Origin of the sequence: Paracoccus sp. FO-3 (genome assembly GCF_006386455.1) — a bacterium.
In the GTDB taxonomy this organism is placed as follows: domain Bacteria; phylum Pseudomonadota; class Alphaproteobacteria; order Rhodobacterales; family Rhodobacteraceae; genus Paracoccus; species Paracoccus versutus.
In genome coordinates, this window is sequence record NZ_VCBQ01000008.1 from 1 (window position 1) to 55,539 (window position 55,539).

A 55,539-nucleotide genomic window follows, 5' to 3' on the forward strand; every position below is an offset into this window, starting at 1 on the left:
CGGGATCGGCGGCGGCGGCGGTCTCGGAAACGGTGGCCGAACCGCCGATCCCCGCCGCGTCGAAGCTCGCCGTGCGGATGGTGAAGACCTTCCTGGCGTCCTTCGAGCGCACCACCTGGATGGCGTTGCCGGCATAGATCGGCCGCTCGAACGTGTCCGCGTCGATCACCGCCGAGACGTCCGACAGCACCATCACGTCCAGAAGCGCCGCGACGCGCGGCATCACGTTCTTGGCATCCGTCGTCGCAGGCGCGGCGATGTGGTCGTAATCGCCGGCAAGGCCCACGATCAGCGCCGCCGTCGGCTCGGCCAGGCGGTGGCCGTAGAGCGCGTCTTCCGCCACCAGAACCTTGGCGACGCCGGCGATCTTCGCCGCCTCCTCGCCCGCAGNCTCGCCAAGCGCCTTGACCGCCTGCACCGCCTTCGCCGTCGCGTCGCGGTTCAGCACCCCGTTCGTCACTTCCCCAAGCAGCAGAACAGCCATCAGATCACCCCCGCTTCTTTCAGCTTGCCGACCAGCTCATCGACCGAGCCCACCTTGATGCCGGCCTTGCGGCCCTCGGGCTCGCGCACCGAGACCACCTCCAGCCGCGGCGCGACCTCGACGCCGTAGTCGGCGGCGGTCTTTTCCTCCAAGGGCTTCTTCTTCGCCTTCATGATGTTCGGCAGGCTCGCATAGCGCGGCTCGTTCAGGCGCAGGTCGGCGGTGACCACCGCCGGCAGGCTGACCGCGATGGTCTGGAGGCCGCCATCGACCTCGCGGGTGACCTTGGCCTTGCCGTCCTCGATCTCGACTTTCGAGGCGAAGGTCGCCTGCGCCCAGCCCAAGAGCGCCGCCAGCATCTGGCCGGTGGCGTTCATGTCGTTGTCGATGGCCTGCTTGCCGGCGATGATGAGTTCGGTGCCTTCGGCCTTGGCCACCGCGGCGAGGATCTTCGCCACCGCCAGCGGCTCGATGTCCTGCTGCACGTCGTCCGCGGCCACGACCAGGATGGCGCGGTCGGCGCCCATGGCGAGCGCGGTGCGCAGCGTCTCGGCCGCCTGCTTGACGCCGATGCTGACGGCGATCACCTCCTCGGCCTGGCCCTTCTCCTTCAGACGGATCGCCTCCTCGACCGCGATCTCGTCGAACGGGTTCATCGACATCTTCACATTCGCAAGATCAACGCCAGACCCGTCCGCCTTCACGCGGGCCTTCACGTTGTAGTCGATCACGCGCTTCACTGGCACGAGGATCTTCATGGTTGCTCCTCCTTAGTATCGCCCGGCACGGCGGGCATTGATTCCAATCGCCAGCCGACGGTGCGGCTATCTGCCGGTGAAGCCCGGCTTGCGCTTCTGCACGAAAGACTCGATCCCCTCGCGCGCGTCCGCGAAGCCGGCGACCTGCGACAGCGATTGCGCCTCCAACTCCAGTTGCTCGTCGAGGCTGCGGCCAAGCGCGCCCGAGAAGCTGCGCTTGATCATGCCATAGGCGCGCGTCGGCCCCTGGGCCAGGCGCATCGCCGTCGCCTCAGCCGCGGCGCGGACCTCGGCAAGCGGATGCAGGTGATCGACCAGCCCTGCGTCGCGGGCCTCGGTCGCGGTGATCGTTTCGTTGCACAGGATGAAGCGGCGGGCCCTGGCGATGCCCATTCGTTCCGACAGCGAGACAGTGGTGCCGCTGTCGGCGCAAAAGCCGATGGCGGGGAAGGCGGCGGTGAACTTGACCGAGTCGGCGGCGTGGATCACATCGGCGAAGGCCATCATGGAAACCGCACCGCCGGCGACCCCGCCTTCGACCGCGCAGACGACGGGAGCATCCATGCGGCGCAGCCGGATGAGTGCCGTGTGAAAGTCCGAGGTCCAGTCGAGAATCAGCCGGGGCAGTTCGTCGATGCGATCCTTGAAGCTGTTCAGATCGCCGCCGACGGAAAAGAAGCGGCCTTCGGCTGTCATCAGCACGGCGCGAACCTGCGGGGCGGTAAAGAGCATGCCCGACAGTTCGAGCAGTTCGGCGCCCAGGGTCGCGTCGATCGGATTGCCGCGTTCAGGCTGGCAAAGCGCCACCCGGGCAAGCCCGTCCTCCATGGTCATCCTGACAGATTGCCCGCGAAACTCCATGCTCTCCTCCGACGCCTGAGCTATGTTGCATGGATGACATTAGATCGGGTAAAATAAATATGCAACCATATCGTAAACTAGCAACTTAATTGACGCGGCGTCCCTTGGCCGCGAGAGAGCAGGTCGCATGACGCCGAAAACGAGTTTCGAGATCCCCGCCGCAGATCGCTGGTTCGAGCATTACTGCCCGGGCGACATCTATCGGTTCGGCCCTGTCGAGGTGAGCGAGCAGGAGATCATCGCCTTCGCGCGCCGCTACGATCCGCAGTCGTTCCACATCGACCCGCAAGCCGCCGCGGCAGGGCCGCATGGCGGCGTCATCGCCTCGGGCTGGATGACGGCCGCGTTGATGATGCGGCTGCTTGTCGACGGCTTCCTGCCGTCGCGCGCGGGACTGGCGGCGCCTGGCTGCGACGAATTGCGCTGGCTGCATCCGGTGCGGCCCGGCGACAAGCTGTGGCTGCGCGTGACCGTGCTTTCGGCCCGGATTTCGCAGTCGAAGCCGGACCGGGGAATCGTCTCGTTTCGGATGGAGGGCGAGAATCAGGACGGCACAGCCGTCTACAGCACCGTCGCAACCGGCATTTTCCTGCGGAATCCGAACCTGAGGTGACATTGCCCGCATATCTGGTGCCGAACCGGCAAAAGGGAATTGACGCATTAGGTATGCATGTGCATTATATTTATGTGAACTAAATTGGGGCCGGCATCCATATCTGCTGGGGAGGACAGGACATGACGACGCAACCGCCGGAACTCTTGGAGTTCCGCTATGAACTGATCGAGGACGGCATCGGCCACCTGATCTTCGACATGCCCGGCCGGACCATGAACGTCTTCTCGAACCGCGCCATCCACGAATCCGAGGCCGTGGCCGACTGGCTGAAGACCAGTGGGCTGAAAGGGTTGGTGGTCTCCTCGGGCAAAAGCAGCGCCTTCTGTGCCGGGGCAGATCTGGGCGAGTTGGCGCAGGCCTATGCGATGATCATTGCCGCCCCAGAAAGCGCGCGCTGGCAGATCGGCCGCGATCATTTCGCACCCATCGGCCGCTCGTTTCGCAAGCTGGAAACCGCGGGCGTGCCCGTGGCCTTCGCGATCAACGGGCTGGCGCTTGGCGGCGGCTGCGAATTCGCGCTGGCCGGGCATTACCGCGTCTTGGCCGACACGCCTTCGACCGCGCTGGGGCTGCCCGAATCGCTGGTCGGCCTGCTGCCCGGGGGCGGCGGCACGCAACGCATGCCGCGTCTTGTCGGCATTGAGGCGGCCATGCCGGTGCTGCTCGACGCGGCGCGCTTCACGCCCGCCGATGCGGTCGCCGCCGGGGTCGCGCATCGCGTGGTTCCCGCCGGGCAGGAAATCGCCGCCTGCGTGGAGTGGATCAGGAGCAATCCCCAGCCGCAGCAACCCTGGGACCGGGACGATTACGTCATTCCCTCGGCCGCCGAGGTCGGCGCCCGGCTGGCCGCGTTGCGCCACGCCCGAGAAGAGGAGACGGGGGGGCACTACCCGGCGGTCACGGCCATTCTCGATTGCGTCGAATTCGGCATGCCACTGGCGATGGATGCCGCGGTCAGCAAGGAAATCGACATCTTTGCCGATCTCATCAAGCGGCCCGAGCCGCGCGACATGATCTCGAGCCTGTTTCTGGGCAAGCAGATCTGGCAAAAGCAGCGCAAGGCGGATGCCCTACCCAAGGCCTATGACGCCATCGCTGCCGCCATCACCAGGGCCTGGGCCGATGTCGCCGCCCGTTTCGAGCGGCAGGCGGTCGAAAGCGCGGCCAGCTGGGCGCGACTGACCGCCGCGGTCCCGACGGACGGCCAGGCCCGTCCGGTTCCGGCCGAGGTGCTGGGAGAGCATCAAGGCATTGCCGCGACCGGGACCTGGATCGACGCGCCGCAAGGGCAGGACCAGATCATTGCGGGCGCATTGCTCGGCGCTGCGGTCGTGGCGGCATTGGAAAACGGCAGGGAGCTGGACGCCGACAGCCGCCGGGCGGCCGATTTCCACAGCATCAACGCGGCGAGTTTCCCGGCCTATCTGGGCGGCCCTTTTGCCCTTTACGATTCCATCGGCAGCGATGGCGTCCGACGCCTGATCGCCCTAATCGCAGACTGAAACGACAGTATCCAGCCGCTTTCTGAGACATCGCCCCGGATGGAGGGGCGATCCGCCAATCCATGGGAGGATGACACATGACCAAATTCGACCTTGATACTCATCGGCGTGCGCTACGCGAGCGGGGCCATTGGACGGACCAGCACTACGACGATTTCCTGCGTCAGGCGCTGCAGGATCACCCCGGCAAGCTGGCGGTCGTCAACGATCGCGCCTCAGGGGTCGTCAAGCTGACCTTTGCAGAGCTTGAGGATCGGGTCGCCCGCGCGGCCGGCGGGTTGCGCAAGCTGGGCGTGGGTAAGGGCGACGTGGTGGCGTTGCAGATGCCCAACTGGTGGGAATTCGTGGTGGCGGTGCTGGCGACGCAGCGGCTGGGCGCGATCAGCAACCCCTTGATGCCGATCTTCCGCGAACGCGAACTGCGCTTCATGCTGGCCTTTGCGCGCTGCAAGGTATTCATTGTGCCCGAAGGTTTCGGGTCGCTGGATCTGGTCGGCACCGCCCGCCTGCTTCGCGACGAACTGGACCATCTTGAACATGTGGTCGTGGCGAACGGCACCGGCCCCGACAGTTTCGATGCGCTGCTCGATTCGGATGAGCGGGTGGATCTGGCGCCCGCCGGCACGCCGCCGGCCACCGATCCGGGCGAGCCCTCGATGCTGATGTATACCTCCGGCACCACCGGCTCGCCCAAAGGCGTGCAGCATACTGTCAACAGCATTGTAAATGCCGGTTGCAACATGACCGAACGCGGTCATCTGACCAATGATGACGTGATTCTGGTCGGCTCTCCGGTCGGCCACATGCTGGGCACGGCTGCGGGGGTGTTCCTTGCGCTTTACAATCGCACAACGATGGTCCTGCAGGAAAGCTGGAACGGCCGCCATGCGCTGGAACTGATCGAGGAATACAAGATCACCTTCAGCGGCGGCGCCACGCCGTTCCTGGCCGATCTGGTGCGCGAGGTTCAGGCCGGCGCCCCGTATCCCGAAACCCTGCGGCTGTTCCTGTGCGCCGGCGCGCCGATTCCCCCGGTGCTGGTGCGCCAGGCCAGCGAGGTGCTGGGCACGACCGTGACCTCGGTCTGGGGGATGACCGAAACGCTCGCCTCGACCATGACGGAACCCGAGCGGGCGGGGCAGCTGTCCTCGACCTCGGACGGGCGGCCGGTGGCCGGGATGGAGGTGAAGGTCGTCGACGATTCGGGCAACGCCCTTGCCGTGGGTGAACGCGGGCGCCTGTTGGTGCGCGGCGCGCAGGTCCATATCGGCTACCTGGGCATCCCGCCCGAGGAAACCTTTGACGCCGAAGGCTGGATGGACACGGGCGACCTAGCCTATTTCCTGCCCGAGGACGATTCCAGCGATTACATCCGCATCGCCGGGCGGACCAAGGATGTCATCATCCGCGGCGGCGAGAACATCCCGGTGGTCGAGATCGAGAACCTGCTGGTCGAGCATCCTTCCATCACCACCGCCGCGCTGGTCGGCTATCCTGACGAGCGCCTGGGTGAGCGGGCCTGCGCCTTCCTGACAGCAAAGGACGGTGCCACGGTATCGCTGGACGATCTGCGTCTCTGGATGGACGAGAAGAAGGTCGCCAAGCAATACTGGCCCGAACGGGTCGAGATCATCGAAGCGATGCCCCGGACGCCCAGCGGCAAGATCCAGAAATTCCTGCTGCGCGACATGCTGAAGCCGTGATCCGTGAAGGAGCGATGGCAGGGGCCAACCGCGCCGCCCGGCCCCCATCGCCCATTCTTGTCTGGGGACGTCGTCCTGTGCGGTTTGCCGCGGATGATGCCTTGGCTGGGTCGACGAGGCGGAAGACAGTATGATCGCCTCCTTCGCACGTGGCCTCCGCAGCGACTTTTCTGCCGTTGCCGCCGCGTTGCGCGAACCTTGGTCGAACGGACAGACAGAGGGGCAGATCAATCGGCTAAAGACGCTCAAACGGCAAATGTATGGCCGTGCCAACACCGATCTGCTCAGGGCAAGGCTCGTCGCCCCTGCATGAACTCGGAATTGCACCAACTTTCAGTCAGAGCCCAAAAATAACCCCCTGCTTGGCGGAGGGGTAGCTGGCCCGATGCGGTATAGCCTCCCCACAGCGCAGCCGTATCGGGTCAGCAGGGTTTCGATTATTCCCTGGTCTTGAAGCGCCAGCTCTCGTTGCCGGTCTCGACAATGTCGCAGTGATGCTCGCTCGGAACGAAGATCAGCCGGGCGCCGTCCTCCAGCACCTCAAGCCGCTCGCGGTCATCGCGCTTCAGATGCTCGAGACCGCTTGCAGCCTTGCGACATTCCAGGATCCGCTTGACCCGACGCTTGATGCGGGCGGCGTCGTCATCGCTGAACCTGATGATACCCATCAGATCCGCGCCCGGGATCTTGCCGGGCGTGTCGATCTCGTCGGGCCGGGGCCAGAAGGTCCGGAGGAATCCTCTTGCAGCGCAGCTTGCGCAGATGTCGCATGAAGCGGATTTCTATGAAAGGGATTGGGGACATGGGGATTCCTTTTGGCAAAATGAGGCCGGCGGCCGGAAAAACCGGCTGGGCAATCCCGACAGGATGGAGGAGTACTGATGTTCGGCTCAGCGGGCGTGGGCGTGAATGCGGACAGGGCAGGGCGGTGATCGTGCCAGGGCGTCTTGCACCGGAAATCCGCTCTGCGCAGAGCCGGCATGGTCCGGGCTGGTTTCATGTTGCGACATCGCGTCGGCCTTCGAGACATGGCTCGGCCGTTCGGAAAAGCGGCGCTTTCCGGCGGAAACGTGGTGGTGAGGAAACTCTGGAGATCCGGCGGCCCGCAGGCCGTTCCATCGCTCCGGATGGGATGGTGGCGACCTTGCCGGGCCGCGGGCCGACGGGCCGGGTTCAAGGCCTGATGACGGAGCGTGGCCTCTGACGCCACCCGAAAGGATTCCATCAATGCATTGATATCAAATCATTTTGATCATGCCGGCTACGGCAATGGTCAATAATTGGTTGTAGAATGGTCAAAAAAGGGGCCCGAATGGCCATTATTTCAGTTGTTCGATAACAACAACACCCTTAAGATTGAATCATAACCGATAATCCGATTTATGTAACGTAATTGGCTTTTGTTACTATCCCTGGGGGCATCCGGCGACTCGATCTGAGTTTCACCCATGACGCTCTCCCGAGCACTCGAGGCATCAGCCTCACCCATTCAGAGGATTGATGATCTCGAGCCCGACGAAGTCTTTCTCATTGTCCGTGACGACCACACAATCGTTCGCTCCGGCAACGGCCGCGATGATCATGTCGAGCGCAGTGCGCGGCCGGCCGGCTGCCCTGCCGTCAGCCATCAGTCGCGCCCAGATCAGCCCCGCCTTGTCGTCGAACGGCAGAATGCGAACAGCGAACAGCGAACAGCTCTTGCGGCCCCTCCGGCCCCGAGAACCAGATGTCAAGCGCATCGCGCTTTTTCCCCCGCGGTTTCTCCAAGATGCCACGCCGGATCTCGGCGATGGTCAAGGCAGAGATAAACAGGTCTTCGTCGCGCTGTTGCGCCCACCAAGCCAGCAGCGCTTCGGATGGCTGCGGCTTGACGACATTGCTGATGATGTTGGTGTCGAGAAGAAAGCGCGTCACAGATCGACCCGGCGCCCTTCCTCGCGCGAGCGAGACAGATCGAGATCCGCGCCGACCAGGGGCGACCGGCGAAGCGCGGACAGGATACCATCGGATTTTGGCGGCTCATCTGCAACGAGAGCTGCCTTGACCGCAGCCCGCGCCTGCTCCGCTTTCGGCCCCTCCTCCGCCAGTTGACGGGCAAGCGACCGGATCAACTCGCGGTCGGATTCCAGCGCAAGAACCTCGAAACGCTTGAAACCGCGCTGTGTCAGCCGTACCCGGTAATTCTCGATCGCTCTCTTCTGTGCGGCATTGCTCATAGCGGGGCTCCGTTTTATATCCTGATATATAGCCGATGAAGCCCTTCCAAACAAGGGATGTCAGTGATCACCCATAGAGCCGTCGAGTCCCAAAGCAACGCTTCTCTTCGTAAACGCTCCGTCAACTCCTGGGGCTTGCAAGTGCGTCAATACGGAGTTCAGGATGCGGCTAGCCGACAGATGGCGCTGGACAGAGCCGTGCCGCCAAGCCACGACCAAAGCCGCTCTCCGCTGGACCCGTTCGCCTTTTGATGCGAGACTGCGACCCATGAAGGCACATACTGAAGCAAATCGGATCCCTCAGCTCCGCGGTGCGACACGCCCCCTCGGCGACGTTGCGCGTCGCCCCGCAATGACGGTCGCTTTGGGCCTACCGGTCGCCCGTCCGGGTCTGGCCGGAACGTTCCTTGCTGTCGCGGTGCTGTTCCTGATCGCTGGTGTTGTGGTGAACGTCGCGTTCCTGGTCGTCGGCGGTTTTGCGACCTTTGGGGCCATTCTTGCGTGCTTCCCTGAGACGGTGTCTGGTGGCGCAGAGGGAGTTGAAATGCCGCACCGAAGCGGCAGCCACCACGATGATCTAGCCCTGTTCAGCATCGACTCCTCCGAAGAGCGCTCGATGCAACCGGGGACTTCTGAGTATCATAGCCGGTGGAATAGCTAGTATTCGGCACTACCCGTCATCCTTCACCTGTCCCGTGAAGACGTGTCCGCCAATCCGCACGGGCGGCGCGTCGCGGCTGGCGCTTTCGCGGTCGAGCCAGGAGGGGATCAGGTTCTTCTGATAGCCAGCATCGACCAGCGCCCGCATGCCGGCAGGGGAATAGTAATGGGTCGCGCCCTCGGTGAAATCCGGGACCAACCCGGCGATGACCACATCGACGATATAGGCCGCGCGCTCATACTGCGCTGAGCCGGGACCGTATTTCGACACCAGGTCGTTGCCGCTACCGTCTGCGTTCCAGGCCGAGAACTGGCGCGGCTGCGTGCTGACCGCGCCCACTGTATCGGGGAAGCGGTGATCGTCGGCGCGGTTGCGCAGAACAAGGGCGACGGCGGCCATGCCAGCATTGCTCTCACCCGCCGCCTCGCCAAGGACCGTGCGCACGGCGATGTCCCGTTCCTTCAGCGAGATGGGCTTGGCCAGAAGCGGTGCGGCTTGCGCCGCGCTGGTGCGCCGATCTCCGGCCGGGGGACCATCAGGAGATGGCGAGCTACCAGACGTTCCCGATGTTGATTCCGGCGGCACCTGCGCGGCACCGCCTTCAACGAAAGGGCGGCCGGTGATCTCCTGATACTTTTCGGGATGGGCGGCATAGTAGTCGTAGGCGGCGCCGGGCGAGGTCCAGGCCTCGGGATGGGCGCGCATCAACGCCGCGCCCTCGCGCTCATCGACATCGAGCCAGCCGAAGATCCGCCCTGCCATGGCGCCGCCGATGCTGCGGTCCATATTACCGCGATGGCGTTCCTCCGCAGCCGCATTCGTCTGATTCCCCGCCTGCCAGCGTTCCTCGAAGGCGATGAAACTGTCGGTGCCTTCACCGCGAACATGTTCCCGATTGAAATCGGCTGCATCTCCTGCAGCAGAGCGCATCCCTTCCAACGAGACGGAGACCGACGCCGCGCCGTCGGCGAAGGTGGCCTCGCGCGCTGGCGGAATGCGATAGGCATCGCGATCAACGCCGAGATTCGCGCCGGCAGTGGGATCGGCAGGTAGCCCTGGCAGTATGTCGTCCACGACGCCCTCTACGACGCTGTCGACGACGGAGCGGCTGGTACCGACCTGCTCCGGCGTCTGCGGATTGAAGATGGCGCCGACATCGAGCGGAGACATGCCGCGATTCATCAGCTCCCGCCCGACCATCTGGTTGAGATTGGCGTCCATGGAGACGCCGGCGCTTTCCATGCGGGCCTCAGCCTCGGCATAGTTCTCCGCCTCGTCGAGCCGGCGGATATAGCTTTCCGCGAGGCGTTTCCCCTCGTCGAGGCTGAGGCGCTTGTCCTCGCTGGCCGAAGTCTGGGTGCCGCTGCTCTCGGTAGTGCCGAGAGAGTTGCGGGTGGTGAAGATGTGCTGGGCGTCGCGGGATAAGCCCTCGTCGTGGGCAAGCCGCACGACTTCGGCAAACTCCTCGTTGCTTTTTCCAGAAAGCCGGCTTTCTCCTGTCAGGGTAAGATTGCCGGTCACCCCCCTGTGCTTCCCACCCACCCCCAATGAGCCGGCCAGCGCCGCCTGCATGGCCAGTTCCGTCGATATTCCATGCCGGGTCGCGAAATCCTCGACCCGGTTATAGGCGTCGCGAACCTGGCGGCTGTTCTGCAGGCTGATATCGCTGGTGCCGGAACTCGAGGCCATGGTCCCTTCGCTGACGCTGCGGCCGAAGGCCGTGAGTTCGCTGGCGCTGTTCGAGATGAACTCCGAAAGCTCTGCCGCGGTACTGCTGGCGGCCGTGCGCGATTCCTCGGCCCGGCGCGAGATCTCCGCCCGCACCGCCTGGCTCGCCTGCACATTCATCGCGCCTGACGAAACCGCGGTGCCGCCGGCCCAGGAATGGCTGCCGTCGTGATTGCGAGTCAGCATGGCACCGTTGGGGGCGGCGAAGGTCTCGCGGCCGACATCGGCCACCGCGGACATGTTCATCTTGTTGGCGGCATAATTGTTCATCGACATATTGCCGAGGCCGATGGCGCCGGTGGCGGCCTCGCGCCCGGTCTCGATTGCCGCGCCCTGGCTCACGTTGAGCATCGAGGTTGCCATGCCGACCATGCGCCCGGCCCCGAACATGATCGCGGTCGCCAGGAAGGGCACGCTCATCATCAGGAAACCGGCGACGGTGCCCACATCCTGCTCGACCGCCCGGATCCCGAAATGGTTCGCCCAGGACAGGACCACGTCGCTCACCGAGCCGTCCGATGTCACGGCACCCGCCTCGCGGTAAAATCCGGTCGAGGCCTTGATGACGATGGAATGCAGGATGGCCGAAAGAGGCTCCCAGGCGGCGATCCAGACGAAGCCGCCGAGATAGCCCTTGATGACCGGCAGGGCGAGCGGCGTCATCATCATCAGGACCGCCATCGGGAAGGCGGCGTAATAGAGAGACTCGAAGACGATCTTCAGCAGCGGCACCCATTTCGCGGCATTGGCGCCGATACCGGCATAGGAGGAGCGGGTCTGGATATCGGCACGGGCGACCTGGTAGATGTCCATCGCCGCCGAATTGCCGGAAGTGGCGATGAAGCGCATCAGCCCATCGTCCATGGCGTTGACCAGCATGGCTTGGTGGACCGTATGGACCGCGGAGGCCGAGGACATGGCCATCATCGACTGGAAGGCCGCGAGCGTGCCCTGCAGGCGCGAGACATTGGCCGGCCCGGTGGCATTGGCGCCCTGGAACATGCCCGCCGCCTTCTGCTGTAGCACGGCATTGACCTCGGCCGTGACTGATGCGCGCACATCCGCCCATCCCGAGGAACAGGTGCGGGTCTCGCCCTGCACGACGTCGTAATAGGCCAGCGAGGCCGGCATATTGGCGGTGATGAAGCTTTCGAGATCGCCGGCCGTGGCCAGCAGTTCCAGATCTATATGGCCGAGATTGCTGGCGTCGATCGCGCATTGCTGCATGAAGTTCACCAGGTTCTCGTGAATCAGCGGGCTGACCGCGCGCCAGTTCGCCGCCTGCGCCATCAGGGTCGAACCGAAGAGGATGCCGTTCCTCTGATAGCTCAGATCCGTCGGCGTCGACATCAGCGTCTCCATCTGGCCGGTCAGGAAATAGCTCACCGCCGAGGTGTAATGGCCGAGCATCGCCACCGGCGTCGGGACGTTGTCGACGATGCCGTAGATGGGAATGGTTCCCGAGGTGCGGTCGATGATGACGACACTCGACTTCGGCCCGAGGGTGAAGAGCATCACCAGCACCATGGTGAGGACGTATTTCATGGCGCCGCCGAGGCTGCCGCCGAAGGCGAGTTGCAGCGTTATCCAGGCGATGCCGATCATGATCCCGATCTGCAGCAGATTGTGGAAATTGCCCGAACCGGTATAGGCCCCAAGCATGTTGAAGATGTCGTAGAGGTAATAGCCGCCACCGGTGGTATAGATCTCCCACCGCATCTCAGCCGCCCTGCCCCATCATCGAGGCGAATTTCGTGGAGGAGCCGGCGCTGAGCAGCGCCTTGTGCAGCTGCAGCTTCTCGATCGCCGCCAGCGCGTCGTTGTATTTCTCGGCGGCCTGGCGGCGCAGGGTGCCGAAACCGTTCTGGGTCTGGCGGATGGTCTCCTGGAATTCGCGGACGATGTCGCCGAAGGTGTCGATATTCGAGGCGGCCCGGCTCATCTCGGAGAGCGTCTCGTTCATGTAGAGCATGGCCAGTTCGACTGCGACGAGCTCCGACAGCAGCGCGATCTCGTCGTCGACGAACTGGTATTTATAGGCGCGCGCCGTCTTCAGCGTCTCGTAGACCGGCGCCGAGGTCAGGCCGATGATGCCGATCATCTCCTCGGTCAGCGCGGTGTCGTCGCGGATCGCGTCCGAGATGCCGCGCACCACGGTTTCGACCCGCGCGAAATACGCCTGATCGCGGGGCAGCGTGACATCCGCCCAGACCGGATTGAGGCAGCGCTCGCGTTCGTCGCATCTGAGGATCGGGACCGTGCCGCCATCGACCAGGGCGAGCAGCATTTCCGGTGTGAAGGCGCGCGGTGCGATGGTGCGGTGACGCGGCCCTTCGTTGTCGTCGGCCGCGCCGGTGGTGATGATCGTGCCGGTCATCGACATGAAGACCTCGCCGATGGCCGGATTGGAGGCGAGAAAGCCGTTCTTCCTGACCGCGCGCCAGGCATAGTTGATGTCGATCGGCACCTGGTCGGCCAGTTCGCCCTCGGCTTCGCGCAGGGTCTCGTTCTGCTGGCCGCCGGTGCCGCAGCCATGCCGGCGCGCCACGGCATCGGCGAACTTGCCGTTCATGCCGCCGACGGTCTGGCAGATATGCTGGGAGGCACCGTCCATCTTCGGCCAGAGCGAGCCCGAGAGCATCTGCCCGGCCTCGCAGGAATTGATGTTCATCGCGTTCACCTCCTGGAGCAGGTCGCGCAGCTTCGAGACCTGTTCGGCAACGGCGGGCGAGAGGCTTTCGAGGGCCAGCTCGAAAGCGAAGGAGGCGGCGTTCTGCATGATCGCCTCCATCAGGTAGATCATCTCGTCGCGGCTGATGAAGCTGAAGGAGCCCCCGAAAATGTCGATGCCGCCGCAGCCGGCGCGCACCGAGGGCAGTTGAACATGCATCATCGAGGCATTGCGCGGCCGGGTGCGGACATAGAGCGAGCCGAGGGTGACATAGCCGCCCATCTGGCCCTGATAGGCCTGCGGGCGGGTGACATTGATGCCGCCGCCGGTGCGTTCCCAGAAATCGCGCAGGTCGTCGCCAAGGCTCTGCGCCACCAGGGGCTCCGGGGCAGCGGCGAGGCCGGCGACCAGGGCAAAGGCGGCGGCGAGTTTGCGAAACATGGGGCAACTCCTAATAGCGTTCGCCGGCGGGGACTTTGGTCACGACATGGACCCGTTCGAGGATGACGTCTTCCGTCAGAAGGCCGGAGCCGATGGGCTCGACCACGCCCGTGCGCGGCTCGACCAGGGCGATGGTGGGCCTCGGGCTGTCCGCGAGACCGAAGGCGCGCAGCTGGCCGGTATCGACGGCGGCCTCGGGAAAGAGCGGATGGAAGGAGCCGTCGGCGCTGACCACGATCACCTCGATGCCGAAGCTCTCGCGCATGCGGGCGACGATCTCGAGCTGCGGCGTGCAGAGCCCGCAGCGGGCCGGATCCTCGACCACGACCATGAAGCCGAGATTGGCGGCGGCCTCGCGCAAGGAGGTCTCGCGGGCGGTGCGGATCTGGTCCTGATAGACCGCGCCGCCCATCTGGCTCATCGGAAAGCGGGTATTGATGTCGAGCGAAGGGGTGCGGAAGAGCACGCGCTGCCATTGATCGGTGAAGGCTGCGGCCATGCGGCTCATGCGCTGCTGCGCCTCCATATAATCCTGCACATGCTCAGGCGTCGGCTCGAGCACGGCGCGGTATTTCAGCTCGTCCATTTGCTTGCGGAAGGTCTCGATCTGCTCGGCATAGGTTTTCGGGGGCGATGCCGATGCTGCGGATGGCAGAGCTTCCGGCAGGGCGTCTGGCGCCGCTGCCTCCTCGGGCTCTTCCTCCGGCGCGGTCGGATCGCAGTAGAAGTTCCAGCCGGTCCGGATCGCATCGCCGCAATAGCCGAAATATGCTCCCTCCCGCGCTGCGACCGCTTGCGGCGCGAGAAGCAAGGCGATGCTCAGCAGCAGCGTGCCGAGAGGGACAGTGGCCCGACCCTCATCCATGGGCACCCTCGCGCAAGGCCAGAAGCGTGGCTCGCAGCCGGGTCAGATAGGCGCGCGGATTGCGATAACCCTCGATGCTGGCCACCACCTGCTGCGTTGCCATGTCCACGATCAGCAGGAGCGGCACCCGCCCTGCCCCATCGGCCTGCGGATGGCCCCGCGCGTCAGCGCAATCGGGAATCGGCGCGATGGGGCGCCCGTCCTGCGAGGCCACCAGAAGCGGCAGGCCCACTGGTTCCGCGGCCGCCTGCAAAACCGACGCCGCCCCCTGGCAGAAGACGCAACAGCTGACCCCGACAAGGATCAGGCCGGGAGGAGAAGACAGGCATTTCGGGATGGTTGCGGCGGCAGGCGCGGCAATGGCGGGGGCGGCGGCAAAGGGAGCGAGCGCGAGGCCGGCCAGCAGATCGCGGCGCTTCATGGCCCACCCTCCCCGCTGATCGCGCCGGCGGTCAGGTCCAGCCGGTCGCGTAGATAGTCTGTGACCATCTCCGATGTCGGCACATTGGCCTCGTTCATCATGTCCTCGAAGGCCTCGGAAAGATCGATCCGGTCCCAGTCGATCCTCTCCATCTCGTCGAGCCGCAGCCCGGTGCAGTTCGGGCTGCGCGCACTGCCCCAATCGGTGCCGGCCAGGCGGCGGATCTCCTTCTGGAAGACCATGGCGAGCTGGCTGTTGAAGGTGCAATAGGAGCGGCGGCGCTGCAGGCAGACGCCGAGGACCCGGCGCGAGCAATAGGTGCCGACATAGATGGCGGCCTTCGCCGCCACCCGGTCCATCAGCGCCAGCTCGTTTTCCGAACATTCGCCGAGGATGCCGTTCGCCCAGCCACTGTCGTTGCAGCAATTGATGGTGCTGAGCGCGCCGATGCGGCAGTTGCGCGCCGCGCCGGCAAACAGGCTCACCCGCTGCATGTCGATGGATTTCTCGCTGTCCTTCGCCGCCTCGTCGAGCATGGTGAGCCAGGCGGCGGCATTGCCGAAATCGGTGTTCGGCTCATCCACGATCCCCTCGCAAAGCGAGCCCACGCAGACATTGAAGGCGGTGCAATGCTCGGGCAGGTCGATCCCGCCGCCGCAGCGGTACCGATATTCCCAATGCTGGCAGCCGGCGGGGGCCTCGCCCAGGTCCTCCTCCGCCTCGACCTCGCTGAGGCAGGTCTGGCCGATCACCTCGCAGGACTGATCGGCCTGAAACGGGCCGCAATCGCTGCGGCTGTCGAGATCCCCGGCCAGGCAGCTGTGGTCCTGGCGGTATTCCCAGCATTCGCGCGAGACCGGGAAACCCATGACGGTGCGCACCGCGGGGCCGGAGGTGCAGACCGCCTCCTCGGCCACGCAGCCCTGTTCCGAAGGCGGCGGATCGCAGGAATTTACCAGCCGGTCCTCGATCCGCTCGATGCGGGATTCGAGCCGCTCCGCCGGGGCGTGATCGCTCAGATCGTTGCGGCAGACCCATGTCGCGCGTTCGAGCTCGCAACCGCCCTCGCCCCGCGTCAGGCAGCGGGTCTCGGTCCGCTCGCAGGCGGCATTCGCTGAGAGCGAGGCGCATTGATCCCCGGTCGTACAGGCATAATCGCGCTCGAACTCCAGGCAGCGGCCGCCTCCGGGCATCTCCCGCTCGCGCCAGACCGCAAAGCAGCCCGTCTCCCCGGTGCAGGCGCGGTAATAGGTCCAGCCGTCGGGCGCGGTGAAGCTGAGCTGGTCGGAACGGGTCTCGTAGCGCACCCCCTCCCAGGAAAGCCCGTAGCCGATCCAGAAGATGCCGCGGCCGAAGATGTCGAAGATCCCGCCGCTGGCCGGCTCGCGGGTCAGCGTCGGCTCATGAGCGATGCAGCGCTCCTCCAGTAGCCGGCACTGATTGCTGGGCTGGCTCTCGGGCAGGTCCTCGGGCGCGCAGGCGCCATCCTCGCCCGGTCTGCAGGTGACGGTGACATTGCCGCGCGTCACGTCGCAACGCCAGCTGTCCTCCCGGTCCACATCGACCACCCGGCTCAGCATGCAGCTCTGCTCGCGCAGGCTGGTATGCGTCTCGCAGAAGCGCTCGAAGGGCTCGAGAACGCCGAAGCCGTCGAATTCGCAGGCCGGATCGGTGCTGGTCGAGCTGCTGAAGTAGCGCCCGGCGATATCCTCGGCCCGGATCGTGGCCTCGTCGGCCACGGTGATGCCGACATGATCCGGGCCGGGATCGTATTCCGGCCGCAGCGTCGCGCTGTCCAGAATGTCCTGAAACCCGCGCGCCGCCATGGTGCCGCCGGCGACGGCCTCGTTGCGGCGCGCCTCGATATTGCCGCTGTCGATGCCGGTTTCCGGGATATCGGTGCCGGCATAGGGCGTCACCACCTCGGCGACCGAACCGCCGCTGAAGATCTCCGAGCCGATATTCGGACGTGCGGCATTGCCGGCGGCGCGGGCGCGCGCGGCCGGATCGGCGATCTCTTCCTGCGCCGGCACGGGCAAGGCGAGCGCAAGCAGGGCAAGCGAGACGATGGCGGCCCGCCCGATCATCTGGCGGTCCCGGCGAGGTCGCGGGCGGTCTCGGCCGCATCGCCATTGCCGGCGGCGATGAGCCGCAGCGCCGTTTCCAGCGGGATATTGCCGTTCAGCCGGTCATGACGCGGCGGCGGATCGCTTTCGCAGGCCGGGCTCTCGCAGGCGCCGAGCCCCTCGCCCAGCACCACCAGGACCGGCACCGCCTGGATGTCGAAACGGCGAAACAGCGTCGGGTCGATGGCGAAGCCCTCGCCGATCTCGTCGCCCTCGAACACTTCATCGAGCCTGGCCCGAGTCTCGAAGACCGAATTCTCGACGAAGCCGCGAAACACCACGGTCAAGCCGTGATCGGCCGCCTCGCGCATCATCTGACGCAGCGATTGCGGCGGCATGGAAAAACTGGCGAAGAGAAGGGCGCGGGTCTCGGCATATTTCTCGCCCTGCCCTTCGGCACCGGTCTCTTCCTCGGCGCCGAGCAGCCTGCGTATGCGCGGATCATTCAGTGCCCGGCTGCGGATTCCGTCGAGATCGCCGATCTCCACGCCCTCGCGTGGCTCCTGGATGGTCAGGCGGTCGGCCAGTTCCTCGCCGCGCGCCTCGGCATCGCGCACGATATTCTCGACCGGCGCGGCGATGGGTCCGGTCGCCCCCGGTGCGAAACGCACCGGGGGGTCATCCTCCTCGGCCGCGGACGGAGCCACCGGGCCGAGGAACGCGAGCGCGGCCAGGAGCGCGCCGGTCAGAGCGCGCAGCAGTTTCTCTTGCGCCACATGAGCCATCCGAAACTCTCTCCCTGATATGGAAATTCGCGCATGGAATCGACGAACTGGGTCGAGGACCCAAGCGGGCCGCAGGCATAGCGGCCGCTGGTCGCCGCGCGAGGCCGGGTCACCTGCAGCCGGTATTGCGATTTCTTGATGATCGGCGCGATGTCGGGCGTACACAGCGCCGAGCTCGAAGAACTGGTATTGCGCGCCAGGCCGAGCCGGTGCTGGCGCGCGATCATCTTCGCGGTCACGGTCTGCGAGGCCTGGATGCCGCCGTAATGGGCATTGCTGTCGCCCTGGATCGGATAAAGCCCGCCCTGGCAGCCATTGCACCAGAAAAGCTCGTCCCGCGGCAGGCTGCCGCTGGAGGCGGCGACGCAATCGGCGGCGCAGGCGGCCTGCGCAACCGGATTGGCGAAGAGGATCGCCTCGGGATTGACGATGGTGTTGAGCTCGGCGTCCTGCCAGAGCGGATCGAACTCGCTGATATAGGCGATGTCGAAAGCGGTGTTTTCAAGGCAAAGCCCGTCCACCACCGTGCCGAGCCAGGAGATCAGCGGGTAATAGTAGTAATGCACCTGCCATTTGCTGCCGGTCTGGTCGCCGTCGGAACTGGTCACCGAGGATTTGCCGATGGAGAAGAGGCCGAGATCGGCGCTGAAGCCCATATTGACGAAACAGCCGGCTTCATTGGCGACATCGGTGAGCCGCGCCGGCTCCCAGAGCCCGATGGCCAGGCCGATGCGCGGCGGCACGCCCGCGCAGAGGCAGACCGGCAGCGAGGGATTGGGGGTGTCGGGACGGGTGTTGAGCACCCGGATGGCGCCGATGGAGATCGGAAAGATGCAGTCCCAGCAAACCTCGGTGATCGGGTTGAGGAAGCGGGCATTGCATTTGGCCTGCACCTCGCCACCGGCGAGACCGAGGCCCAGAGCAAGGGCCAGCATCGCGGCAAGGCGTTTCATGGCCGTTCCTCCGCGACCGGGATTTCCTCGACCATCAGCAGCGGATCGGCGCGGGTGATGATCGAGGGCAGCCGCTCGAGACCGAAGCGGTCGACGATGACGCCGTCCTGATCGAACCAGAAGCGCCGCCCATGCGCGCGCATGAGATCGAGCGGGGCGCCGCGGGCGATGACGATCAGCGTGTCGAGTTCATTGCCGTCTTCTAGCGCTAATTCCACCTGGTCCGGCGCATCGCCGTCTATGACCACGATCCGCTTCGAGAAGCCGGACCAGGCCAGCGGGTTGACCGTCGTGCCGGCCGCGGCGAAGATCTGACCATTGTGATCGGCGAGATCGCGGTCAAGCGTGATCGAGGGATCGAAATGCCAGGCGCGGTATTCCGCGGCCGGCGGCAGGTCATGCGCGGCGGCGGGGCGTTCGAGATAGTCCCGCGTGCGGGCCTGCATCTCGCGCTCCATCCGCGCCAGCTCGCCGTCGTCTTCCATGGCGCGCAACCGCGCCATGATCTCCTCCAGAAAATCCGGCTCGGCGATCGGAAACACCGTGCCGTAGGTGCCGAAATTCTTCGCCCATGCCGCACCGGCGCCGATCAGCGGCATGGCCAGCGCGAGACCGATCAGTAATCCTGCCCATCCGCCCATGCCTTCAGGTCCTTCCAGTTGGGAACGAGATTGGTGCCGAAACCGACGGCGACGATGCGGTCGCGCGAAAACAGGCCGACGGTTTCGTAACGGCTGTCGAGCGAATCCGGGCTGGTCCCGAACGCCGCATACATGCCCGGCGGGATCTCCCCCTCGGGCAGCGGCGACGCAAAGGGCGCGTCACCGCGCATGACCGGCGGATGGCAGGTGCCGGCAACGCAGACGGCGCCGTCCACATGACTGATCCGGTCGCCCGGCATCCCCAGCACCCGCTTGGTGAAATAGAGCCCCTCGAAACGGTCGGCATAGGCATGCGGCGGCAGAGCAGCGATCACCGCGCCGCGCCAGACAAGTTTCGGCCAGGTCCACATCAGATAGGCGTTGTCCGGCATCGAGCTCGAGGCGTTGATATTGAGCCGGAAGGCATTGAGCGCCCAGAAGCCGGAAAGGCAGAAAAGCGCGCCGAGCACCATGAAGCTTCGGCGAGCGATCACGCGCGCCCTCATGGCCGGCCTCCCCGGACGGCAATCTTCTCCAGCGCCTGCTCGGCAACCTGCGCGGTAATGTCCGGGGCGCCCGAGAGAACCACGGCCGAGTTCACCACGATCACCGCGTTCTCGCGCGCGAATTCCGCGATCGCCGCTTCGAGATCGGCCTGGTATTTCAGGGCCTCGGTCTCGTAATCGGTATCCGACAGCTCGCGGCCGCCGGCCTGGATGAAGCGCAGCACCGCCTCGGTCGCGTCGATGGTCACGATGCCGGTGGGCAGGCCGGCGGGTCCGGTGGCAAGAACAATCGAGAGCGTGATCGCAATGCTGGCCATGGCGGTCAGGCTATGGGCGATGAGGTGGACGAGGTTCATGGCGCGCCTCCGCATTCCTCGGCCTGGGCCTGCGCGCTTTCAGACGCCGCAATGGCCGCAAGATGGGCGCGCCGCACCCGGCACCAGACCCGATAGGGATAGTGGCAGCGTCGCCCGAAGGGATAGGCTGCATCGAGGGCCTGCCAACGGGTCTCAAAGCTCGCCCCCGGCGGCAGATCCGCTTCCACCCGGGCGATGACCGCCCGTGCCGTGTCGGCCCAGGTGCCGCGCTCACCCTCACCGCGCAGCCGGGCACGCCGGAAATCGTCGCGCGCGGGTGTCATTCCACAGCCCCCTCTTCGACGAGAATGCGGATGGCCTCGACCGTGCTTCGGCCCTGGTCCTTCAGCTGGCGGATCTTCGCGACCGTCGAGCCTTTCGAGGAATAGACCGCGAGGCAGAAGGGATCGAGCAGCAGCCTGCCGAAGAACCAGCCGCCCGGCCCCTTGATGCCCATCTCGGAAAACAGCCCGCGCACCGATTGCAGGGATTTCAACTGGCCGGCGATATGGGGCGAGACGGAAAGCCGCCGGTCGGCCACCAGCCGGTCGATGGTCTCGGGCTTCTGGGCCAGAAACACCGTCCAGTCGCTGTTCTGCAGGCAGACCGTGGCCGCGACATTGTTGTAATAGTCGTCGATGGACTGGGTGCCGGTGATCAGCGCGCCGGTATATTTGCGCGCGCGCCGCACCACGCCCTCGATGAACTTCGCCGTGGCATGGGTCTGGAGCAGGTCCCAGGCCTCGTCGATCAGGATCGCCACCGGCACCGCCCGGTCGGTCTTGAACATCAGTTCCGTGCCCAGAAACATGATCATCTGCAGCACCACGTCCTGCAGAACCCGCTGGCCCTTGATGTCCGAGAGCTCGAAGACCGTGAAATCGCTGTCCAGCCGCAGGTTCGCCGGCCCCGCGAAATAGGTCCCGTAAGGCCCTTGCCGCGTGAAGGCCTGCAGCTTGACCACCACGTCGAGCAGCCGGCGGTCCTCGGCGGCGATGGCCTGCAGCCGCTCCCAGACATCGGTGACCTCGGCGGCGGGACCCTTCTCGTCCCAGACCTCGCCGACGATGCGGCTGATGAATCCCTCCTCGAGATCCTCGACCCGCGACTGCCCGCCCTCGCCGAGCGCGGCCATCGAGGCGAAGATCCGGGTCAGCAGTTCCACCGCATCGGCGCGGTATTCGTCGCGCGCCATGTCGGCGGGCGAGAGCATGGAGAAGGGGTTGAGGCGGATCTCGCGCGAGCCATCGAAGCCCACGAAACTCCCGCCGATGATCTCGACCGTGGTCTTGAAGGAATAGCCGTCGTCGATCACCACCACCTTGCCGCCCGAGGCATAGATCGAGGTGACGAGTTCCTGCATGAAGACCGACTTGCCGGCGCCGGACTTGCCGACCACCGCGACATTGTAATTGCCGTCGGAGAGGAAATTGTCCCAGTCCATGATCTGGCCCTGGCGTCCGAGCAGCAGCACGCCACGTCCGCTGCCCGATCCGGTCCATTCGCCATGCAGCGGCGCAAGCGCCGCGCCCGCCTGTGCCTTCAGGATCTTCATGCGCTGGAGCCGCTTCAGGTCGTCCATGCGCTTGCCATGGACCGTGAAGGGCAGCGCCGAGAGGAAGACCGGAAGCTGGATGAAGGTATCCGTTTCCAGGACCAGTCCCGCATGGCGGTAGATCTTGGCCAGCTCGGCCAGCGCATGCCGGGCGTCCTCGGTGCCGCCGAGCGTATAGGCGCAGGTCACGAAGACGGTATCGAGCAGCTTCTCGCCCATCTCGACCGCCTCGTTGACCGCTTCGAACTCGCGCATCTTCTCGGCCAGGTTGCCGGCGAAGCGGGCGAATTGCGTCGATGCCGTGTGCTGAAGCCCGGCGCGCTTTTTCATCAGGAAGGAGGAGGCGTCGGATTTGGAGCGGACCCGCATGCTGAAGGAGGTGAGTACCGGGCCGACCGGACGCTCTGAGATGCGTTCCGGCACGCCGTTCAGCAGCATGCCGAGCGCGAATTCCCAGTCCTTGGGGTAGCGCCGGACGCTGGCGCTGGCCACCGCCATCGGCGGATCGCCCATCAGCGCGATGGCCGAACGCCTGACCTGGAGCCCTGCGCCGGGCAGCTGGTAGTTGAGCGCCTCCTCGTCGCTGTATTCGAGCTCGGAGATGCCGGCGAGGCCGCGGCAATGCAGCAGCTCGCCGAGCAGGCGCAGGAAATCCGCGGGACCGGTATGGCGCACGAATTGCTCGCCGCCGAAGACCGAATAGAGCGCGCGGCGGAAGTTCCGCAAATCCTTGCGCTGGCCGAGATCGGCATCGCCGTCGATCCAGCAGGCGACGAAGATCCGGCGCTGATGCGGCACCGCCTTGATGACGTGATCGGTGCCGTAGCGCGCCGCCCGCAGATGGGCCATGCGGCGTTGCGCCATCTCGCGGACGAGTTCGTCCCCGGTCAGGCGGTGTCGCGCCCACCGGATCAGCGGCGCATCGATGTCGGGCGAGGTCCAGTTCAGGAACTGGATCGTGGCATTGTTCGGGGCATTGGCGTTGATCACCGATTGCAGGTTGGAGGCCACTTCGTCCGAGCCCACCACCGGGTTCACCTCGATCAGGAAGCCGGTCGAGTTCTCGTTGAAATAAAGCTCGGTCTCCGGATCGAAGATCCGGTAGGGCAGTAATTCCGCCACGACATGACCGGCAAGCGAGTCCGGCTCGTCCTCCGACCAGTCGGGATCGTCGAAGAGCCCGGCGAGGAGCGGCTTAAGCACCCGCATCACGACCGCGCCTGTGCCCAACGGGCTTCCCGCACCACGAAATGCACGAAGCCCGCCTCATGGAGCAGCCCGTCGGTATCGAGATGCGGCGCGATCCAGAGCGTGCCGACCTGTTCGGGGATCCGGTATTGCGCGGCCCGGTAGGGCATGCCGCCATCGCCCATGGCGCCGGGCGGCGTGCCCCCGCCCTTGCCCGCCGCCACGACAAGCGGCGCCTGCGAGATTTCCTTGCCGAGCGTGTCGGCGCGGCTCTCGCGGACCGGGATCGCCGCCATCCGCCCGCCGGGATCGGCGCGGGTGATGGTGGTGCAGGGCGATCCGCCGGTCTGGGCCGGACAGAGGAAATCCTTCTCGGTGGTGGTGCCGCCGCAGGCGGCGAGCAGCGGCAGGACCAGCAGGGCGCATAGCGCCCCGGGTTTCGCGCCGAATTTTACGGGGGCGATCATTTGAGCGACACTCCTTCCATGAAGACGACTTCGACCTCGGTCCCGGCATAGAGCGAGACCACGGGCTGATATTGCTCGGCGCGCTTGATGTAATATTCGGCCAGCCGGTCGGCAGCGTTGCCGGCCGCGCCGCCGACCATGCCGGTGCCGGCCCCGGCCAGGACCGAGCCGACGGTTTCTGCCCCGTCGTTCGAACCGGCGATGGAGGCGGCCGATGAGATGGCGTCGGCGAAACCGCCCAGGGCGCCGGCGATCGCGGCACTGGAGGCGAGATTGCCCTCGCGCGAGACCACATGGCCGCGCACCCCGGCCTTGCCGGATCCGGCGACGAGGCCGGCGACCTGGGTTTCGATCACCTGGTTGCCCCTGCCCATGCAGGTCAGCGTGGTGAGGCGGACATAGACCCGTTCGCTGGAAAGATCGCCCATGGCCGAGCCGAGCACGGTGCAGCCGGTGATATTGATCCGCCGCCCCTGTCCCGCGCCGGTAGCGGCGGTGATTGCCGGGCCAGTGAGGCGCACCAGCACCGGGACCGGATTGTCGCGCGAGACCACGCCGGTCGAGGCATCGACGCCGGAGATCACCACGGCGGGCGCATAGCTGCCGGCGGGGATGTAATTGCGCAGGTCATGGACGGAAGAGGACCGTTCCTCTGCGGCGGGGGCGGGCGGTTCCGGCAGTGGTGCGAGGTTGAAATCCACCGAGAATCCCGGCCCGGGGGGCTGGGTGGCCGTCCCGGTCCCCTGCCCCGGCACGGCGCTGCGTGTGCCGCCGCCGGCAATGAACTCCTGGCCATAGTTTTCCCCATTGGGGCCGAGAGCAGCGCCGGGGGGCGCGGGAATTGCCGCACCGCCGGTGCCTTCCTTCAGCGCATTGATCTCGGCCTGTTGGGCGACGATCACCTCGTCATATTCCGCCCGCAGCGCCTCGATGCCGCTCTGTTGGCTCTCGGTGAGGGCGGTGACCGTGGAGGTCAGTTCAGAAACGGTGCGGCCGAGCCGCTCGATCTCCTCGCGGCTCTGGCGCGCCCAGCTCAGTTCCGGCGAGGCCTGCGAGGTGCGGTCGGCGATGATGGTCTCGTCGACCCGGTTGCCGGCCCCGCTGCCCTGGAACACCGCCCGGCGCGCGTTCATCACCTGTCCGAGAACGAATATGACCAGCAGCAGCGCGCCCGCCGCGAGGCCGAGGACGAGCCATTGCTGTTTCTTGCGCCCCATCAGCCCTTCTCCAGGACCACGACCCAGGCGCGCTGGTTCGGGCCCAGATCGTTGCGCTCGACCCAGACCCCCAGTACGCGGCTGGTGAAGAAATCCTGTGGTCGGACGTAACGGCCGCTGCGCCCACCGGCGGCAACCAGCACCCGCGCCCGCATGCTATTGGCCGACAGCGTGGCGATCCCTGTCCCGTGCCCGCGCGCCGGCGGCGCCTTGCCGGCAATATGCCGGTCGATGGCCGCGCGGGTGAGCGCGACCAGGCTCGAAGCATAGCCACCGCCGCCCTCGCCGGCCGCCAGCTCGAATGTTGGCGCCGGCTTGTCCGCCGTTGCGCCGCTGGCGGCAGAAACCGCCGCAGGGCTGTCGGGCACCCCGTTCACGGTGACGATCACCGTCTCGGCGCCGAGATTTTGTCGCGGCGTCAGCTCATAGCCGAAGGTGACCCCGCGTTCAGTGATGATATAGCCGGTCTCGAGCCGCAGCTTGTCCAGCGCACCCGCGAAGCGCAGGAACACGTCGCCGGTGGATTCGTCGTTCATCTCCTGGAACTGGCTCTCATCCTTGACGATCCGGCGGATGCGATCGCCCAAGACGCTGATCCGCGTCACCTCGCTTGCCGAGGCGGCAATCTTCACCGATCCGTTCGGCCGGACGGTGAGCTTCTGGTCCGCCAGCGCAGGCAATGCCAGCATTGCGGCCGCCAGGGACAGGACGATCGTCCGTTTCATTCCTCGGCCTCCAGAAGTTCGATGCGCGAAAGCCGGATCGAGGCACCCTCCTCGACGAAGGTGAGCAGGATCCGGCGGGGACCGTTGGTGACTTCGGTCGTGTCGAGATAGGTCGCGAGCGTGCCATCGACGGTGATCTGCAGCCGCTGGAGGTCGTGGCCGATCCTGCCCGGCCGGAAGACGGTGGAAATCCGCCGCAGCCGGATATCGTCGGCGATGTCGTCATAGGCGGCGAGCAACCGGGCGCGATCCGGCGCCGCGGCGATGCGCTCGATCACGTCCCGCCCGTAGCGGATCGTGGCCGGGCTGACCGTATACATGGCATAGACCGCATCCAGGCTCAGTGCCTCGATATAGCGGATATCGGCGGCGCCCCGCGCCACCATGCCGTCCGAGACCCGCGAGGGAATCAGCACCACCTGCGAATCCGTCTGGCTGATGCGGTAGCTCAGTGCGAAATTCGTGGCGATGGAGAGGCCGAGGAATACCGCGAGCAGGTTGCGCGCCCGTTGCGCGGCCTTCATCTTCCGGCTGAGAACCGAGACGTTCATCAGCCCCTCCACATCGTGACGGAACTGTCGGGCCAGGCACGCACCGGCCCGGCCTCGCGCGGCAGGTACCAGTAGAGAAGCGCCAGCATGCGCTCGAGCCCGCCGTCTCCCTTCAGGCGCTTCCAGAGCACATAGCTCGCCGCGCCGAGGATCATCCCGGCCAGCGCGGCCTGCAGCGCGACGCCCACTCCGAAGGGCAGGAGCAGCGCCAGCCCCTCGTCCACCGGGAAAAGCAGGATGCGGGACTGCTCCTGGAGCCGCTGCTCGATCTTGACGACATTGTCCTGCATCGGAACGATCCTCGGACGGGGACTGCGGTAAGAGAGAGCCGCAGGGCAAGACCATGCGGCCCATGCGGTCAGGCCTCCTGGCCGGCATCGGGCGCCGCGACAGGCGCTTCCACCATGTCGATGGTCGCCGTCACACCGCCGATCGAGCTGACGATCGCGACGCCGTAGCCGAGGAAGAGCGATACCGCGACGGCGGTGATCACATAGGTCCAGCGCCCCGTGGCCATCAGCGTGATGGCGGCGATGATGATCGAAATGATCAGGACCAGATAGCCGCCGGCGCCGTTCATCAGCGTGGTCAGAGTGGTGGTGATGCTGGTGAAGCCGGCCTCGACGCCGGTGCCGGCACCCGCCGCGAAGGCGGCAGCCGGAAGCAGGGTGGCCGCAAGGGCCACCAGGAAACGCAAGGGTCTCATGGAGTTACCTCAGTCTGTGGAAGTGATCGGCGTACCGGTCGGGGGAACAATAAACGTTCATCACAGCAATGCAATATGATTCACACAATAAATATGAATTGTTGCTTGACTGGGGTGGCTGTGGGAGGTTGCGCTTATGCTGACAGGATGTGCAACGCACTCCCGGATCGGTCACACTGTCGGGAACCGTCGTGAGGACCATTGAAGGCGAGAGCCGCGCGCAACTACACCTGCGTTGAAAAGACTGCTGTGCGCGTCACTGGCAGGAGTTGAAAGGGGAGAGCGTGACGAGATGACCGTCGACATCGAACCGGCCGGGCTCGGCTCCGCGGCAGACCACGCCCATGAACTGGCCTCGGATCGCGAGGAACACGCCGCCGCGATGGCGATCGCCTGCGATCTCCTGGCACTTCACGACCGGCATCGCGCGGCTTGGCTGCGGCGGCAGGCCTGGGAGTGGCGAAGGGGAATCGTCTGGCTATAGCCCAAAAACCGGACGGTCGAGCCGCCTCACAGCGTCGGTTTGCAGAATAAGAAGGCGTCGATGCCGTAGAGCCTAGCGGCGTCCCTCTTGGGGGTCCGCACTTCCTGCTTTGAGCTGCGGATGACCGCGTTAATTCGTGCCAGAGAGATCAGAAACGATCCTCGCTCATCCAGCGAAGCGTCGCGGCAGTACCGTCGTCGAATGAGCCGATCCGAACTCGAGGCAGACCTCATCATCGCAGATCTGTCGGGGATCCCATGAACTGTCGCCGCGTAGACGGCATGATGGGAACCGCCTCCGAGGCGACGGTTGGCCTCTTGCCGCCAAGCTCTCTGCATCCATCTACACAGCGATCGTCTTGTCCCCGCCAGCGGCCTGTTGGTTGAGATGTGCGTGCAAGTCCCAGATCGCCTTGTTGTCCGCGACTTGCCCTTCGAGAGGAACGGTCACATCGCGGGCAGGGATGCGATCAAGCAGCTTGAACAGGCCAATGACAGTCTTGATGAACTTCACGGTTGCGTCGCGACTGTTGAGCAGCAGGAGGCAGTGCCCATCGGGCCGCTGTAGCATGATATACCATCCCTCCACTGGCTTGACGCCTGTTTCGCCTCGCGCGAACAGTTTGACGACAGCGCCCTGCTCAATCTCTCTCCCCGCGTTGCGTTCGAACACGACGTAGTTATCAGTCCGATCTCCCATGATGCATCCTTCTGCTCCTGGACTCCCACTGCGGGAGCCTCGGGTCCGCAATACGACAGTCGTGATTCATTGATGCGTTATGCTGCAATTAGTATCTTTTGCAGCAATTTGTGATCATTTGCAAGATCTCATGTTTTGCGCGAGTTCCGGTTTCCGCCACGTAACAGGGCAGGGATTGTCGCGCTTCGACCGGTCGCCATCGCGAAAACTGCATTGAGAGCCGCGAGACTCGCCTCTGCACCTTCTCGGCATTGCTGTGCCGGGTCGAGATGTCCTGCAGCGCGGCATATTTGCGGTTTGATATGCGTTGTGTACTTGATATTTGTATATTGCATTGAGAATCATAAGTTGCATTAAATATGAATTGTTGTGACGCTAGGGAAAGGTGCCGCACTGTCGGCTGTCCGCAGTTGCCGGCCACCAAGATCTCAGGAACCCGGACGGGTTGGCGGCGACTGTCGTCGATTCCCTTCGATCCCGTCCCAAAGAGAAAGGTGCCTTATGTCGGGAATGGCCATGACATCCGTCCGCTTCAGGGAAATCCTGCTCCAGACCAAGCAGTTGATCGTCGTGCGCAGCGAAGCGCAAGGTCGGACCTGGTTCACGCTCGAGACGCTTGTCGATGGCCGGACCTGCTGCTTCCTGTCGCTGTCACGCACCTCGGCACCGAAGCGCTTCCGTTCTCCAGACAAGGTCACCCGGTTGGTGTCCGGTTGGGGTATGCCTGCCGTGACCATGCCGTTGCAGCCGGGTCGATCGGTCAACCAGCTTTCCGCGGCGACCTGCCGGGCAATAGAAGCCGGCCTCACATCCGGACGTCGCGCCAAGGAACAAGGCGACGACCTCGATTTCCCCACCGAATGGGGACCGATCGGAGAGTTGCTCGCGGCCGGTCGACCGCCGGAGGAGATCGCCGCCAGCAGCGGCCTGCCGCTATCGACGGTCAATTTCCTCGTCACCCGAATCCGCGATGGGCGGGGAAGCATGTTCGATGACGCGTGACAGGCGTTCGACCGCGGCGGAAGGTGTCATGCTGGTCGGGACGGCCAGCACGACCGCGCCCAGAATGGACACGTCTTCATCGAAAAGGACATGAAGATGCTTGCCCGTGTCGGTTCTCAGCAGCAATCCGATCCGGCTCGCTCCATCCGCTCTGTCCCGCTCCGGCCAGACGGCATGGAGATCATGCGTCCTCGCGGCATAGCCTGGCGCTTTCTTCGACATGGGACTGCTCCTTCCTGGAATTCTACGTCGGCGGGCGGCTTCAAGGGCCGCCGATTCCGCCATGCCACGCGCGCAGAAGGAGAAAACCACCTCAGATTTAGCTTGTTGATGATCGAATCAACCAACGCGCGATCACGCAACGACGTTGCCGAGCTTGCACGCGCGCGAGGACCGCCAGGACATACAGGCAAATGTCGAGCCTGAAAAAGAGAAACCCCCGCACGAAGGAAACCATCGCGGGGGGCTGCATGGGACGTCCATCCCAATTCCAAGAGCAAGGAAAGCGTAGCCCGTCCCGTTGATCCTGGCAAGCCGCAACCGCAGTTTCTGCGGCCGGACTTCTATTGCCAGGTCCACTGCGCCTGTCCGGAGCAAAGATAACGATGAACCCATGTCCAGATCAGTCGATTTCCCCAAATGAAGCTTTCCCGGTCCTGCCTGGAACTCTTCAGCGCGGCGATGTGGAAGGGTTGTTGATCGACCTGCGCCGGGTACTGCACATCTCGCCCGCCCGCCTCGAAGCGCTGTTGGCGATGATTCGGCGAACCAGGCCGTCCGACTGGACCGACCCTGGAACGGATGCCGTCTGTTTCGCGCAGCAACAGCAACTCGCAGGTGAACTGGGCAAGACACCACGGGCGCTGCGCTATGACGAAGCGGCGTTGGTCCAGGCCGGTTTCATTGCCCGATTCACCATCGGCAACGGCAGGCGCTGCGCGCTGGCCGGGCCCCTGCCAGCCAAGTATGGGCTCTCCTTCGCGCCGCTGATCCGGCGGATCCGGCACCTGCTGGAATTGCGGGAGCTCTGGCAGCGCGAGCGCGTCCGGATTCGCGCCGAACGGCTGACCTGTTCCGCGCTACGCCAGCAGTTCAGGCTGCTGCTTGGCCGGCTGCAGGACACCGACGCGCACCACCCGGGCGTCATCCGGCTGGCCGAGCTCCGAAGGACATGGCCCCGACGCATGGACAGTCTTCATAGCTCCGGCGACATCGAAAGGCATCGCCAGGAGGTCGAAGGCGCCCTGAGGCAAGCCTCGGATCTGCTCGCGCAGCTGCAGGAATCTTCCGGTGAACCGGAAAACCTCTTCCGGCTCCATTTACAGGATTCAACCGCAAAACCATCTGAATCCTGTAGCGGCCGGGAAACCGGCAGCCCGGCGGCGGCCGACGGCGCCCCGGACGAATCAACCGAGCCACCTGCGCGCGGAGCGGATCTCGACCTGCCCTCATCGGGGCGGCTTTACGACCTGGCCAGCGACGAGATGCGGCTCTGGATCGATGGGTTCCGGCAAGGGCGTGACCGAACGGAACCGACCGACATCCTTCAGGCCGCCGCACGCCGGGTGCCGGAGCTTGGGATCAGCCAGACCGCCTGGCGCGAGGCCACCGACCGCATGGGACCGATGCGCGCGGCGCTCGCCGTGCTGGTGATCGATGCCAACCGCGATCATCCGGTCACACCGGTCAAGAACCCCGGCGGCTTGCTGCGCGCCTTCACGCGGCTTCACGTTACAGGCCGCCTCAATATGACCGGCAGTCTCTTCGGCCTGATGGAGCGGAAATCGGGTCAGGGCAGGCGTCTGGCGGCGGATTATTTCTAGGAAGCGAGGAGCAAATGCGGCGTTTCGATATCGACGGAAAGGTGATCGGCGAAGATTCCGCCGGATTGCAGGATGTTCTGGAAGCAGCCTATCGCGAGCGCCTGCGGCCCCTCTGCCTGTGCAGATCGCCGGGCGTTCCGACCTATATCGCCCGGATCGGCGAACAGCACCTGATCAAGCGCATGCCCTTCACCGCCCGCGCCCATCACCCCTCTTGTCCGTCCCACGAGACGCTGGCCGGTATTGCGGCGGAGGACGATCCCAGGGATGGGGCCATCCGGCTCGATCCCGAGAGCGGGACCGCCGCGCTGCGGCTCGGCTTCAGCCTGTCGAAATCCGGCCCCCGCACAGTTTCCGAAACCGACGGCGGCGAGCCAGGCAGTGTCGCGGGCGATCAAGGCACGCTGTCGTTGATCGATCTCCTGCACCATCTCTGGCACGAAGCCGAACTCACCGTCTGGACCGCGCGCTGGACCGGCAAACGACACTGGCCCGTTCTGCGCTGGCACCTGCTGGAGGCGGCGAGACAGATGACGATCCGCGGTCGGCCCCTCGCGGAGCGCCTGGTCATCCCGGAGCCGTTCCGCGCCAGCGCGAAAGCCGCCATCGAACAGCGCCGGGCAGCCACGCTGGCGCCAATCCGGCCGCAATCCGGTCGACCGGCGCGGCTGATGATCCTGATCGGCGAAATCAAGAGCTTCGCTGCCGCGCGGAGCGGCCATCGACTGATCATCCGGCATATGCCTGGCTTCGACTTCCTGCTGGAGGAGGCGATTCACCGGCGCCTCCGCAAACGTTTCGCGATCGAACTCGATCTTTGGGAAGCGGATCCCGAATCGCACCTGATCGCCATCGCGACTTTCTCTCTCAAGCCATCGGGTCTGGCGGCAGTCGAGGAGATCGCGCTGATGCTGGTGGCGGAAAACTGGGTTCCCTGCCGCTCGCTCCCCGAAAAGCAACTGGTCGCGGCGCTGGCGCGGATCGGCACCCGCAGCGTCAAGCTGTTGCCGGACCGGCAAGCGACGCAACCTTCACCGACAGCCGTCCTCTTGCGCAGACCCCGCCCGCTTGCCCTCTATATCGTTTCGCCACCGAACAGCGTGGAGGACAAGGCGGCCTTCGAGAAACAGATCGCGGCACAACCCGACGCGGACGTCTGGGTCTGGGACATCGAAAAGGGAGGAATCCCGCCCTTGCCGGTTCGGTAAACCACCGGCACGCCTCGGGTTACGCCGATTCGCTCCGCACCAGATCGGGCAAGTTGCTTCGCAGTTCGGCGATATTCTCGGCAGAAACCTCGAAAAGCCCGGCAACGGTTTTCAGCCCGTCATAGGCGACGACGGGACCGAGCCGGTCGAACCGGCAACCGGCGCGCCGCAGGATCCGCTCAAGATACAGATCGTAGACCGACACCACATTCTGGATGCCCGAGCGATAGGCCGTACTGAACAGTCCTAAGAGCAGCGACCTGGTGACCAGGTTGATGCCGTCCACCGCATAGGTCCGGGCACTATCAGTGTCGACGCAGAAACGAGAGCTTTCCCAGATCAACGGATGCCGGATCATCGTAAGCGTCCGGCCTGAGCGCTACCCGGGCCATTTCCAAGGCAGCAGGTCATCGACCTTTGTGATCTTGTAATCAGGGATACGGGCCAGGGTGTCGGCGAGCCAGGCATGGGGATCGCTGACGTTGAGCTTGGCTGTTTCGATCAGGGTGTAGGCGATGGCGGCGGCCTTTCCACCTGCCTCGGAACCGACGAATAGGTAGTTTTTCCGCCCGAGGGCGATGGCGCGCATGCCGCGTTCGGCGGCGTTGTTATCGGGCATGCTGTTTTCGGCGCCCTTCGAATGGCAGGCAGCTCTGACCGGGTCATGGTAAAGTTGCCTTGTCGGGACAGGGGCGCTGGAGTGCGAAGAAGCGGGCAGGCCGAATTGACTATGAGCTGCGAGCTCGCGTTGTTATCTGGCCGCCCCTGCGACGATCCCGTCTGCGCCGCGAGCGCGTATCCGTAGATGTCGCACCGCCCGCGCACTCCCCTATCGACAACAGGGAGGATTTTGCATGCGGTCGATTGGAATGGATGTCCATCGAAGCTTCGCGCAGGTCGCGATCCTTGAGGATGGAAGGACGACAGAGATCAGGATCGAGCTTGATTATGATGCGGTGGTGGCTTTCGGGCAGACCCTGCGCCCCAATGACGAGGTCGTCCTGGAGGCGACGGGCAATACCGCAGCCATTGTCAGGCTTCTGACGCCTTTCGTGGCGCGGGTCGTCATCGCCAACCCGCTGCAGGTGAAGGCCATCGCCCATGCGCGGGTCAAGACCGACAAGGTGGACGCCAGAATACTGGCGCAGCTCCATGCCGCAGGCTTCCTGCCTGAGGTCTGGGCCGCAGATGATCAGACGCTGAACCTCCGGCGCCTGGTTTCCGAACGCGCCGCGACGGTGAGATCGATCCGCCGGGTCAAGAGCCGGGTCCAGGCTGTCCTGCACGCGAACCTCGTCGCCAGATATACCGGGCATCTGTTCGGCAAGGGCGGTCGACGCTGGCTGATCACCGCCCCACTGCCGAAGGCAGAGCGCGATCTGCTGGCCCGGCATCTGGATGAATTGGACTGGCTGGCGGGAAAGCTGGCAAAACTGGATCAGACGCTGGCGCGTCTGGCGCTCGAGGACAGCCGCATGCGCAAATTGATGAGCATCGCCGGCATCAATGTCGCGGTTGCCACGGCGCTGATCGCGGCGATCGGCGACATCTCCCGCTTCTGCGCGCCGGATCGCCTCGCAAGCTATTTCGGGCTGACACCCCGGATCCGGCAGTCCGGCGATCGTGGCGCCATCCATGGCCGGATATCGAAGCAGGGGAATACGATCGGGCGCACCATGCTGATCGAAGCGGCCTGGTCGGCGGCCTCCGTGCCGGGACCATTGCGCGCCTTCTTTCTGCGGATCAAGGATCGCAAGGGGCACAATGTCGCCGCTGTCGCGACCGCGCGCAAGATTGCGGGACTGGTCTGGCAGTTGCTGACAAAGGAGGCGCCGTATCGATGGGCTCGTCCGGCCTTTGTTGCAATGAAGATGCGCAAGCTAGAACTGCGCGCCGGTGCCCCGCGAGCCCATGGGCAAGCAGGACCGGGCCACGATTACTGGATCAAGGAAATCCGCCACCGGGAAATGGAACTCCTCGCGCAGGCGGAAGCGGCCTATGCCTGCATGGTCAAAGCCTGGAGGGACAGGCCACCAAAACCACACAAGACCTGAGAAAGGGGCTGTTCAACAACATCCGTGTCGAGTTCGAGGATGCCGTTGTCGAGGTAGGGGCGCAGGCGTTCCATCCTGGTGAGGGCGTATCGGATGGCGGCCGCTAGCGGGGATTTCCCCGAGATCGTGGTGAGTTGCATGGCCAGCCAGACTTCCAGGTCATCGAAGACCGGGGCGGCATGTGCCTTACGGAGTTCGGCGCGGCGGTCCGGTGGCGAACCTCGGGCTTCCTTCTCGACGGCATAGAGCCGGGCGATGCGGCCGATGGCCTCCTCAGCGATCGGCGAACCTTGCGATCGGTGGATGTCCACGAACTTGCGCCTGACATGGGCCATGCAGGCGACCTCGCGGATGGCGCCGGAACGGTAGAGATCCTCGAACCCGGCATAGCCGTCGGCATGCATCCAGCCGCGGAAACGGGCCAGATGATCCTTGGGGTGCTGACCCTTGCGGTCGCCCGAGAAGCGATACCATGCGGCAGGCGGAGCATCGCCATCCCATGGGCGCTCATCGCGGGCATAGGTCCAGAGCCGGGCCGTCTGGGTCTTGCCGGTGCCGGGCGCCAGCATCCGCACCGGCGTATCGTCGGCGAAGATCGCCTCGGCCGACAGGACATGGCGCCCGATGGCCTCGGCCAGTGGCTCCAGAAGGGTGGTGGTCTTGCCGACCCAGTCGGCCAGGGTCGATCGGTCGAGATCGAGCCCTTCGCGGCCGAAGATCTGGCTCTGGCGATAGAGGGGGAGATGGTCGGCATACTTGCTGACCAGCACATGGGCCAGCAGACCCGGCCCGGGGCGACCGCGCTCGATCGGGCGCGACGGCAGCGGGGCCTGGACGAAGCGTTCGCAGCAAGCGCAGGTCAGCCGGGGGCGGACAATCCGGTTCACGATGAAGCGCCCAGGAACATACTCCAGCTCTTCCGTGACGTCCTCGCCGATCCGGCGCAGGCGACCGCCGCAATCGGCACAGGCATCGGCGCCGGGCATCAGTTCCACCTCCATCCGGGGGATATGATCCGGGATCGGACGGCGCTTGGGTTTGCCCTTCTCCTCGATGTCCGGCAGACGCATCCGCGCCGTCATCGCGGCGGCCGCGATCTCGCTGGCCTCAAGAGCCAACTGAAGCTGTTCTGCCGTCTCCGAGGACGCGCCGAACCGGTGTGCCCGGTGCCCGGCCAGTTGGTGCCGCAGCTTCTCGATCAGGATCGCCTGCGCCTTCACCTCGGCCAGAAGCCGCGCGGTGAAGCTGCGCAACTCCTCGGGATCTTCCGGCAGGGTCAGGGTCTGATCGAGCATGCAAGGAGTTTATCCCACGGGATTCCTTATGGGAATCATTCTCTTGTGGCCCCCCCTGATTATCCCGCTGCCAAGGGCCGCCACGTTCGCTCCGGGGCACGCCAGTCGATCCCTTCCAGGAGCATCGACAACTGCGCCGGTGTCAGCGCCACCTTCCCCTCCTTGGCCGAGGGCCAGACGAACCGGCCCCGCTCCAGCCGCTTCATGAACATGCAGGCCCCCTGGCCATCCCACCAGATGACCTTCACCAGATCACCGCGACGGCCGCGGAAGACGAAGAGATGCCCGCCGAAAGGATCCTGCTTCAGCACCGCCTCGGCCTGCGCCGCCAAGGAAGCAAAGCCCTTGCGCATGTCGGTGACCCCGGCAGCCAGCCAGACCCGCGTGTTGGCCGGAACCGGGATCACGCCGAAAGTCCCCGGATCAGCCGCGCCAGCGCCTCAGGATCATAGCTGCCGCTGATCCGCATCCGGTGACCGCCCGCCAGCTCGATCTCGATGTGGTTCTCGGCGGCAGGTGCCGCCGGAGTAGACCTGGTCTCCGCGACGATCTCTACGGGCAGAAACCGCGCCTCCTCTGCTGGGCGCGCAACCGAGGTGGGGTCCGGCGCATAACGGGGATCGCGCAGCCACTTGAAGATCAGGTTCGCGTTCACCGCGTAGCGCCGCGCCACCTGAGCCACGGAAACGCCCGGCGCCGCCGTCTGGAAACAGATCGAACGCTTCTCCTCATCCGTCCAAAGTCGCTTCGTCCGACGCGCCACGCCATCACCATAGTGTCCACTATCAATGGTGGACACTATCCGCCTCTTTCACCACGCGGCAGGGCGGTCAGGCCGGACGCTTACGGATCATCTCCCCGGCACCCATGACCTCGGGAAACACATCCGCCATCATGTAAGGCCCGGTCGTCGGCAGGATCCGAAGCGAGGCGAGAGCCGTCGAACCGTCGACATAGCAGATATAGACCGGGTTCATCGCATCGAAGCGATCCGATTCCATCCCGTTTCGCACCTCGACCCGCCAGCCTCGTCGGTCGGCGAATTGCCGCGCCCGCAGGCGAAACATGCTTTCGAGGATAGCCGGATGGGAGTGTTCCAGTTCCACCCTGCTCTTGATCATCAGCATCGAAGTTCCCCCGATCATGGATTTCTTGGGGATCAGTGGCTTCGGCTGCGTGTTTTGTCCTTCCCTCAGAAATAAGGGATCGCGGGCGGCGCTCGACCACGCCGGCGCGCTCGAGGGCCGGATGCGACCGGCATATTGATCGTGCTCGCCGTCACCTGCCGATCGCGAACGAACAAGGAAAGCTTCGCGTCAGAGCGTCACCAGATTCTCGCAGATTGCCCGGGCGACAGCCTGGGGCTTCGTCGCCGCCCCCAGCTTCGCCGTTCCGCTGCGCAGGTAGGAAACCACGGTCGTCTCGGAAATGCTCAGGATCTGCGCCGTTTCCCAGGCCGTCTTGCCGCGTGCGGCCCAGGTGAGAACGTCTCTCTCACGCGGTGCAAGCAGCGGCGCGGCGGCGGGTGCCCTCCTCCCCGCCCCCACCAGCTGGCTGATGTGTTGGTGCAGCAGGAAGCCGAAATAGGTGAGATCGGCAATGCCGAGATGCATGTCCGGCCACCAACTGGATGGCGGAGTCCCGGCATTGACGGAAACGAAGGCCGTTTCTCTGTGCGGTCCCCTCACCGCGACCGTTATGCCGTGCCGGCCGAGTCCGAAATCATAGGACGCCTCAAGAAAACGCCTTTCGCCTGGCGAGAGGTCTTCGATGCGGCTCCAGTCGACCGGCAAAAAGCTGTTCCGCCCCCTCCTCAGGACCGGGTCGGTGCGTTCGTAATGTTCGGCCAGATAATGGGTCCGCCATGCCTCCGGATAGCTCGTGACGGTTTCCGCCTTCCCGAGCCGGCCAGGAAAGCTGCTGCAATAATAGGTGACATGCCGGAATGGAAACGCCCCGCGGAGACCGCGCACATAGGTCTGCAAGGAATCCGTCGTTCTCAGATTCGAGGCATGAGCGGAGAAATGCGTGGAAAGGCTATGATTTTTCATGAGGATCGGCCTTGGCTGGATGACCGCGCCCGCGAGCGTGACTATGCTCGTAAGGATTCTCAGATGCCTGCGATGGGGAGCGGTCGAAATGACAGCGGCTCAGCCGGACCGCTGACAAGCTTATGGCCAGGCGCGTCCGGAAGCCCGCCAGGTGCTTACGCCGCATGGCGCATCACTGGCAATTCCCTTATAGGTAAAAATCACAAAAATTTTTCAATGTGGTTTAACGCCGGAACCTCGCGTCCGAAAACTCGGCGTGAGGACATAGGCTCGTGAAAAGCTCGGGTCTGAGGGAGATACTCGTTCAATCGCTTCGCAGTCATAATCGACTGCTTCCCTGCCGCCGGATCTGGCTAGCGTAATCTAGGAAAGTCTACCGGTCGGAGATAGACTTTGCTATACATCGCTAGACACCGTTGACGAACAGAGAACCAATGGACCCGTATCGCAATCCGTTTGCGCCTGGCGCCGGCAGCCGCCCACCTGAACTTGCCGGCAGGGACGCTATCCTCGAGGCGGCGAGAATCTCCTGCGGAAGGGCGGTGAAAGGCAGAAGCGCCCGTTCGATCATGCTGCTGGGTCTACGAGGCACCGGAAAGACGGTCCTCCTGAACGAAATCGGTCGGATCGCCGAGGGAGAGGGCCTGCTGGTTTCCAAGGTCGAAGCACCGGAGGGCGAAAGCCTCGCCCGGCTCATCTATCCCGAAATGCGAAAGGTCATGCGCTCGCTGTCCGGCGTGGCTGCGGCCAGGCAGATCGCGACCCGGGGTCTGCGGGGTTTGCGGAACTTCGCCTCGATCTTCAAGATCGAAGTGGCAGGCGTGGAAGTGGGGGTGGAGCCCGAGCCGGGATTGGCCGATACGGGCGACCTGCAATATGATCTGCCCGACCTGTTCACGCTGATCGGCAAAGCCGCACAGGCCGCAGGACGGGGCTGGATCCTGCTGATCGACGAAGTGCAATACCTGCCAGAGGCCGACCTCTCCGCTCTGATCGTCGCCCTTCACCGGATGTCCCAGGAGGGGTTGACCGTTCTTCTGGTCGGCGCCGGCCTGCCGCAGATCGCCCGCCTCGCCGGCGAAGCGAAGTCCTATGCGGAACGGCTGTTCCAATATCCAGGCGTCGGGGCGCTCGACCCGGCTTCCGCAGGACAGGCGGTGGAAAAGCCGATTCTCGAAGAAGAGGCGAGCATCGCACCAGAGGCATTGCAGGCCATCGTCGAACGCACCAAAGGCTATCCGTTCTTTCTGCAGGAATGGGCTTCCGTCGCCTGGAACAACGCCGAGGGCCCGGCAATCACCTTCGACGATGTCGACCAAGCCTATGCGGAAACCCTCTCCCTGCTCGATGACGGATTTTTTCGGGTCCGCATCGATCGCCTGACGAAGGCGGAGATCCAGTTCGTGCGCGCGATGGCGGATCTGGGGGATGGTCCCTATGCTATGGCAGACATCGCCAAGGCGATGGCCCGGACCCAGAAATCGCTGGGACCGACTCGTGCCGGCATCATTGGCAAGGGCATGATCTACAGCACGGATCATGGCTATCTCGATTTCAGCGTACCGCTTTTCGCCGAGTTCATGCGGCGGCAAGGCTGACAGAACGAAGGAAAGCCCGCGGTCTTCGACCGCGAGGCCGGTTTTGGAGATTGCTTCCCTCGGCCGTTCGGGCGCCACCAGACCAGGATGGAGCCCTCGCCGTTTTGTCGTCGAAGAGGTTGGCGCAGATCCGATGGGGAAAGCGCGGATCAGAACCGCGCCGCCCAGACCCTGTACCTGCCCTGGCCGGTCACCTCGCGCGCCAGCCCGCGTTGCTCGAGGATCGCCAGGTTGCGCAGCAGGGCCGGGCGCGAGGCGCCGGTCTCGGCGACCAGTTGCGGCACGGCGGCCATCGAATGGCGCAGCAGCCCGTCGATCAGCAGGCGCGGGGTGCGGCCCGACAGATCGGCGGTCCCGGCCTCGGCTTGGACCCGCCAGCGCCGCAGCCGGTCCAGCATCATCAGCGCCGACAGCACGGCGTCATGCGCGCCAAAAATCCAGGCCGAGAGCCGCTGCTCGGCCGGCCCGCCGGCGCGCAGCGCTCCGGTCCCGGCCAGGGCCAGCGGCAGGAAGCCGAGCGCCGCGCTTTCGTGACCGATCGCGAGCCTTGCGCCCAGCACCGCCGCCTCGATGTCGCGCTGAGGTGGCACCCGTTCGTCGAGCGCGCGCCAGAGATGAAAGGCCAGGCAGCCGCGGACGACCGGACCGAGCGCGCCGGGCTCCGGCAGCAGGCTCGAGAAATCCTCGACCAGGCCGGAGGGATCGTCGGATTTGAGCCCGAGATGCGCGGCGATCGCCGCCGCCCTGCCCTGCCCCGGCACCGGAGGCGCGGCCAGCCGGCGGGCGGCCCAGGCGGTGCGGATCAGCGCCGCGCCGTCCTCGCCGGTGGCGCCGATGCGCAGCGCCGACCAGAGCGCGATGCGGTCCGAAGAAATCCGGTCGCCGCTCCACCAGCCGAGCGCCGCCGCCTCGGCTAGGGCCAGGCGGATGCCGGCCTGCGGCCCGAAGCTCTCGGCCCGTTCGATCAGCCGGCCGAGATCGAGCGCAAGCGCGGCCAGCGGCTGCGCCAGCGCCGCCTCGGCGGCGCGCCAGTCCGCGCGCTCGAACAGGGGTTTTCGCGGGGCGCGCGGCAACGGCGGCGCGAAGGGATCGGCCGGCTCATCGGAATCCGGCCCGGGCAGGAACCACAGATCTTCTTCCGCCTGTGCAGCGTCGTAAGGGCCGACATCGTCGTCTTCGGGGCCAAGCGCACCGCCCTTGTCATATGGATTTCTGTTCCTCACAGGCTCGAAAATAACAGATTATGAGCGTTACTGAAGCATTCTCTTTCCCGCATCTCTACTTTCGATAAGTCACCATTATCGCAGGTTGACAGATCGACCCCGGAAACCGCATCCTGGGCCGATGAAACCGCCGAGAAATCCCCGCAGCGCGCCCCTGCCCGCCCCCGCCGGCCTGTCCGAAGCCGACATGGACCGGCTCACCGAACTCTTCGTGCGCGGCACGCCGGCGAACACGCTGCGGGCCTGGGAGAGCGATCTCGGCTATATCGCCGCCTGGCGCCTGCAGCGCTTCGGCGGCGCGCCGGCCTGGCCGGAGCGCGAGGAGGTAGCGCTGGCCTTCGTGCTCGATCACAGCCGCGACCTGGCCACGGCCGCGGAGGACGATCCCGCCCGGGTGGCGGCAGAGACGATGATCGCCGCCGGGTTGCGCCGCGGGTTCGCCTGCCCGGCACCCTCGACGCTCGATCGCCGCATCGCCTCCTGGCGCGCCTTCCACCGCATGCGCAACCTGGCCTCGCCCTTCGAGGCGCCGATCCTGCGCCAGGCGAGGCAGAAGGCCCGCAAGGCGGCCGACCGGGCCCCTGCCCCGAAATCCGCCAACCCGGTCACCCGCGATATTCTGCACCAGCTGCTCGACGCCACCGGACCGGGCCTGCGCGGGCTGCGCGACCGCGCCCTGCTGTGCCTGGGCTGGGCCTCGGGCGGACGGCGGCGCTCGGAGATCGTGGCGCTGAATGTCGAAGATCTCGATCTGAAGGCCTTCGCCGGCCAGGGCCTGATCCGGCTGCGCCTGCCCGGCACCAAGACCACGACGAAGGGCGACACGCCGCGCCTGGTGCTGCAGGGCAGGCCGGCGCGCGCCGTGGCCACCTGGATCGCGGCCGCCGGGCTCACCGCCGGCCCGCTGTTCCGCCGCATCACCCGGCACGACACCGTCGGCCGCAACCGGCTCTCCGCCGCCGGCGTGGCGGAGATCCTGCGCCGGCTGCTGCGCGACGCCGGCCTGCCCGAAGGCTTCGCCGCGCCGCACGGGCTGCGCTCGGGGTTTCTGACCCAGGCCGCAAGGGACGGCGTCGCCCTGCAGGCGGCGATGCGCCTGTCGCTGCACCGCTCGCCGCAACAGGCGCAGAAATACTATGCCGATGTCGAGATCGCCGAGAACCCGGCGGCGGGGCTGTTCGACGCAGGGTAGAGGGTATTGTACTCAGCAGCTCTCCTGGCACCAAATCTAGAAAAACGCTTGCGCGAATCTGATCAGCGGGTAATAGTCTCGAAAAATAACGCGCGGTCACATAAAAAACGCGCCCACGAGTAGAGCGGAGCATGAGCGAGCACGAGCAAGACCTAGACATCGCGATCGGTCACTACGCGGAGTTGCTTGCATCCAACCTGCACGCGCAGCGTGCTGCACATTTTCCTCCCGATGCCAAGAAGACTATGCGAAGCCTCACCAGCGGGGAAGCCGCCGAGCTACTCGGTGTCGATCATACCTATCTTCGCAAACTGCACCGGGAAGGCAAGATTACGGAGGTGGAGACTACCGTTGGCAGTCATCGACGTTACACGCTCGATGATGTCTGGGAGATTCGGCAAATTCTTGAATCTAACGCCAAGAAGCCTGGCACCTATGTGCCGGGACGGCGTAGCGGCGATGAGCTTCAGGTCGTCTCCGTCGTGAACTTCAAGGGCGGTTCGGGCAAGACCACGACGTCCGCCCATCTCGCGCAACGGCTTGCCCTCAAGGGCTATCGTGTGCTTGCCATCGATCTAGATCCGCAGGCATCCCTTTCTGCACTGCATGGAATCCAGCCCGAACTCGATCTGATGGATGGCGGAACACTTTACGACGCCGTCCGATACGATGATCCCGTACCGATTTCAGAGGTGATAAGAAGCACTTACATCCGCGGCCTTGACTTGATCCCAGGAAATCTCGAGCTCATGGAATTTGAGCACGAGACACCAGCTGCGATCCAACGTGGTGGGGCGCGCGCCTTCTTCGCGCGGGTCCGCGACGCCCTCGAAAGTGTCCAGAGCGGCTACGACGTCGTTGTGATAGACTGCCCTCCCCAGTTGGGCTTCCTTACGATGTCTGCTTTGTCAGCATCGTCGGGCGTGCTCGTGACGGTCCATCCGCAGATGCTCGACCTCATGTCAATGTCGCAGTTTTTGCGCATGACAGCCGATCTTCTCGGTGTAATCCGCGATGCCGGGGCCAATCTGCGCTTCGATTGGCTACGTTTTCTTCCTACCCGCTACAAGGTGGGAGATGCGCCGCAAACTGAAGTTATTGCATTCATTCGCAGCCTCTTCGGGCGCTCTGTCCTCACCAACCACATGGTGGAGTCAACAGCAATTGCCGATGCAGGCCTGACAAAGCAGACCCTGTACGAGGCAGACAGGAAGGACTTCACGCGGCAGACATATGACCGCGCCATTGAATCTATGAATGCCGTAAACGACGAGATTGCGGGTATCATCCAGAACACGTGGGGACGAAATGGCAAGAAAGCCTAAGCTCGGGCTGCCGCTGCAGACCCTTCGAAACGCACCAGATGCCCTCGAGGGGCGGCGGTTGCGTGGGGGCGTATTCGAGATCGAACCCGATCATATCGAAACAGTTAGCCGCCTTGATGATCGCTTGCAACTTGAAGTCGAAGGACTGAAAGCGTCGATCCAGCGGAACGGACAGCGAGTCCCTATCCTCGTCCGTCCGCTCGAAGGTGATCGCTACAGTTTGATCTACGGGCGGCGGCGTCTCGAGGCCTGCCGAGACCTCGGCATCAAGGTTCGGGCGATCGTCACAGAGGTGGAAGGAGAGCAGGCTCTTCGAGATCAGCTTCTGGAGAACCTTGAGCGTCGTGATCTGAGCTTCATTGAGCGCGCGTTGGTAGCGGCAGCATTGCTGGATGGAGATCATCTTCTGGATGCGGAGCGCAGCAATAGAGGGGTCGCTGAAGTTCTGAACCTGACTGAAGCTGGGGTTTCCCAGTTGCTAAATGTCGTTCGATCGGTGGGCGAGGATGTGATCCTCGCTATAGGCGCCGCACCAGGTATCGGCCGTCCTCGATGGGAGGAGCTCAAAAAGGTTCTCACATCATGCGAGGTATCGAGAGCTGAGCTAATTAAGGCAGCAAATCAGGCACGATCAGATAGCGCTGCAGAACCGGACGCAAGGTCTGATCGCGCTTTCTTGGCTGTTTTTGCCGCCGCAAAGCAAGCGGCAGCCTCTGCAGCTCATCCGACCAAAGTCCCGACCGACCAGATCCTCCAGATTGAAGGTGTTGGTTCTGCATCGATCAAGACTGGACTGCGTGGCAGGCAGTTCAAGCTCGAGCTGAAGGCCGAGAACAAGGATTTTGTCGATTGGCTTGAAGGGCATGCCCCCCAGCTGATCGCCGAGCTTCACGAACGCTGGAAGCGTTCGGAAGACTGAGGACGAGCAACAAGCAAAAAGGAGGCACGAGACAGGCAGAAAAAGAAAAGGCCCCGAGAAGCAAGCTTCACGAGACCTCTCTTTGGTTTCGCACCGGGATCCGCCCGCTACAAAACATCAGTTTTCGCACCTCTGAATGTAGCGATCTGATCTCTAACCCGCAAGCGCAAAGCGATTCGCGGGCCTTAGAAATCATGCCTTCGTGATCAGAATCATGGAATACAGTCCGATTTCGCCGTTTATGCGGCCGATCTCGCGCACACATTTGCGGGTGGTCGATGAGCACGACACCTTGGCCATGGGAAAGCCAGTCAACAAGTGGGTGCTTCTGAGAGAACTCGCTAAAGCACGGGTCGCTTTCGGTGTTTCCGAACGTGATCTGACAGTGCTGCAAGGCCTTCTAAGCTTCTTTCCCGATGACGCACTTGATGGCAACACCACGATGGTGGTGTTTCCGTCGAACAAAGCCATTTGTGAGCGCCTGCACGGAATGCCCTGTTCAACTATGCGGCGGCATCTTGCGCGCCTTGTGAGTGCCGGCCTTCTCGTCAGGCGAGACAGTCCGAATGGCAAACGCTACGCCCGGAAAGAAGGTCAGGATCGCATAGCTTTTGGCTTTGACCTCACCCTGTTGTACCAACGAGCCAGCGAAATTTCGCGTGCTGCCGAAGCTGTACGCGAGTCTGAGGACCAGATCAGGCGAGTTAGAGAGGTCGTTAGCCTCATGCGACGCGATCTTGCAGCCTTAGCAGATTTCGGTGAGGAACTTGAGCCGGGAAATGATCTCTGGAACCTTCTACGAGACAAAGCAATGCTGGCTGCGAAAGCACTTCGTCGCAAGCTTCCGCTGGATGCCTTATTGCAGCTGCGAGCCGAACTGGAACACTTCCTAGAGCAAGCAAGAGACAAAATAGATGGGCCGGAAACAGAAGAACTGGTCACCAAAGATGCCCAGAATGAGCAGCACCATCATAGTTCAAACACAAACTCCATTGTTCTTGAACCTAACCTAGAAAATGTGCGACCGGCAGCGACAACGCCTGACGGCGACCCAGATATCGACCAGGAACGCCAAAACAATCCTCACGCGAAAACTCTGCCCAAGATTCCGCTTCATCTCGTGACAACGAGTTGTCCTACTCTCGCAACCTTCTATGACGGTCCAGTCCGCCACTGGCACCAGCTATACGATGCTGCCTGCCACATCCGACCTGCCATGGGAATTACCCCTTCTGCTTGGGAGGAAGCTCAGCGATGCATGGGACCAGAACAAGCATCGGTTGTTGTTGTAGCTATGCTGGAGAGGTTCGCTGAAATTCGCTCGCCAGGGGGATATCTGCGCGCGCTAGCGTCAAAGGCAGCCTCAGGGAAATTCTCCTGTGGCCCGATGATCATGGCCCTCATGGGACGGCGAAGGGCAGCTTAACAGCTGTTAAATACCCATAGTCGCACATAGCAATCTACGGTCTACGCTCATAACAGCACCACCTCTACGCCGACTTAACAGCTGTTAAGAGTTCCGCACCTGGCCCATCCCTAGGGTCATCCCAGTCAGCATGGAGATCAACGAGATTGTCTAATGAAAATCCCTGCTGGGAAAGAGCTTCTTCGCCTGTTCCCGCGGACGCCGGGCGGCAGAACGGCCCGCGGCCCTGGCGGGCCGAACCGTCTCCCCTGCCCTTTCCGCCTCGGCGCCGATCCTGAGCTGATGCCCGATCGTCGCCAGCAGCGAGGACAGATCCTCAATCTTCTCGGCGATCAGATGCACCACTTGGCCATCCCGTTCTATCCGGCCCGTCACACGCAGCAACCGACCCGCGATGACGGTCTTACGAAAAGCATCGTAGACCTTCCTCCAGACCACGACATTCGCCACGCCGGTCTCGTCCTCCAGCGTCAGGAATATCACCCCCGAAGCCGTTCCCGGCCGCTGCCGCGTGATCACCAGTCCCGTGACCGTCACCCTGCCCTTCGCCTCTGCCAACCGCTGATGCGGCAGGCTTTCCGGGAGGTTCGGACGCAAAAGCTCCAGCGGATGGGCCCGCAGGGAAAGGCGTAGCGCCAGGTAGTCCTCGATCACCTCCTGTCCCAGAGACATCTGCGGCAGCACGACGGCCGGCTCCACGCCCCCTTCCCCATCCATGCCGAACAACGGCAGCGGCTTTGGTGCCTTCAGCGCCTTCGCCTGCCAAAGCGCGTCCCGTCGGTTCAGGCCCAAGCAGGCAAAAGCGTCCGCTTCGGCAAGCCGTTCCAAGGCATTCGGATGCACGCCCGCTCGGCGCCAGAGGCTTTCGACGTCGGGATAACCGTTGCCACGCGCAGCCGCGATCCAGCCCGCGTCCTCCTCGCGCGTACCCTTGATCTGCCGGAAGCCGAGCCGCAGCGCCAGGCTGTCGTCGGCGCGGCGCTCGAGCGTGCAGTCCCAGTCGGAATGATTGACCGAAACCGGCCTGACTTCGACGCCGTGATCCCGTGCATCGCGGACCAGCTGCGCCGGCGCATAGAAGCCCATCGGCTGCGCGTTGAGAAGCGCGCAGGTGAAGACCGCCTGGTGATGGCATTTGAGCCAAGCCGAAATATAGACAAGCCGAGCGAAGCTCGCCGCGTGGCTTTCCGGGAAGCCGTAACTTCCGAAGCCCTCGATCTGGGCAAAGCACCGCGCCGCGAACTCAGCATCGTAGCCACGGGCCAGCATGCCGCCGACGAAGCGGTCCCTGAACGATCCGATGGTTCCCATCCGCTTGAATGTGGCGAGGCTGCGGCGCAGTCGATCCGCCTCGGCCGGCGTAAAACCTGCGGCAACCACGGCGATCTGCATGGCCTGTTCCTGAAACAGCGGAACGCCATAGGTCCGTCCCAGAACCTCCATCATCGCCGGCCCGAGATCCTCGACCTTCTCCTTGCCCTGGCGCCGGTTGATGAAGGGATGAACCATGCCGCCCTGGATCGGTCCGGGCCGCACGATGGCGACCTCGCAAACCAGATCGTAGAATTTCCTGGGCTGCATCCGCGGCAGGAAGTTCAGTTGCGCCCGGCTTTCCACCTGGAACACGCCGATGGCGTCCGCCTTGCAGAGCATGTCATAGACCTTGCGATCCTCGGGCGGCACATTCGCAAGCGTCAGGTGTTCGCGCCGATGATCCTCGATCAGTCCGAACGCCTTGCGGATCGCGGTCAGCATACCGAGTGCGAGGATGTCGACCTTCAACAGGCCGAGCGCATCGATATCGTCCTTGTCCCATTCGATGACCGTGCGGTCCTCCATCGCGGCGTTCTCGATCGGGCAGAGCTCGTCGAGCCTTCCCTGGGTGATGACGAATCCGCCGACATGCTGGCTCAGGTGCTGCGGGAAGCCGATGATCTCGCCGATCAACTGCGTCGCTAATGCGACCCGCTTGTCCTCGGGGTTCAGCCCGGCGTCGCGCAGGCGATCCTCATCCGGCGCCGAGGACGACCAGCCCCAAATCTGACCCGCGAGCCGGGCGATCACATCCTGGCTCAGGCCCATGACCTTGCCGACCTCGCGGATGGCGGCGCGGGAGCGGAAGTGGATCACCACCGCCGTCAGGCCGGCGCGCTCCCGGGTATAGCGCTCGTAGATCCACTGGATCACTTCCTCGCGCCGCTCATGTTCGAAGTCGACATCGATGTCCGGCGGTTCGCCGCGTTCCTTGCTGATGAACCGCTCGAAGATCAGCGTGATGCTTTCCGGCGGCACTTCGGTGATGCCGAGCAGGTAGCAGACCACGGAATTCGCGGCCGATCCGCGGCCCTGACAGAGGATTCCCTTCGACCGCGCAAAAGCCACGATGTCATGTACTGTGAGGAAGTAGGGGGCGTATTCGACCTCCCGGATCAGACGCAATTCCTTCTCGACACGCGTCACGATCTTCGGTGGCGGCCCGTCGGGGTAACGCCAGGCGAGGCCTTTGCGCGCCAGCCGTTCCAGCCGTTCCTGGGCCGGCTCGCCATCCTTGGCTTCATCGGGATATTGGTAGCGCAGCTGGTCGAGCCGGAAGGCACAGCGGTCGGCGATTTCGATCGTGCGCCGGATGGCACCCGGATAGCGGTGAAACATCCGCGCCATTTCCACGCCCGATTTCAAACGCCGCTCACCATTGGCAAGGCGGCGCTCGCCGATATTGTCGATGGTGCAGCCCTCGCGCAGACAGGTCAGCACATCCGCCAGCGGCCGGCGGGCGGACCGGTGCATCATCACGTCTCCGGCCGCCACCATCGGCAGGCCCGATCGTTGCGAAAGCTCCGCCAGCCGGTCGAAGCGTTCTTGGTCCTGACCGTCGTAGAAGGGCGCCGCACCGAGATAGCAGGCGCCCGCGAAGCGTTTCGAGATCTGCTTGATGGAGGACGCGACCTTTTGCTGCGTTGCAGCATCGGCATCGAGCAAGTCCAGGGGCAGGGTGATCAGGATCATACCCTGGCCCCAATCGAGCAGGTCCGCCTCCGTCAGGTGGCATTGGCCTTTCGGCGCCCGGCGCTTGCCGAGCGAGAGAAGCCGGGTCAGCCGGGACCAGGCCGCGATATCCGTCGGCAGCGCCAGCCAATCCACCGGGCTGTCCGTCAATACCAGCCGCGCGCCGGGGATCAGGCGGGGCAGGGGGGCTTGTTCTGTGTTCGCGGCGATCAGGGGCGCTCGTGGGTCCGGCAGCTGCTGCCGACTTGAAGGATCGCTGACCTGCCGCGAGCGGATCGCGGGGCCTTCATCGTGCCCGGCTTCTTCCTCCCGTAGCCGCTTCAGCTCCTTCAAAGCCGAGAAGGCGCGCACAACGCCGGCGACCGAGTTCCGGTCGGTGATCGCGATCGCGGTCAGTCCCAGCTCCATCGCGCGCGTGACCAGTTCTTCCGGGTGCGAGGCGCCGCGCAGGAAGGTGAAGTTCGTGGTGACGCAGAGTTCGGCATAGGCGGTCACAGGAAGGTTCCCTGTACGGACCAGGCCGGCGCCTGCGGGGTGTGGAAGAGCCAGAGCCGCGGGCCTTCCTTGGTTTCGATGCGCCAGTAGTCGCGGATACCGCTGTGCCATGCCGGGTCATCGAACCACCATTCCGGCGTGATCCGTTCCGGGCCAGCGGCGCGCAGGGTGGTGAAGCTCATCCGACGCCAGCGGAACCGCGCGGGCGGATGGCCGGAAGGGGAGGTGATCGGTTCGGGCGGGAAGATCAGCGCCGGGCGGCGTGGGCGCTTCCGGTAGGGCAGGGGGCTTGCCGCGCTCCAGGCTGCGGATGCGGTGAGAAAGCTGCGCTCCGGAATGCGGCTTTCGGCCGGCAGGAAGCGCAGCACATGTTCGAAGCCAAGGCGATTGCCGAGGCGGGAGATGAGATCGGACAGTTCGTCCTCCTGCCGAACCTTGCCCTCGCCGATCTGTTGCGGCGCCAGTGGCTCGGTGACGACGGCCTCGATCCGCATCGCCTCGATGCCGAAGCCGGCATCCACATCCTCTATCCCCTTTTGGAAGAGCGCCGCGATCCGGCCGGGATCCCGCATGGCCCTGGCCAGCCCGATTTCGACAAAGACGGTTTCCCTGTCGACCCGTCGCAGTTCCAGCCGCACCCGGCGGGCGCCCATATGGGTCGCAGCAAGCTTGTCGCAGAGTCGATCGAGCAGGCGCTTGAGGCCGGCCATGACATCACCCGTCAGCCCGATCGGCTCCGGCAACGTCATCCTGACCCCGAACTGTGGTGCGTCCGGCTGAGCGCCGACCGGTTCGGGTAACGTGCCGAGCATCTGGTCGAGCCGCTGCACCAGGTCCGGACCAAACCGTCGCGCAAGAGGCGCCCGGGGCAGGGAGGTCAGATCGACGATCCGGTGCAATCCCATCCGTGCGAGGCTCTGGGCCTGTTCCTGCGAGATCCGCAGCGCCGAGACGGGAAGTCGGCCGAGACGTTCGGCCAGCAAGCCGTCCGGGACGATCCCGCCGCCATGCCGCGCCAACGCATGCGAGCCGCCGCGGGAGCCGGAAATCGCGCTCTGGGCGCTGAGCCCCGCCCGGACCAGGCGTGCGTGAAGATCGCCCCGCAATTCCTCCTCGCCTCCGAACAGATGGGCGACACCGGTGATATCCGCGATCAATCCGTCCTCGCCATCCATTGCCACCTGCGGCGCATAGCGGCCCGCCCATCGGCGCAGGGCGGCGAGTGCGGCTGCCTCGCGCGCCGGATCGGCGGGCCGGGTGGCAAGATCGGGCAGCAGAGCGCGGGCATCGGCCAGCGGCATGCCGCGATGCAGACCCTGGGCCTCGGCGGCGGCGATGAGGCAGCGCAGATGATCGGCATTGCCCTGACGATGCGTCAAGGCAAAGGGGCCCTCTACAGGGCGGTTTCGCAGGCTGACCTCACTTGCCAGCCTCGGAAACCATATGGCAAGCAGCCGTCGCGCCATCCCAATGCACAGTCCAGTCCTTCAAGGTTCCTGATTTGTTCTTGATAAGACTCCAGCGATGGCGAGTCGAGTCCGCCGGGCCGGCGAGCGGATCACATTTCCAGCGGGTCTCGGCCGCATTGCAGCCTTGGCCTTCGCGGATCAGCAGCAGGCCGGTGGTGCCGCCCGCCTCGGCCGCCAGTTGCAGGCGCCGTCCCGCAGTCAGGCCAAGGGCTTTCGTCGGCTCGGTGACGACGAAACCGGACGGACGGGCGCGCAGGACCTCCTCGGTCGTCCAGAGCAGATCGGTCTCATTGCGCGCTTCGATCAGGTGCAGGCGCTCGCTCAGGCCCTCGGGCAGGCCGCGCGGCATCGGCCGGGTCGTCTCATGCCGCGGCAGGATCCAGAACAGGGGGCCCTGATGACGCTGCGCCTGGTAGAGGGCGAAGCTGCTGCGGCCGAGCCCTCCGGCTTCGTGAAACCGGGCGGGAGCCAAAAGAAAGGGATCGGCAGGGGCCGTCAGCTGTTCATGCAACATCTTCGCGCGCGCCCTCCAGGACGATCACCAGTGCGCCATTGGGCAACGGGCGTTGCAACCGCAGGGCCTGTTCCGTGGGCGCTGTCAGCCAGGTCCGCCATTCCTCTGCCCACGTCAGGATCACCGGCATTGCCTTGGGATGCACGGGCTTCACATCGCGGTTCGCGTCGCAGGTCAGAAATCCGAAAAGCTCGGCGGTCACCTCGCCTTCCTTCAGCTTCCTGACCGAGGTCCATTCGGTCCTGATCCCGGCGAAGAAGGCCAGTGGCCGGTCTTGTCCAAGGGCGAACCAGACCGGGCTGTTGCGGGGGGCGCCGGGTCGGCTGTCGATCTCGGAAAAGCTGCTGAAGGGGACGAGGCAGCGATGCTCCATGCCGAGCCAGCGGCGCCAATGCGGCGAGCCGGTATTGCGGATGTTGGTAACGCCGGGGTCCGTCCGCTTGCCCTTGAGGTAGACGGGCGGGGTGGGCATGCCCCATCGTGCCATCGTCAGCTGCCATTGCCCTTCCGGGGCGCACCGGACGATCGGCGCCGGATAGTCCGGCCAGATGCCGGTCATCGCCGGCAGATTGCCTGTCTCGTCGATCAGGTCCTCATCGGCTTCCACCACGTCCTGGAATACCTGCCGCATCGCGTCCTGGCTCTTGGTTTGCGCATAGAGGTTGCACATTCTGGTCTCCTGAGTCGTGGAAATCGGCATAAGCGAGAACAATCGCAGAACACATCCGGCTTGGGAAGGCTTCATGACATCACATTGAGGTCCGAAGATCTCCGACATGTCGGTACGGATCGAGATTTTCCCCTGGATATGCAGATGACGCCAGTCGGCCCTTCCAGGACCGAGGCGAGCCGCGCGGAGAACAGTTGGTGTGGTTCACGGTCGCATCCACATGCGTATCTGCGGGTCGGGCGGGATCGCGGCGGCGATTGGTGGCCTGCCGGGCCAGCCGCCTGACAATCCGAACCCCTTGTCCACTGCCCGCGTGGCTCGTACACGCCGGTGCATGACTGTTCTGCGCGCATTTCTCGTTTCCCTCCTCCTTGCCACCGCGGTCCAAGCGGATATCGCCGGCACCGTCTCCGTCATCGATGGCGATACGATCGAGATCCACGGCCAGCGTATTCGGTTGCACGGTATAGATGCTCTGGAGAGCCGGCAGCTCTGTGTCCGGCCCGATGGCCGCAATTGGCGCTGCGGATCGGCGGGTGCCAATGAGCTGGCTGCAATGATCGCACGCCGGCCGGTAAGTTGCACGACCAGGGATATCGACCGCTACGGGCGGGTGGTTGCGGTCTGCCATGTGGGCCGGCAGGATATCAACGCCTGGATGGTCGAACAGGGTTGGGCCGTGGCCTATCGCCAGTATTCGACCGACTATCTGGATGAGGAGGCAGCCGCGCGGCAGGCCCGCCGTGGGATCTGGTCGTCGCAGTTCGACATGCCCTGGGACTGGCGCCGGCGCAACCGATAGGCCGGAGCGGCGGGGCAGGGGACGGCAGGAGAGCAAGAGGCGGGCCGGGGGCTGTGCGACGGGTGTGGAGAGCGGGGGAGTGGCTCCCGCGCGCCCGTGGTGGAGAAACCCCATGAACGATGTGGAAATCATGGCGCGGCCGCAAGCCCGGCAGGGCGGCTACAAGGTGGATGTCAGCCGCGGCGGGCGGAATGGCCGCGTGTCCTCGGAATGGTTCAGCCGACCCGATGACGAACGCTTCCTGTCGCTGGACGATCTCTGGACCTCGCTCAAGGGCCGGTCCGAGCGCAGCAGAACCCGGATCGTCGGCACGGCCGATATTCGCGTCGAGGCCAGCCGGAACGACGGAGAGCGGCTGCAATTGATGCTGCCCGGTGCGGAAGCGCCGGTGGCGCCGACGCATTGGGCCTTCGGTCAACTGGCCAGCATGGTCGGCGCGCCTGCCGCCTATCTGCGGCAGTTGCCGGCATCGCTGGCCGGGATCAACCTGCAATATGGCTTGTCCTCGAACCGGGTCGAGCAGATCAAGACGCTGGAGACGGAGGACCGCCGCACCGAACTGCGGGCGGTGACCGGACCGGATTATGGCCGCATCCATGATCATGAATTGGTCGAGGCCGTGCAGCGTATCGCCGGCAACGGCACCGGCGACACCCGCTGGAAGGTGCCCGGTGTGCTGGACTGGTCGACCGGAGTCTACAACCCCGATGTCGAGATCACCCGCGACACCACCACGCTCTACGCCTCGGACCGGGACGTGTTCCTGTTCCTGGTCGACGATCACAACCCCATCGAGGCGGGCAAGCTGCCCGACGGCTCGCCTGACCTGTACTTCCGCGGTTTCTATTGCTGGAACAGCGAGGTCGGCGCGAAAACTCTTGGCATTGCAAGCTTTTATCTGCGCGCAGTGTGTCAGAACAGAAATCTGTGGGGCGTCGAGGATTTCCAGGAGATCACCATCCGGCATTCGAAATACGCCGCCACCCGCTTTGCCCATGAGGCCGCCCCTGCGCTGACCCGCTTTGCCGATTCCTCGCCCAAAGGCTTCGTCGACGGCATCAAGGCGGCCCGGCAGCAGATCGTGGCGCGGACCGACGAGGACCGGGCCGATTTCCTGCGCAAGCGCGGGTTTTCGAAGCCCGAGGCGGCGAAGATCATCGACAAGGTGCTGGTCGAGGAAGGGCATCCCCCGGCGAGCATCTATGATTTCGTGCAGGGCATCACCCGCCTTGCGCGGGACAAGCCGCATCAGGATGCCCGGCTCGACCTGGAAGGCCGGGCGAAGAAGCTGCTCGACCGGGTCGGCTGACCCCATTTCCTCCCGTCGAACCGCCCCGCTGCAGGCAGGGCGGCATCAGCCGGCGTTCGGAGAACCGGGCGCCGCCTTCATCACGATTCCGCCGTTCCAAGCGGCTGCGCGACATTTCGGTGATCGCCGGCGGCCGCGCGCCATTCCTCAGGAGATATCCCATGCAGAGCTTCGACGAAAAGGTGGATAGTGCCGTCCACGTCGCCTTTACCGCGCTCGGCCTTTCGGTCGGAAACCATATGGACCTGGCCTGCCGCCTCAACGACTTCATCACCCAGGAATTCCAGTTCACCGTCTCGGACGACGACGATGATGACGATCGGCCTGCCGCCGGTGCCGGCATGTTGGCCGATGCCGCCCGCGGAGCGGGAGGTCAGGGCGATGACTGAGCAGGAACAGGGCATCATCGCCACAGCGCGCGAGATCCTGCGCCGGCAGATCCGTTGCCACCCGGTTCTCTCCTCCTGGCAGGCGGTGGTGGACTATATCGCCCTGACCGTTCGGGGCGAGGAGGAGCGGTTTCACGTCCTCTATCTCGACCGCCGGAACCGCCTGATCTCGGACGAATGCCTAGCAGTCGGCACGGTCGATCACGTCCAGGTCTATCCCCGCGAGGTGGTGAAGAGGGCGCTGCTGCTGAACGCCTCGGCGCTTCTGGTCGCCCACAACCACCCGGCCGGTGATCCGACGCCGTCGGAGGCCGACATCACGATGACGAAGAAGCTCCAGCAGGCATGTGCGACCCTCGACCTTACGCTGCACGACCACATCATCGTCGGAGCCGGTCGCGAACTCAGCCTGCGCGCGGAAGGGGTGATGGGATGACCAGCCGGACCATCTTCCAGCGCCAGTTGCGCGCCATCACCGCTCATTTCCGCCGCTACCCGGACCGGCCTGCGCCGACGACCCGGACCCTGGAATGCGCCTTCGAGACGAACAGGGACCATTCCGATGCCATGGCGGCCTGCCTCATGCTGACACCGGCGATCCGGCCGGGCCTCGAGCGATGGCGCGTCTTCGACGATGAGGTCAGGCTTGCCAGCCTGAAGCGTCATGAGGGCAGGACGGTCCGGCAGATCATCGACGCAATCTATCCGCGGGAGGCTGGCAGATGAGATGGTTCGTGGTTGAAGTCGTGGCGGTCCCGGATTGGGAAGATCTCGATCCCGAAGATGTCGACGCGGAGGGCAATTGCATCGTCGACGGTTGCTATCTGATCCGGGCGGCGGACGAGGCGGCGGCGTTGACCCGCTTCCACGACAAGGTGCCGATCACATGCCTCGATGATTTTCTGATCACCATCCGCCGGCGCAGGCCGGCCGACGATCTTGCCTCTTTCTACGAGATCGCCTGAAGCAGCGTCGCTCCCTGCCGGGAGAGGTGCGTTGCGGCATCTGCTGTGGTCGTGACCAGAGAAAGAGGGCGGCTGGCGGGGCTTTCGGCGGGTTTCCGACCGGGTGAGAGGCATCCGGGGCCCGCCGCGGAGAGCTGCGATGTCCCGACATGAACGAATTTCCGGCCACGACCTGCAAATGGCGGCCGGCGGCGCTGTCACCCCAGCAGAGGATGGCATCCGGCTGCGTATCCTCAGCCTTGGTGCCGGGGTGCAGTCCACCACCCTGGCACTGATGGCGGCGCGGGGCGAAATCGGCCCGATGCCTGATTGTGCGATCTTTGCCGATACTTTTTGGGAGCCCAGGGCCGTGTATCGTCATCTCGACTGGTTGCGCTCGCCGGGTGTCCTGCCTTTCCCTGTCCATATCGTCTCGGCGGGCAATATCCGTGATGGGCTGATCGCCGGCGCCGAAGGTGGCAGATGGGCATCGATTCCGGCCTTCACCCGCAGCATCGACCGTTCCGGGCGGCTCAGCATCGGCATGATCCGGCGCCAATGCACCAAGGATTACAAGATCGTGCCGATCCGGCGAAAGGTGCGGCAATTGCTCGGCATCTGGCGCCGACGGTCGCCGGCCATGCCGGTCGCGGAACAGTGGCTCGGCATTTCATGGGATGAAGCTATCCGCATGAAGCCCTCCTTCGAGGACTGGCAGGTCAACCGCTGGCCGCTGATCGAGCGGCGCATGACCCGCAACGACTGCCTGCGCTGGCTGGAACGCCACGGCTATCCCGAGCCCCCGAAAAGCGCCTGCATCGGCTGTCCCTTCCATTCCAACGCCCATTGGCGCCGAATCCGCGACGGCGATCCGGAGGAATGGCGTGACGCGGTCGAGGTCGACCGCCGTATCCGGACCGGGTTCCGGGGCATCCGGGGCGAGGTCTTCCTGCACCGGTCCGCCGCTCCGCTGGACCAGGCCGACCTGCGCACCGATGC

The 55,539-nt window shown here is 64.7% G+C and carries 57 protein-coding genes and 3 pseudogenes (1 of these 60 only partly in view); 22 read left to right on the plus strand and 38 right to left on the minus strand.

Annotation, left to right across the window (positions count from 1 at the left end; genetic code table 11):
• The 3 genes and pseudogenes from FE811_RS03355 to FE811_RS03365 all read right to left on the minus strand — a co-directional run.
• Positions 1–484, minus strand: a pseudogene (locus FE811_RS03355) (electron transfer flavoprotein subunit alpha/FixB family protein); the annotation flags it as partial.
• Positions 484–1,242: an electron transfer flavoprotein subunit beta/FixA family protein gene (locus tag FE811_RS03360; protein WP_140846617.1), complete on the minus strand. Its 759-nt coding sequence runs from the start codon at positions 1,240–1,242 to the stop codon at positions 484–486. The pseudogene FE811_RS03355 and the gene FE811_RS03360, both read right to left, overlap by 1 nt.
• Positions 1,243–1,308: 66 nt before the next feature.
• On the minus strand, positions 1,309–2,070 hold the full coding sequence (locus tag FE811_RS03365) for an enoyl-CoA hydratase/isomerase family protein (protein WP_181180807.1): 762 nt from the start codon (positions 2,068–2,070) through the stop codon (positions 1,309–1,311).
• A gap of 160 nt (positions 2,071–2,230) precedes the next feature.
• On the opposite strand from FE811_RS03365, the gene FE811_RS03370 reads away from it, so the two are divergent.
• From FE811_RS03370 to FE811_RS03385, 4 genes and pseudogenes are all read left to right on the plus strand, one after another.
• Positions 2,231–2,716 carry a MaoC family dehydratase gene (locus tag FE811_RS03370; RefSeq protein WP_140846624.1) on the plus strand — a complete coding sequence of 162 codons (486 nt, stop codon included), beginning with the start codon at positions 2,231–2,233 and terminating at the stop codon, positions 2,714–2,716.
• A gap of 122 nt (positions 2,717–2,838) precedes the next feature.
• Positions 2,839–4,221, plus strand: a complete 1,383-nt coding sequence (locus tag FE811_RS03375) for an enoyl-CoA hydratase-related protein (RefSeq protein WP_140846626.1) — start codon at positions 2,839–2,841, stop codon at positions 4,219–4,221.
• Positions 4,222–4,298: 77 nt separating this feature from the next.
• Positions 4,299–5,924, plus strand: a complete 1,626-nt coding sequence (locus FE811_RS03380) for an AMP-binding protein (protein ID WP_140846628.1) — start codon at positions 4,299–4,301, stop codon at positions 5,922–5,924.
• Between the two features lie 106 nt (positions 5,925–6,030).
• Positions 6,031–6,237 (plus strand): annotated as a pseudogene (locus tag FE811_RS03385) (transposase); the annotation flags it as partial.
• Positions 6,238–6,361: 124 nt separating this feature from the next.
• On the opposite strand, the gene FE811_RS28130 reads toward FE811_RS03385, so the two are convergent.
• The 4 genes from FE811_RS28130 to FE811_RS03400 form a co-directional block, all read right to left on the minus strand.
• A complete protein-coding gene (locus FE811_RS28130) occupies positions 6,362–6,592 on the minus strand; it encodes a hypothetical protein (protein WP_255469616.1) in 231 nt (76 codons plus the stop codon).
• Between the two features lie 813 nt (positions 6,593–7,405).
• Positions 7,406–7,663 carry a PIN domain-containing protein gene (locus tag FE811_RS28135; RefSeq protein ID WP_255469617.1) on the minus strand — a complete coding sequence of 86 codons (258 nt, stop codon included), beginning with the start codon at positions 7,661–7,663 and terminating at the stop codon, positions 7,406–7,408.
• Positions 7,545–7,838: a PIN domain-containing protein gene (locus FE811_RS03395; RefSeq protein WP_255469618.1), complete on the minus strand. Its 294-nt coding sequence runs from the start codon at positions 7,836–7,838 to the stop codon at positions 7,545–7,547. The genes FE811_RS28135 and FE811_RS03395 overlap by 119 nt, the downstream gene beginning before the upstream one ends.
• Entirely contained in the window at positions 7,835–8,140 is a 306-nt protein-coding gene (locus FE811_RS03400) for a hypothetical protein (protein ID WP_140846632.1), read from the minus strand. The genes FE811_RS03395 and FE811_RS03400 overlap by 4 nt, the downstream gene beginning before the upstream one ends.
• 364 nt (positions 8,141–8,504) lie before the next feature.
• Here FE811_RS03400 and FE811_RS03405 point away from each other — a divergent pair, with 364 nt between their 5' ends.
• A complete protein-coding gene (locus tag FE811_RS03405) occupies positions 8,505–8,801 on the plus strand; it encodes a hypothetical protein (RefSeq protein WP_140846634.1) in 297 nt (98 codons plus the stop codon).
• 9 nt (positions 8,802–8,810) lie between these two features.
• Here FE811_RS03405 and FE811_RS03410 read toward each other — a convergent pair whose 3' ends face one another.
• The 18 genes from FE811_RS03410 to FE811_RS03495 form a co-directional block, all read right to left on the minus strand.
• A complete protein-coding gene (locus FE811_RS03410) occupies positions 8,811–12,248 on the minus strand; it encodes a conjugal transfer protein TraG N-terminal domain-containing protein (protein ID WP_140846636.1) in 3,438 nt (1,145 codons plus the stop codon).
• 1 nt (position 12,249) lies between these two features.
• Entirely contained in the window at positions 12,250–13,641 is a 1,392-nt protein-coding gene (locus FE811_RS03415; RefSeq protein ID WP_140846638.1) for a conjugal transfer protein TraH, read from the minus strand.
• A 10-nt stretch (positions 13,642–13,651) separates the two neighbouring features.
• Positions 13,652–14,506, minus strand: a complete 855-nt coding sequence (locus tag FE811_RS03420) for a conjugal transfer protein TraF (RefSeq protein ID WP_140846642.1) — start codon at positions 14,504–14,506, stop codon at positions 13,652–13,654.
• Positions 14,499–14,927 (minus strand): conjugal transfer protein TraF, encoded by a 429-nt coding sequence (gene traF / locus FE811_RS03425; RefSeq protein ID WP_140846644.1) that lies wholly within the window; start codon positions 14,925–14,927, stop codon positions 14,499–14,501. The genes FE811_RS03420 and traF overlap by 8 nt, the downstream gene beginning before the upstream one ends.
• Entirely contained in the window at positions 14,924–17,014 is a 2,091-nt protein-coding gene (traN, locus tag FE811_RS03430) for a conjugal transfer protein TraN (RefSeq protein ID WP_140846647.1), read from the minus strand. The genes traF and traN overlap by 4 nt, the downstream gene beginning before the upstream one ends.
• Positions 17,011–17,778 (minus strand): type-F conjugative transfer system pilin assembly protein TrbC, encoded by a 768-nt coding sequence (gene trbC, locus FE811_RS03435; protein WP_140846649.1) that lies wholly within the window; start codon positions 17,776–17,778, stop codon positions 17,011–17,013. Before trbC ends, traN begins: the two co-directional genes overlap by 4 nt.
• Positions 17,739–18,731, minus strand: a complete 993-nt coding sequence (gene traU, locus FE811_RS03440; protein ID WP_140846651.1) for a conjugal transfer pilus assembly protein TraU — start codon at positions 18,729–18,731, stop codon at positions 17,739–17,741. Before traU ends, trbC begins: the two co-directional genes overlap by 40 nt.
• Positions 18,728–19,372 carry a hypothetical protein gene (locus FE811_RS03445; protein ID WP_140846654.1) on the minus strand — a complete coding sequence of 215 codons (645 nt, stop codon included), beginning with the start codon at positions 19,370–19,372 and terminating at the stop codon, positions 18,728–18,730. The genes traU and FE811_RS03445 overlap by 4 nt, the downstream gene beginning before the upstream one ends.
• Complete coding sequence (locus FE811_RS03450) at positions 19,348–19,845, minus strand: S26 family signal peptidase (RefSeq protein ID WP_370362659.1); 498 nt, start codon at positions 19,843–19,845, stop codon at positions 19,348–19,350. The genes FE811_RS03445 and FE811_RS03450 overlap by 25 nt, the downstream gene beginning before the upstream one ends.
• Positions 19,846–19,874: 29 nt before the next feature.
• Positions 19,875–20,234 carry a TrbI F-type domain-containing protein gene (locus tag FE811_RS03455; RefSeq protein WP_140846658.1) on the minus strand — a complete coding sequence of 120 codons (360 nt, stop codon included), beginning with the start codon at positions 20,232–20,234 and terminating at the stop codon, positions 19,875–19,877.
• Positions 20,231–20,518 carry a hypothetical protein gene (locus FE811_RS03460; RefSeq protein ID WP_140846660.1) on the minus strand — a complete coding sequence of 96 codons (288 nt, stop codon included), beginning with the start codon at positions 20,516–20,518 and terminating at the stop codon, positions 20,231–20,233. Before FE811_RS03460 ends, FE811_RS03455 begins: the two co-directional genes overlap by 4 nt.
• On the minus strand, positions 20,515–22,998 hold the full coding sequence (locus FE811_RS03465) for a TraC family protein (protein ID WP_140846662.1): 2,484 nt from the start codon (positions 22,996–22,998) through the stop codon (positions 20,515–20,517). Before FE811_RS03465 ends, FE811_RS03460 begins: the two co-directional genes overlap by 4 nt.
• Positions 22,998–23,444 carry a TraV family lipoprotein gene (locus FE811_RS03470; RefSeq protein ID WP_140846664.1) on the minus strand — a complete coding sequence of 149 codons (447 nt, stop codon included), beginning with the start codon at positions 23,442–23,444 and terminating at the stop codon, positions 22,998–23,000. The genes FE811_RS03465 and FE811_RS03470 overlap by 1 nt, the downstream gene beginning before the upstream one ends.
• Positions 23,441–24,661: a TraB/VirB10 family protein gene (locus FE811_RS03475; protein ID WP_140846667.1), complete on the minus strand. Its 1,221-nt coding sequence runs from the start codon at positions 24,659–24,661 to the stop codon at positions 23,441–23,443. The genes FE811_RS03470 and FE811_RS03475 overlap by 4 nt, the downstream gene beginning before the upstream one ends.
• On the minus strand, positions 24,661–25,386 hold the full coding sequence (locus tag FE811_RS03480; protein WP_140846670.1) for a type-F conjugative transfer system secretin TraK: 726 nt from the start codon (positions 25,384–25,386) through the stop codon (positions 24,661–24,663). The genes FE811_RS03475 and FE811_RS03480 overlap by 1 nt, the downstream gene beginning before the upstream one ends.
• A complete protein-coding gene (locus FE811_RS03485; RefSeq protein WP_140846672.1) occupies positions 25,383–25,937 on the minus strand; it encodes a TraE/TraK family type IV conjugative transfer system protein in 555 nt (184 codons plus the stop codon). Before FE811_RS03485 ends, FE811_RS03480 begins: the two co-directional genes overlap by 4 nt.
• Positions 25,937–26,227, minus strand: coding sequence for a type IV conjugative transfer system protein TraL (gene traL, locus FE811_RS03490; protein ID WP_140846674.1), 291 nt, complete (start codon positions 26,225–26,227; stop codon positions 25,937–25,939). The genes FE811_RS03485 and traL overlap by 1 nt, the downstream gene beginning before the upstream one ends.
• A gap of 68 nt (positions 26,228–26,295) precedes the next feature.
• Complete coding sequence (locus tag FE811_RS03495; protein WP_140846676.1) at positions 26,296–26,643, minus strand: hypothetical protein; 348 nt, start codon at positions 26,641–26,643, stop codon at positions 26,296–26,298.
• 292 nt (positions 26,644–26,935) lie between these two features.
• Here FE811_RS03495 and FE811_RS03500 point away from each other — a divergent pair, with 292 nt between their 5' ends.
• On the plus strand, positions 26,936–27,127 hold the full coding sequence (locus FE811_RS03500) for a hypothetical protein (protein WP_140846678.1): 192 nt from the start codon (positions 26,936–26,938) through the stop codon (positions 27,125–27,127).
• Positions 27,128–27,469: 342 nt separating this feature from the next.
• Here the strand turns inward: FE811_RS03500 and FE811_RS03505 are convergent, their stop codons facing one another.
• Entirely contained in the window at positions 27,470–27,826 is a 357-nt protein-coding gene (locus tag FE811_RS03505) for a hypothetical protein (protein ID WP_140846680.1), read from the minus strand.
• 510 nt (positions 27,827–28,336) lie between these two features.
• Between FE811_RS03505 and FE811_RS03510 the strand changes: the two genes are divergently transcribed.
• The 3 genes from FE811_RS03510 to FE811_RS03520 all read left to right on the plus strand — a co-directional run bounded on the left by FE811_RS03510 (position 28,337) and on the right by FE811_RS03520 (position 31,859).
• The gene (locus tag FE811_RS03510) at positions 28,337–28,828 is read left to right on the plus strand and encodes a hypothetical protein (protein ID WP_181180809.1); all 492 of its coding nucleotides are present in this window, start codon (positions 28,337–28,339) and stop codon (positions 28,826–28,828) included.
• Positions 28,829–29,433: 605 nt separating this feature from the next.
• Entirely contained in the window at positions 29,434–30,651 is a 1,218-nt protein-coding gene (repC, locus tag FE811_RS03515; protein ID WP_140846684.1) for a replication initiation protein RepC, read from the plus strand.
• 14 nt (positions 30,652–30,665) lie between these two features.
• On the plus strand, positions 30,666–31,859 hold the full coding sequence (locus FE811_RS03520; protein ID WP_140846686.1) for a DUF1173 family protein: 1,194 nt from the start codon (positions 30,666–30,668) through the stop codon (positions 31,857–31,859).
• A 19-nt stretch (positions 31,860–31,878) separates the two neighbouring features.
• On the opposite strand, the gene FE811_RS03525 is transcribed toward FE811_RS03520, so the two are convergent.
• Together FE811_RS03525 and FE811_RS03530 are read right to left on the minus strand one after the other, a co-directional pair.
• A complete protein-coding gene (locus tag FE811_RS03525; RefSeq protein ID WP_140846687.1) occupies positions 31,879–32,217 on the minus strand; it encodes an acyl-homoserine-lactone synthase in 339 nt (112 codons plus the stop codon).
• Positions 32,218–32,238: 21 nt separating this feature from the next.
• Positions 32,239–32,469: pseudogene (locus FE811_RS03530) on the minus strand (transposase domain-containing protein); the annotation flags it as partial.
• Between the two features lie 259 nt (positions 32,470–32,728).
• Here FE811_RS03530 and FE811_RS03535 point away from each other — a divergent pair.
• Positions 32,729–33,913, plus strand: a complete 1,185-nt coding sequence (locus tag FE811_RS03535) for an IS110 family transposase (protein WP_140846787.1) — start codon at positions 32,729–32,731, stop codon at positions 33,911–33,913.
• Here the strand turns inward: FE811_RS03535 and FE811_RS03540 are convergent.
• The 5 genes from FE811_RS03540 to FE811_RS03560 form a co-directional block, all read right to left on the minus strand.
• Positions 33,856–35,208 (minus strand): IS66 family transposase, encoded by a 1,353-nt coding sequence (locus tag FE811_RS03540; RefSeq protein WP_140846691.1) that lies wholly within the window; start codon positions 35,206–35,208, stop codon positions 33,856–33,858. The two genes, FE811_RS03535 and FE811_RS03540, sit on opposite strands and share 58 nt — an antisense overlap.
• Before the next feature lie 59 nt (positions 35,209–35,267).
• Positions 35,268–35,615 (minus strand): IS66 family insertion sequence element accessory protein TnpB, encoded by a 348-nt coding sequence (gene tnpB, locus FE811_RS03545; protein WP_018000156.1) that lies wholly within the window; start codon positions 35,613–35,615, stop codon positions 35,268–35,270.
• The gene (locus tag FE811_RS03550; RefSeq protein WP_018000155.1) at positions 35,612–36,007 is read right to left on the minus strand and encodes a transposase; all 396 of its coding nucleotides are present in this window, start codon (positions 36,005–36,007) and stop codon (positions 35,612–35,614) included. Before FE811_RS03550 ends, tnpB begins: the two co-directional genes overlap by 4 nt.
• 31 nt (positions 36,008–36,038) lie before the next feature.
• Positions 36,039–36,335, minus strand: coding sequence for an acyl-homoserine-lactone synthase (locus FE811_RS03555; RefSeq protein WP_255469623.1), 297 nt, complete (start codon positions 36,333–36,335; stop codon positions 36,039–36,041).
• A gap of 189 nt (positions 36,336–36,524) precedes the next feature.
• On the minus strand, positions 36,525–37,193 hold the full coding sequence (locus FE811_RS03560; protein WP_181180811.1) for a LuxR family transcriptional regulator: 669 nt from the start codon (positions 37,191–37,193) through the stop codon (positions 36,525–36,527).
• 500 nt (positions 37,194–37,693) lie between these two features.
• Between FE811_RS03560 and FE811_RS03565 the strand changes: the two genes are divergently transcribed.
• Positions 37,694–38,857 carry an ATP-binding protein gene (locus tag FE811_RS03565; RefSeq protein WP_140846695.1) on the plus strand — a complete coding sequence of 388 codons (1,164 nt, stop codon included), beginning with the start codon at positions 37,694–37,696 and terminating at the stop codon, positions 38,855–38,857.
• Between the two features lie 149 nt (positions 38,858–39,006).
• Here the strand turns inward: FE811_RS03565 and FE811_RS03570 are convergent, their stop codons facing one another.
• Positions 39,007–40,080, minus strand: coding sequence for a hypothetical protein (locus FE811_RS03570; protein WP_140846698.1), 1,074 nt, complete (start codon positions 40,078–40,080; stop codon positions 39,007–39,009).
• A gap of 121 nt (positions 40,081–40,201) precedes the next feature.
• Between FE811_RS03570 and FE811_RS03575 the strand changes: the two genes are divergently transcribed.
• The 4 genes from FE811_RS03575 (at position 40,202) to repC (FE811_RS03590) (ending at position 44,942) form a co-directional block, all read left to right on the plus strand.
• The gene (locus FE811_RS03575; RefSeq protein ID WP_140846700.1) at positions 40,202–41,272 is read left to right on the plus strand and encodes a tyrosine-type recombinase/integrase; all 1,071 of its coding nucleotides are present in this window, start codon (positions 40,202–40,204) and stop codon (positions 41,270–41,272) included.
• 131 nt (positions 41,273–41,403) lie between these two features.
• Entirely contained in the window at positions 41,404–42,597 is a 1,194-nt protein-coding gene (repA, locus tag FE811_RS03580) for a plasmid partitioning protein RepA (RefSeq protein WP_140846702.1), read from the plus strand.
• Entirely contained in the window at positions 42,581–43,516 is a 936-nt protein-coding gene (gene repB / locus FE811_RS03585; RefSeq protein WP_140846704.1) for a plasmid partitioning protein RepB, read from the plus strand. The genes repA and repB overlap by 17 nt, the downstream gene beginning before the upstream one ends.
• A gap of 214 nt (positions 43,517–43,730) precedes the next feature.
• Positions 43,731–44,942 carry a plasmid replication protein RepC gene (repC, locus tag FE811_RS03590; protein WP_140846706.1) on the plus strand — a complete coding sequence of 404 codons (1,212 nt, stop codon included), beginning with the start codon at positions 43,731–43,733 and terminating at the stop codon, positions 44,940–44,942.
• A gap of 150 nt (positions 44,943–45,092) precedes the next feature.
• Here the strand turns inward: repC (FE811_RS03590) and FE811_RS03595 are convergent, their stop codons facing one another.
• Genes FE811_RS03595 through FE811_RS03610 form a run of 4 tightly spaced genes read right to left on the minus strand, consistent with a single transcriptional unit; the run spans position 45,093 to position 51,204 of the window.
• A complete protein-coding gene (locus FE811_RS03595; RefSeq protein ID WP_255469624.1) occupies positions 45,093–48,443 on the minus strand; it encodes an error-prone DNA polymerase in 3,351 nt (1,116 codons plus the stop codon).
• Positions 48,440–49,909: a DNA polymerase Y family protein gene (locus FE811_RS03600; protein WP_140846712.1), complete on the minus strand. Its 1,470-nt coding sequence runs from the start codon at positions 49,907–49,909 to the stop codon at positions 48,440–48,442. The genes FE811_RS03595 and FE811_RS03600 overlap by 4 nt, the downstream gene beginning before the upstream one ends.
• Complete coding sequence (locus tag FE811_RS03605; protein ID WP_140846714.1) at positions 49,863–50,426, minus strand: ImuA family protein; 564 nt, start codon at positions 50,424–50,426, stop codon at positions 49,863–49,865. Before FE811_RS03605 ends, FE811_RS03600 begins: the two co-directional genes overlap by 47 nt.
• Positions 50,416–51,204: an SOS response-associated peptidase family protein gene (locus FE811_RS03610; protein WP_255469625.1), complete on the minus strand. Its 789-nt coding sequence runs from the start codon at positions 51,202–51,204 to the stop codon at positions 50,416–50,418. Before FE811_RS03610 ends, FE811_RS03605 begins: the two co-directional genes overlap by 11 nt.
• 226 nt (positions 51,205–51,430) lie before the next feature.
• On the opposite strand from FE811_RS03610, the gene FE811_RS03615 reads away from it, so the two are divergent.
• The 7 genes from FE811_RS03615 to FE811_RS03645 all read left to right on the plus strand — a co-directional run.
• A complete protein-coding gene (locus FE811_RS03615; protein ID WP_140846716.1) occupies positions 51,431–51,898 on the plus strand; it encodes a thermonuclease family protein in 468 nt (155 codons plus the stop codon).
• Between the two features lie 112 nt (positions 51,899–52,010).
• Positions 52,011–53,207: a DUF932 domain-containing protein gene (locus FE811_RS03620; protein WP_140846718.1), complete on the plus strand. Its 1,197-nt coding sequence runs from the start codon at positions 52,011–52,013 to the stop codon at positions 53,205–53,207.
• Positions 53,208–53,368: 161 nt separating this feature from the next.
• Entirely contained in the window at positions 53,369–53,596 is a 228-nt protein-coding gene (locus FE811_RS03625) for a hypothetical protein (protein ID WP_140846722.1), read from the plus strand.
• Complete coding sequence (gene radC, locus FE811_RS03630; protein ID WP_140846725.1) at positions 53,589–54,032, plus strand: DNA repair protein RadC; 444 nt, start codon at positions 53,589–53,591, stop codon at positions 54,030–54,032. Before FE811_RS03625 ends, radC begins: the two co-directional genes overlap by 8 nt.
• Positions 54,029–54,322 (plus strand): hypothetical protein, encoded by a 294-nt coding sequence (locus FE811_RS03635; protein ID WP_140846727.1) that lies wholly within the window; start codon positions 54,029–54,031, stop codon positions 54,320–54,322. The genes radC and FE811_RS03635 overlap by 4 nt, the downstream gene beginning before the upstream one ends.
• Positions 54,319–54,561, plus strand: coding sequence for a hypothetical protein (locus tag FE811_RS03640; RefSeq protein ID WP_140846730.1), 243 nt, complete (start codon positions 54,319–54,321; stop codon positions 54,559–54,561). The genes FE811_RS03635 and FE811_RS03640 overlap by 4 nt, the downstream gene beginning before the upstream one ends.
• A gap of 178 nt (positions 54,562–54,739) precedes the next feature.
• Positions 54,740–55,539, plus strand: partial view of a hypothetical protein gene (locus FE811_RS03645; protein WP_140846733.1) — the 5' portion only. The gene runs 58 nt beyond the window's last position; the window shows 800 of its 858 coding nt (coding positions 1–800); the start codon lies at positions 54,740–54,742; its stop codon lies beyond the right edge, outside the window.

Bases quoted from the DNA above. Each gene is read 5' to 3' on its own strand.
- FE811_RS03360 (WP_140846617.1), bottom strand. From the start codon at position 1,242: ATGAAGATCCTCGTGCCAGTGAAGCGCGTGATCGACTACAACGTGAAG.
- FE811_RS03365 (WP_181180807.1), bottom strand. From the start codon at position 2,070: ATGGAGGACGGGCTTGCCCGGGTGGCGCTTTGCCAGCCTGAACGCGGC.
- FE811_RS03370 (WP_140846624.1), top strand. From the start codon at position 2,231: ATGACGCCGAAAACGAGTTTCGAGATCCCCGCCGCAGATCGCTGGTTC.
- FE811_RS03375 (WP_140846626.1), top strand. From the start codon at position 2,839: ATGACGACGCAACCGCCGGAACTCTTGGAGTTCCGCTATGAACTGATC.
- FE811_RS03380 (WP_140846628.1), top strand. From the start codon at position 4,299: ATGACCAAATTCGACCTTGATACTCATCGGCGTGCGCTACGCGAGCGG.
- FE811_RS28130 (WP_255469616.1), bottom strand. From the start codon at position 6,592: ATGGGTATCATCAGGTTCAGCGATGACGACGCCGCCCGCATCAAGCGT.
- FE811_RS28135 (WP_255469617.1), bottom strand. From the start codon at position 7,663: ATGCGCTTGACATCTGGTTCTCGGGGCCGGAGGGGCCGCAAGAGCTGT.
- FE811_RS03400 (WP_140846632.1), bottom strand. From the start codon at position 8,140: ATGAGCAATGCCGCACAGAAGAGAGCGATCGAGAATTACCGGGTACGG.
- FE811_RS03410 (WP_140846636.1), bottom strand. From the start codon at position 12,248: ATGCGGTGGGAGATCTATACCACCGGTGGCGGCTATTACCTCTACGAC.
- FE811_RS03415 (WP_140846638.1), bottom strand. From the start codon at position 13,641: ATGTTTCGCAAACTCGCCGCCGCCTTTGCCCTGGTCGCCGGCCTCGCC.
- FE811_RS03420 (WP_140846642.1), bottom strand. From the start codon at position 14,506: ATGGATGAGGGTCGGGCCACTGTCCCTCTCGGCACGCTGCTGCTGAGC.
- traF (WP_140846644.1), bottom strand. From the start codon at position 14,927: ATGAAGCGCCGCGATCTGCTGGCCGGCCTCGCGCTCGCTCCCTTTGCC.
- traN (WP_140846647.1), bottom strand. From the start codon at position 17,014: ATGATCGGGCGGGCCGCCATCGTCTCGCTTGCCCTGCTTGCGCTCGCC.
- trbC (WP_140846649.1), bottom strand. From the start codon at position 17,778: ATGGCTCATGTGGCGCAAGAGAAACTGCTGCGCGCTCTGACCGGCGCG.
- traU (WP_140846651.1), bottom strand. From the start codon at position 18,731: ATGAAACGCCTTGCCGCGATGCTGGCCCTTGCTCTGGGCCTCGGTCTC.
- FE811_RS03445 (WP_140846654.1), bottom strand. From the start codon at position 19,372: ATGGGCGGATGGGCAGGATTACTGATCGGTCTCGCGCTGGCCATGCCG.
- FE811_RS03450 (WP_370362659.1), bottom strand. From the start codon at position 19,845: ATGGTGCTCGGCGCGCTTTTCTGCCTTTCCGGCTTCTGGGCGCTCAAT.
- FE811_RS03455 (WP_140846658.1), bottom strand. From the start codon at position 20,234: ATGAACCTCGTCCACCTCATCGCCCATAGCCTGACCGCCATGGCCAGC.
- FE811_RS03460 (WP_140846660.1), bottom strand. From the start codon at position 20,518: ATGACACCCGCGCGCGACGATTTCCGGCGTGCCCGGCTGCGCGGTGAG.
- FE811_RS03465 (WP_140846662.1), bottom strand. From the start codon at position 22,998: ATGCGGGTGCTTAAGCCGCTCCTCGCCGGGCTCTTCGACGATCCCGAC.
- FE811_RS03470 (WP_140846664.1), bottom strand. From the start codon at position 23,444: ATGATCGCCCCCGTAAAATTCGGCGCGAAACCCGGGGCGCTATGCGCC.
- FE811_RS03475 (WP_140846667.1), bottom strand. From the start codon at position 24,661: ATGGGGCGCAAGAAACAGCAATGGCTCGTCCTCGGCCTCGCGGCGGGC.
- FE811_RS03480 (WP_140846670.1), bottom strand. From the start codon at position 25,386: ATGAAACGGACGATCGTCCTGTCCCTGGCGGCCGCAATGCTGGCATTG.
- FE811_RS03485 (WP_140846672.1), bottom strand. From the start codon at position 25,937: ATGAACGTCTCGGTTCTCAGCCGGAAGATGAAGGCCGCGCAACGGGCG.
- traL (WP_140846674.1), bottom strand. From the start codon at position 26,227: ATGCAGGACAATGTCGTCAAGATCGAGCAGCGGCTCCAGGAGCAGTCC.
- FE811_RS03495 (WP_140846676.1), bottom strand. From the start codon at position 26,643: ATGAGACCCTTGCGTTTCCTGGTGGCCCTTGCGGCCACCCTGCTTCCG.
- FE811_RS03500 (WP_140846678.1), top strand. From the start codon at position 26,936: ATGACCGTCGACATCGAACCGGCCGGGCTCGGCTCCGCGGCAGACCAC.
- FE811_RS03505 (WP_140846680.1), bottom strand. From the start codon at position 27,826: ATGGGAGATCGGACTGATAACTACGTCGTGTTCGAACGCAACGCGGGG.
- FE811_RS03510 (WP_181180809.1), top strand. From the start codon at position 28,337: ATGGCCATGACATCCGTCCGCTTCAGGGAAATCCTGCTCCAGACCAAG.
- repC (WP_140846684.1), top strand. From the start codon at position 29,434: ATGAACCCATGTCCAGATCAGTCGATTTCCCCAAATGAAGCTTTCCCG.
- FE811_RS03520 (WP_140846686.1), top strand. From the start codon at position 30,666: ATGCGGCGTTTCGATATCGACGGAAAGGTGATCGGCGAAGATTCCGCC.
- FE811_RS03525 (WP_140846687.1), bottom strand. From the start codon at position 32,217: ATGATCCGGCATCCGTTGATCTGGGAAAGCTCTCGTTTCTGCGTCGAC.
- FE811_RS03535 (WP_140846787.1), top strand. From the start codon at position 32,729: ATGGATGTCCATCGAAGCTTCGCGCAGGTCGCGATCCTTGAGGATGGA.
- FE811_RS03540 (WP_140846691.1), bottom strand. From the start codon at position 35,208: ATGCTCGATCAGACCCTGACCCTGCCGGAAGATCCCGAGGAGTTGCGC.
- FE811_RS03555 (WP_255469623.1), bottom strand. From the start codon at position 36,335: ATGCTGATGATCAAGAGCAGGGTGGAACTGGAACACTCCCATCCGGCT.
- FE811_RS03565 (WP_140846695.1), top strand. From the start codon at position 37,694: ATGGACCCGTATCGCAATCCGTTTGCGCCTGGCGCCGGCAGCCGCCCA.
- FE811_RS03575 (WP_140846700.1), top strand. From the start codon at position 40,202: ATGAAACCGCCGAGAAATCCCCGCAGCGCGCCCCTGCCCGCCCCCGCC.
- repA (WP_140846702.1), top strand. From the start codon at position 41,404: ATGAGCGAGCACGAGCAAGACCTAGACATCGCGATCGGTCACTACGCG.
- repB (WP_140846704.1), top strand. From the start codon at position 42,581: ATGGCAAGAAAGCCTAAGCTCGGGCTGCCGCTGCAGACCCTTCGAAAC.
- repC (WP_140846706.1), top strand. From the start codon at position 43,731: ATGGAATACAGTCCGATTTCGCCGTTTATGCGGCCGATCTCGCGCACA.
- FE811_RS03600 (WP_140846712.1), bottom strand. From the start codon at position 49,909: ATGGCGCGACGGCTGCTTGCCATATGGTTTCCGAGGCTGGCAAGTGAG.
- FE811_RS03605 (WP_140846714.1), bottom strand. From the start codon at position 50,426: ATGTTGCATGAACAGCTGACGGCCCCTGCCGATCCCTTTCTTTTGGCT.
- FE811_RS03610 (WP_255469625.1), bottom strand. From the start codon at position 51,204: ATGTCGGAGATCTTCGGACCTCAATGTGATGTCATGAAGCCTTCCCAA.
- FE811_RS03615 (WP_140846716.1), top strand. From the start codon at position 51,431: ATGACTGTTCTGCGCGCATTTCTCGTTTCCCTCCTCCTTGCCACCGCG.
- FE811_RS03620 (WP_140846718.1), top strand. From the start codon at position 52,011: ATGAACGATGTGGAAATCATGGCGCGGCCGCAAGCCCGGCAGGGCGGC.
- FE811_RS03625 (WP_140846722.1), top strand. From the start codon at position 53,369: ATGCAGAGCTTCGACGAAAAGGTGGATAGTGCCGTCCACGTCGCCTTT.
- radC (WP_140846725.1), top strand. From the start codon at position 53,589: ATGACTGAGCAGGAACAGGGCATCATCGCCACAGCGCGCGAGATCCTG.
- FE811_RS03635 (WP_140846727.1), top strand. From the start codon at position 54,029: ATGACCAGCCGGACCATCTTCCAGCGCCAGTTGCGCGCCATCACCGCT.
- FE811_RS03640 (WP_140846730.1), top strand. From the start codon at position 54,319: ATGAGATGGTTCGTGGTTGAAGTCGTGGCGGTCCCGGATTGGGAAGAT.